At 30.1% G+C, this 57,671-nt stretch carries 52 protein-coding genes (1 of these 52 running past the window's edge); 42 read left to right on the forward strand and 10 right to left on the reverse strand.

Annotated features, from left to right (window positions below):
- The first annotated feature begins 355 nt into the window (after window positions 1–355).
- The 33 genes from I6E17_RS07175 (at window position 356) to rpsI (ending at window position 32,355) form a co-directional block, all read left to right on the forward strand.
- Window positions 356–577 (forward strand): hypothetical protein, encoded by a 222-nt coding sequence (locus I6E17_RS07175; RefSeq protein WP_235236417.1) that lies wholly within the window; start codon window positions 356–358, stop codon window positions 575–577.
- Complete coding sequence (locus tag I6E17_RS10010; RefSeq protein ID WP_235236465.1) at window positions 556–1,221, forward strand: DMT family transporter; 666 nt, start codon at window positions 556–558, stop codon at window positions 1,219–1,221. The genes I6E17_RS07175 and I6E17_RS10010 overlap by 22 nt, the downstream gene beginning before the upstream one ends.
- A 160-nt stretch (window positions 1,222–1,381) precedes the next feature.
- Window positions 1,382–1,933, forward strand: a complete 552-nt coding sequence (gene gmhB, locus I6E17_RS07185; RefSeq protein WP_235236420.1) for a D-glycero-beta-D-manno-heptose 1,7-bisphosphate 7-phosphatase — start codon at window positions 1,382–1,384, stop codon at window positions 1,931–1,933.
- An 86-nt stretch (window positions 1,934–2,019) separates the two neighbouring features.
- Complete coding sequence (locus I6E17_RS07190) at window positions 2,020–3,300, forward strand: UDP-N-acetylmuramoyl-tripeptide--D-alanyl-D-alanine ligase (protein ID WP_235236421.1); 1,281 nt, start codon at window positions 2,020–2,022, stop codon at window positions 3,298–3,300.
- A gap of 11 nt (window positions 3,301–3,311) precedes the next feature.
- Window positions 3,312–4,400: a phospho-N-acetylmuramoyl-pentapeptide-transferase gene (gene mraY, locus I6E17_RS07195; protein WP_235236423.1), complete on the forward strand. Its 1,089-nt coding sequence runs from the start codon at window positions 3,312–3,314 to the stop codon at window positions 4,398–4,400.
- A 72-nt stretch (window positions 4,401–4,472) separates the two neighbouring features.
- Complete coding sequence (gene murD, locus I6E17_RS07200; RefSeq protein ID WP_235236425.1) at window positions 4,473–5,795, forward strand: UDP-N-acetylmuramoyl-L-alanine--D-glutamate ligase; 1,323 nt, start codon at window positions 4,473–4,475, stop codon at window positions 5,793–5,795.
- Window positions 5,792–6,859, forward strand: coding sequence for an undecaprenyldiphospho-muramoylpentapeptide beta-N-acetylglucosaminyltransferase (gene murG / locus I6E17_RS07205; protein ID WP_176828686.1), 1,068 nt, complete (start codon window positions 5,792–5,794; stop codon window positions 6,857–6,859). Before murD ends, murG begins: the two co-directional genes overlap by 4 nt.
- A 3-nt stretch (window positions 6,860–6,862) precedes the next feature.
- On the forward strand, window positions 6,863–8,215 hold the full coding sequence (murC, locus tag I6E17_RS07210) for a UDP-N-acetylmuramate--L-alanine ligase (RefSeq protein WP_235236427.1): 1,353 nt from the start codon (window positions 6,863–6,865) through the stop codon (window positions 8,213–8,215).
- On the forward strand, window positions 8,215–9,054 hold the full coding sequence (murB, locus tag I6E17_RS07215; RefSeq protein WP_176828684.1) for a UDP-N-acetylmuramate dehydrogenase: 840 nt from the start codon (window positions 8,215–8,217) through the stop codon (window positions 9,052–9,054). The genes murC and murB overlap by 1 nt, the downstream gene beginning before the upstream one ends.
- A gap of 42 nt (window positions 9,055–9,096) precedes the next feature.
- On the forward strand, window positions 9,097–9,966 hold the full coding sequence (locus tag I6E17_RS07220; RefSeq protein WP_176828683.1) for a D-alanine--D-alanine ligase: 870 nt from the start codon (window positions 9,097–9,099) through the stop codon (window positions 9,964–9,966).
- Window positions 9,967–9,995: 29 nt separating this feature from the next.
- Window positions 9,996–10,691, forward strand: coding sequence for a cell division protein FtsQ/DivIB (locus tag I6E17_RS07225; RefSeq protein WP_235236429.1), 696 nt, complete (start codon window positions 9,996–9,998; stop codon window positions 10,689–10,691).
- The gene (ftsA, locus tag I6E17_RS07230) at window positions 10,681–11,955 is read left to right on the forward strand and encodes a cell division protein FtsA (RefSeq protein WP_176828681.1); all 1,275 of its coding nucleotides are present in this window, start codon (window positions 10,681–10,683) and stop codon (window positions 11,953–11,955) included. The genes I6E17_RS07225 and ftsA overlap by 11 nt, the downstream gene beginning before the upstream one ends.
- Before the next feature lie 20 nt (window positions 11,956–11,975).
- Window positions 11,976–13,046: a cell division protein FtsZ gene (gene ftsZ, locus I6E17_RS07235; RefSeq protein WP_176828680.1), complete on the forward strand. Its 1,071-nt coding sequence runs from the start codon at window positions 11,976–11,978 to the stop codon at window positions 13,044–13,046.
- Between the two features lie 111 nt (window positions 13,047–13,157).
- The gene (rpsF, locus tag I6E17_RS07240; protein ID WP_176828679.1) at window positions 13,158–13,442 is read left to right on the forward strand and encodes a 30S ribosomal protein S6; all 285 of its coding nucleotides are present in this window, start codon (window positions 13,158–13,160) and stop codon (window positions 13,440–13,442) included.
- 57 nt (window positions 13,443–13,499) lie between these two features.
- Complete coding sequence (rpsR, locus tag I6E17_RS07245; RefSeq protein ID WP_176828678.1) at window positions 13,500–13,718, forward strand: 30S ribosomal protein S18; 219 nt, start codon at window positions 13,500–13,502, stop codon at window positions 13,716–13,718.
- A 124-nt stretch (window positions 13,719–13,842) separates the two neighbouring features.
- Window positions 13,843–15,057, forward strand: a complete 1,215-nt coding sequence (locus I6E17_RS07250; RefSeq protein WP_176828677.1) for a M20 family metallo-hydrolase — start codon at window positions 13,843–13,845, stop codon at window positions 15,055–15,057.
- A gap of 14 nt (window positions 15,058–15,071) precedes the next feature.
- Window positions 15,072–16,049 carry a P1 family peptidase gene (locus I6E17_RS07255; RefSeq protein ID WP_235236431.1) on the forward strand — a complete coding sequence of 326 codons (978 nt, stop codon included), beginning with the start codon at window positions 15,072–15,074 and terminating at the stop codon, window positions 16,047–16,049.
- 184 nt (window positions 16,050–16,233) lie between these two features.
- A complete protein-coding gene (gene plsX / locus I6E17_RS07260; RefSeq protein ID WP_176828675.1) occupies window positions 16,234–17,244 on the forward strand; it encodes a phosphate acyltransferase PlsX in 1,011 nt (336 codons plus the stop codon).
- Window positions 17,238–18,227, forward strand: a complete 990-nt coding sequence (locus tag I6E17_RS07265; protein WP_328225845.1) for a beta-ketoacyl-ACP synthase III — start codon at window positions 17,238–17,240, stop codon at window positions 18,225–18,227. The genes plsX and I6E17_RS07265 overlap by 7 nt, the downstream gene beginning before the upstream one ends.
- A gap of 127 nt (window positions 18,228–18,354) precedes the next feature.
- Entirely contained in the window at window positions 18,355–19,266 is a 912-nt protein-coding gene (fabD, locus tag I6E17_RS07270) for an ACP S-malonyltransferase (RefSeq protein ID WP_176828674.1), read from the forward strand.
- A 140-nt stretch (window positions 19,267–19,406) separates the two neighbouring features.
- The gene (locus I6E17_RS07275; protein ID WP_176828673.1) at window positions 19,407–19,631 is read left to right on the forward strand and encodes an acyl carrier protein; all 225 of its coding nucleotides are present in this window, start codon (window positions 19,407–19,409) and stop codon (window positions 19,629–19,631) included.
- A gap of 93 nt (window positions 19,632–19,724) precedes the next feature.
- Window positions 19,725–20,954, forward strand: a complete 1,230-nt coding sequence (fabF, locus tag I6E17_RS07280; RefSeq protein WP_176828672.1) for a beta-ketoacyl-ACP synthase II — start codon at window positions 19,725–19,727, stop codon at window positions 20,952–20,954.
- Window positions 20,955–20,967: 13 nt separating this feature from the next.
- Window positions 20,968–21,663 (forward strand): ribonuclease III, encoded by a 696-nt coding sequence (rnc, locus tag I6E17_RS07285; protein ID WP_419180981.1) that lies wholly within the window; start codon window positions 20,968–20,970, stop codon window positions 21,661–21,663.
- Window positions 21,663–22,700 carry an elongator complex protein 3 gene (locus tag I6E17_RS07290; RefSeq protein ID WP_235236433.1) on the forward strand — a complete coding sequence of 346 codons (1,038 nt, stop codon included), beginning with the start codon at window positions 21,663–21,665 and terminating at the stop codon, window positions 22,698–22,700. The genes rnc and I6E17_RS07290 overlap by 1 nt, the downstream gene beginning before the upstream one ends.
- Window positions 22,697–24,163, forward strand: coding sequence for an Rne/Rng family ribonuclease (locus I6E17_RS07295; RefSeq protein WP_176828670.1), 1,467 nt, complete (start codon window positions 22,697–22,699; stop codon window positions 24,161–24,163). Before I6E17_RS07290 ends, I6E17_RS07295 begins: the two co-directional genes overlap by 4 nt.
- Window positions 24,164–24,173: 10 nt before the next feature.
- Complete coding sequence (coaD, locus tag I6E17_RS07300; RefSeq protein ID WP_176828669.1) at window positions 24,174–24,668, forward strand: pantetheine-phosphate adenylyltransferase; 495 nt, start codon at window positions 24,174–24,176, stop codon at window positions 24,666–24,668.
- Window positions 24,669–24,689: 21 nt separating this feature from the next.
- A complete protein-coding gene (radA, locus tag I6E17_RS07305; protein WP_176828668.1) occupies window positions 24,690–26,072 on the forward strand; it encodes a DNA repair protein RadA in 1,383 nt (460 codons plus the stop codon).
- Window positions 26,073–26,075: 3 nt separating this feature from the next.
- Complete coding sequence (gene disA / locus I6E17_RS07310) at window positions 26,076–27,128, forward strand: DNA integrity scanning diadenylate cyclase DisA (RefSeq protein WP_176828667.1); 1,053 nt, start codon at window positions 26,076–26,078, stop codon at window positions 27,126–27,128.
- A 162-nt stretch (window positions 27,129–27,290) separates the two neighbouring features.
- Window positions 27,291–30,080, forward strand: a complete 2,790-nt coding sequence (locus I6E17_RS07315; RefSeq protein ID WP_235236436.1) for a heavy metal translocating P-type ATPase — start codon at window positions 27,291–27,293, stop codon at window positions 30,078–30,080.
- Between the two features lie 25 nt (window positions 30,081–30,105).
- Entirely contained in the window at window positions 30,106–30,432 is a 327-nt protein-coding gene (locus I6E17_RS07320; protein WP_176828665.1) for a metal-sensitive transcriptional regulator, read from the forward strand.
- Between the two features lie 113 nt (window positions 30,433–30,545).
- On the forward strand, window positions 30,546–31,346 hold the full coding sequence (locus I6E17_RS07325; RefSeq protein ID WP_176828664.1) for a hypothetical protein: 801 nt from the start codon (window positions 30,546–30,548) through the stop codon (window positions 31,344–31,346).
- Window positions 31,347–31,508: 162 nt separating this feature from the next.
- On the forward strand, window positions 31,509–31,943 hold the full coding sequence (gene rplM, locus I6E17_RS07330; protein ID WP_235236437.1) for a 50S ribosomal protein L13: 435 nt from the start codon (window positions 31,509–31,511) through the stop codon (window positions 31,941–31,943).
- Between the two features lie 22 nt (window positions 31,944–31,965).
- Window positions 31,966–32,355 carry a 30S ribosomal protein S9 gene (gene rpsI, locus I6E17_RS07335; protein WP_268825971.1) on the forward strand — a complete coding sequence of 130 codons (390 nt, stop codon included), beginning with the start codon at window positions 31,966–31,968 and terminating at the stop codon, window positions 32,353–32,355.
- Between the two features lie 415 nt (window positions 32,356–32,770).
- On the opposite strand, the gene I6E17_RS07340 is transcribed toward rpsI, so the two are convergent.
- Genes I6E17_RS07340 through I6E17_RS07350 form a run of 3 tightly spaced genes read right to left on the reverse strand, consistent with a single transcriptional unit; the run spans window position 32,771 to window position 36,168 of the window.
- Window positions 32,771–33,967, reverse strand: coding sequence for a trans-sulfuration enzyme family protein (locus I6E17_RS07340; protein ID WP_235236438.1), 1,197 nt, complete (start codon window positions 33,965–33,967; stop codon window positions 32,771–32,773).
- A gap of 42 nt (window positions 33,968–34,009) precedes the next feature.
- Entirely contained in the window at window positions 34,010–35,185 is a 1,176-nt protein-coding gene (locus tag I6E17_RS07345) for a DUF819 domain-containing protein (RefSeq protein ID WP_235236439.1), read from the reverse strand.
- Window positions 35,186–35,208: 23 nt separating this feature from the next.
- On the reverse strand, window positions 35,209–36,168 hold the full coding sequence (locus tag I6E17_RS07350; RefSeq protein WP_235236440.1) for a M14 family metallopeptidase: 960 nt from the start codon (window positions 36,166–36,168) through the stop codon (window positions 35,209–35,211).
- Between the two features lie 309 nt (window positions 36,169–36,477).
- On the opposite strand from I6E17_RS07350, the gene I6E17_RS07355 reads away from it, so the two are divergent.
- The 4 genes from I6E17_RS07355 (at window position 36,478) to I6E17_RS07370 (ending at window position 40,637) form a co-directional block, all read left to right on the forward strand.
- Window positions 36,478–37,668, forward strand: coding sequence for an aminotransferase class I/II-fold pyridoxal phosphate-dependent enzyme (locus tag I6E17_RS07355; protein WP_235236441.1), 1,191 nt, complete (start codon window positions 36,478–36,480; stop codon window positions 37,666–37,668).
- Between the two features lie 77 nt (window positions 37,669–37,745).
- Complete coding sequence (locus tag I6E17_RS07360; RefSeq protein WP_235236442.1) at window positions 37,746–38,408, forward strand: B3/4 domain-containing protein; 663 nt, start codon at window positions 37,746–37,748, stop codon at window positions 38,406–38,408.
- A 16-nt stretch (window positions 38,409–38,424) separates the two neighbouring features.
- Entirely contained in the window at window positions 38,425–39,309 is an 885-nt protein-coding gene (locus tag I6E17_RS07365; RefSeq protein WP_235236444.1) for a DMT family transporter, read from the forward strand.
- Between the two features lie 20 nt (window positions 39,310–39,329).
- Window positions 39,330–40,637 (forward strand): MATE family efflux transporter, encoded by a 1,308-nt coding sequence (locus I6E17_RS07370; protein WP_235236446.1) that lies wholly within the window; start codon window positions 39,330–39,332, stop codon window positions 40,635–40,637.
- Window positions 40,638–40,703: 66 nt separating this feature from the next.
- Here the strand turns inward: I6E17_RS07370 and I6E17_RS07375 are convergent, their stop codons facing one another.
- A complete protein-coding gene (locus tag I6E17_RS07375) occupies window positions 40,704–41,510 on the reverse strand; it encodes a MerR family transcriptional regulator (protein ID WP_235236448.1) in 807 nt (268 codons plus the stop codon).
- A gap of 337 nt (window positions 41,511–41,847) precedes the next feature.
- Between I6E17_RS07375 and I6E17_RS07380 the strand changes: the two genes are divergently transcribed.
- From I6E17_RS07380 to I6E17_RS07395, 4 genes are all read left to right on the forward strand, one after another.
- The gene (locus tag I6E17_RS07380) at window positions 41,848–43,188 is read left to right on the forward strand and encodes an MATE family efflux transporter (RefSeq protein ID WP_235236449.1); all 1,341 of its coding nucleotides are present in this window, start codon (window positions 41,848–41,850) and stop codon (window positions 43,186–43,188) included.
- A 110-nt stretch (window positions 43,189–43,298) separates the two neighbouring features.
- A complete protein-coding gene (locus tag I6E17_RS07385) occupies window positions 43,299–44,618 on the forward strand; it encodes a hemolysin family protein (RefSeq protein ID WP_176828649.1) in 1,320 nt (439 codons plus the stop codon).
- Between the two features lie 297 nt (window positions 44,619–44,915).
- Window positions 44,916–47,747: a DEAD/DEAH box helicase gene (locus I6E17_RS07390; RefSeq protein WP_235236450.1), complete on the forward strand. Its 2,832-nt coding sequence runs from the start codon at window positions 44,916–44,918 to the stop codon at window positions 47,745–47,747.
- 243 nt (window positions 47,748–47,990) lie between these two features.
- Complete coding sequence (locus I6E17_RS07395; RefSeq protein WP_176828647.1) at window positions 47,991–49,322, forward strand: butyryl-CoA:acetate CoA-transferase; 1,332 nt, start codon at window positions 47,991–47,993, stop codon at window positions 49,320–49,322.
- A 44-nt stretch (window positions 49,323–49,366) separates the two neighbouring features.
- On the opposite strand, the gene I6E17_RS07400 is transcribed toward I6E17_RS07395, so the two are convergent.
- The 6 genes from I6E17_RS07400 to I6E17_RS07425 form a co-directional block, all read right to left on the reverse strand.
- Window positions 49,367–50,839: a TrkH family potassium uptake protein gene (locus I6E17_RS07400; RefSeq protein ID WP_235236451.1), complete on the reverse strand. Its 1,473-nt coding sequence runs from the start codon at window positions 50,837–50,839 to the stop codon at window positions 49,367–49,369.
- 2 nt (window positions 50,840–50,841) lie between these two features.
- Window positions 50,842–52,224: a Trk system potassium transporter TrkA gene (gene trkA, locus I6E17_RS07405; protein ID WP_235236452.1), complete on the reverse strand. Its 1,383-nt coding sequence runs from the start codon at window positions 52,222–52,224 to the stop codon at window positions 50,842–50,844.
- A 74-nt stretch (window positions 52,225–52,298) separates the two neighbouring features.
- Entirely contained in the window at window positions 52,299–53,174 is an 876-nt protein-coding gene (locus tag I6E17_RS07410) for an ATP-binding protein (protein ID WP_235236453.1), read from the reverse strand.
- Window positions 53,175–53,177: 3 nt separating this feature from the next.
- On the reverse strand, window positions 53,178–53,972 hold the full coding sequence (locus I6E17_RS07415) for a hypothetical protein (protein WP_235236454.1): 795 nt from the start codon (window positions 53,970–53,972) through the stop codon (window positions 53,178–53,180).
- Between the two features lie 21 nt (window positions 53,973–53,993).
- Window positions 53,994–54,452, reverse strand: a complete 459-nt coding sequence (locus tag I6E17_RS07420; protein ID WP_176828642.1) for a helix-turn-helix domain-containing protein — start codon at window positions 54,450–54,452, stop codon at window positions 53,994–53,996.
- The gene (locus I6E17_RS07425; protein WP_235236456.1) at window positions 54,442–54,891 is read right to left on the reverse strand and encodes a hypothetical protein; all 450 of its coding nucleotides are present in this window, start codon (window positions 54,889–54,891) and stop codon (window positions 54,442–54,444) included. Before I6E17_RS07425 ends, I6E17_RS07420 begins: the two co-directional genes overlap by 11 nt.
- 580 nt (window positions 54,892–55,471) lie before the next feature.
- On the opposite strand from I6E17_RS07425, the gene I6E17_RS07430 reads away from it, so the two are divergent.
- Window positions 55,472–57,671, forward strand: partial view of an autotransporter domain-containing protein gene (locus I6E17_RS07430; protein ID WP_235236458.1) — the 5' portion only. Its footprint extends 767 nt past the window's final position; the window shows 2,200 of its 2,967 coding nt (coding positions 1–2,200); it begins with the start codon at window positions 55,472–55,474; the stop codon falls past the right edge of the window.

Here is a 57,671-nt window from a genome sequence, read left to right on the forward strand (position 1 = left end):
AACCTAGAAGTTAAGCCTGTAAACGCTGAAAGTACTTAGGGGGCAGCCCTTTGGGAGGATAGGAACTTGCCAATCTTTTTTATTTTTTGGATTAAGAGACTGTTGTATTTTCTAAATCTTAAAATTTTATTTTTATAAATAAGAAAAAAATAAATTTATACTATTTTTTAAAGAAAATAGATAATTAAGAATTTCAAATAAAGAATGAGAGTTAAGAGCTGTTTTATAGAGCTCTTTTTTTATTGTCTCAATGTAGCATAAATATAATAAAAAAACATTTGACACAAATACTAATTTAGGTTATATTCCATATTAATAATATTTTAAAATTTTAATAAAAGGGGAGGGGTAAGTCATGTTTAAAAGTAAATTGATGCTTTTAACTGCTGTATTAATTTTTGGGACACTGGCAGTCTTTGTAAGAAATATAAATCTTACTTCTAAAGAAATTGCTCTTTTGAGAGGAATTATAGGAAGTTTGTTTTTGATAATTGTAATGTTGTTTTCAAAAGAAAAAATATCTTTTTCAGCAATAAAAAAAATAAGTTTCTTCTTATTGCCTCAGGGCTTGGAATAGGAGTAAACTGGATATTTCTTTTTGAAGCTTATAAATATACAACAGTTTCTATTGCTACATTAAGTTATTATTGTGCCCCTATATTTGTTACTGTAATGGCACCAATAGTTTTAAAAGAGAAGATATCATTAGTAAAATTTTTATGTGTATGTACTGCAATGCTAGGTATGTTATGTATTGTCGGAACTAATAAAGGAACATCAGGAGAGGGATATAATCATCTTTTAGGTATAGCTTATGGACTGAGTGCTGCAGTATTTTATGCAAGTGTAATCCTTATGAATAAATTTATTAAGGGGCTTAAAGGGGTTGAAACAACAGTGACGCAGCTTATTCTTGCTTCTCTTCTTCTTTTTCCTTATGTGATGATAACTTCTGGATTTGATTTTTCAAATATGACAAAAACATCATGGATATATATGATATTTTTAGGAGTATTTAATACAGGGTTTGCATATGCTTTATATTTTACAGCAATAAAAAAGTTAAATGCACAGACTATAGCAGTTTTAAGTTACATAGATCCAATTACTGCAGTGATTATTTCAGCAGTATTTTTCGGAGAGAAAATGACAATGTTCCAAATTATAGGTGGAATTCTTATTTTAGTATCAACTTTTATAAGTGAAAATATTAAAAAATAGTTATATAAATTTTATGAAAAAAGAGATGTTATAAATAACTTTATGCCATCTCTTTTTTATTGCAAAAAATTTTAAAATAAAGATTAAAATAAAAGAAATAAATCTGTGATTGTGGTAAAATATAATAGTCTGAAAATTTTTAAAAGAGGGAGAAATTTTTATGAAAAACAAGGCAATTTTTTTAGACAGAGATGGAACTATAAATATAGATAAACATTATATGTATAAAATAGAAGATTTTGAATTTGTTGAAGGAGCAGAAAAAGGTCTGAAAATGTTCTATGATATGGGATATAAGCTTATAGTTGTAACAAATCAAGGCGGAATTGGAAGAGGATACTATACAGAAGAAGACTTAGAAAAATTAAATAACTATATGGAAAAAAGACTTCTTGAATCAGGAGTTAAAATTGAAAAATGTTACTTCTGCCCTCATCATGCAGAACATGGAATAGGAAAATATAAAAAAGACTGCAGCTGTAGAAAACCAAAGCCTGGAATGCTTATTGAAGGGATAAAGGAATTTGATATTGATCCAGAGAAATCTTATATGATAGGAGATAAAATGTCAGATGCAGAGGCTGGAATAAATGCAGGTGTAAAACCTATTATAGTAAAAACAGGAAAAGAGATTACAGAAGAAATAGAAAAAAGTGGTATTGAAATATATTCTTCTATTTATGAATTTGCATTAAGCCTACAAAAAAAATAACAAAATTAATCAGAAAAAATGACAGAAACAGTTGTAGTAAAAATTTTTAAATGATAAAATAAAAGATATGCAAAAAGGAAATAAAAATGAATAAATTGACTGAAATTATTACAAAAGTGTTATCATTAAAAGATAAAAATATAAATATATCAGGCGTAAAAATGGACAGCAGAAAAATAGAAAAAGGTGATGTATTTTTTGCATTGAATAATGGAAAAAATTATATTGCTGATGTTTTAGAAAAGGGAGCTTCTCTTGTTGTCTGTGATGATAAAAAATGGGAAAATAATGAAAAAGTTGCTGTTGTTGAAGATACTCTTTCAGCTATGCAGAAGATAGCTAATGAATATAGAAAATCACTTTCTGTAAAAATAATAGGAATAGTTGGAAGCAATGGGAAAACAACAACAAAAGATATAGTATATTCTATTTTATCTTCAAAATATAAGTGCAGAAAAACAGAGGGAAATTATAATAATCATATAGGTGTTCCTTATACAATTCTTCAGCTTAAAGAAGATGACGAATTTTCTGTTGTTGAAATGGGTATGAGCAGCCGTGGTGAAATTAAAGCACTTTGTGATATAGCTCTTCCTGATTATGGAGTGATTACAAATATAGGGGATTCTCATTTGGAATTTCTTTTAAATAGAGAAAATGTTTTTATTGAAAAAAGTGAAATAAAAAATTATGTTTCAAGTGAAAATTTAATTCTTTTCGGAGATGATTATTATCTTAAAAATCTTGAAGGAATAAAAACAGGGTTCGGAGATAGCAATGAATACATTATAAAAGACTATGAAGAAAAAGAAAATGGTGTAAACTTCAAAATAGACGGAGAAGAATATTTCTTTGGAATGAATGGTAAACATAACTGTATAAATGCTGCAATGGGAGTTACAGTAGGAAAAAGAATAGGACTTTCTGCTGAAGAGATTAGAAAAGGACTGAAAGACTGTTCAGTGACTCCTATGAGATTTCAGAAAATTGAAAAAAATGGAATTAAATATATAAATGATTCTTATAATGCAAGTCCTATATCAATGAAATATTCTTTAGAAACTTTAAACAACGCCTATAGAGGAATTTCAAAAATAGCTGTTCTTGCAGATATGGGAGAACTTGGAAAAGATGAACTTAAATATCATGAAGAAGTTTTAAAATATGCTCTTTCTCTTGATATTGAAAAAATTATTATTCTTGGAGAAATTATGAAAGAAGCTGCAAAATCTCTTGAGAATAAAGAAAAATTAATTATTGCAGAAACAAAAGAAGAAATAAAAAATATTATCAGAAAAGATTTTGCAGATAGAGTTATACTTCTTAAAGGCTCAAACTTCAATCATCTTTGGGAGATAATGGAATAGGAGAAAGAGAAATGTTATACATGCTTGGGCTGTATTATAAACAGCTGGAATTTTTAAAATCTATATATTTTAGAACATTTATAGGATTTACTTTATCTTTTTTAGTGGTTTTAATAATAGGACAGCCTTTTATTAAATTTTTAAAAAAGAAAAAGTTTGGTGAAGAAATAAGAGAAGATGGGCCAGCATCTCACTATAGTAAAAAAGGAACTCCTACAATGGGGGGAGTACTTATGCTTTTTGGTTCTCTTCTAACAATTCTTGTAGCAGGAAATCTTTATAATAAATTTACAATACTTCTTATAATAACGACTTTGTGTTTCAGTGCAATCGGTTTTGTAGATGATTATAAAAAATTTACAGTCAATAAAAACGGGCTGTCTGGAAAGAAAAAACTTTTCGGTCAGAGTCTTATTTCTATAATTGTATGGGTTTTTATTAAGGAATTTGGTCTTACAGGGTCAAAGGCTGTAGATTTTTCTCTTTCTAATCCGATAGTTCCGAACTCGTTCTTTTATATAGGAAGTTTTTTTATGCTTCTTTTTATTATGCTTGTAGTAAATGGAACTTCTAATGCAGTAAATATAACAGATGGTCTTGATGGCCTTGCAATAATGCCTGTAATAATAAGTTGTTCTATTTTAGGGACAATAGCTTATTTCAGTGGGCATATAGAGCTTAGCACTCACCTTCATCTGTTTTCTATTCCAGGATCAGGAGAGATAGCAGTATTTCTTTCAACTGTGATAGGAGCAGGACTTGCATTTTTATGGTATAACTGTTATCCTGCACAGATATTTATGGGAGACACAGGTTCTCTTGCTCTGGGAGGAGTTATAGGAGTTATTTCAATTCTTCTGAAACAGGAACTTCTTCTTCCAATAATAGGAGGAGTATTTGTAGGAGAAGCTGTTTCAGTTATTCTTCAGGTTGGATCATATAAATTGAGAAAAAAGAGAATATTTAGAATGGCACCTATTCATCATCATTTTGAACTTATGGGTGTTCCTGAAAATAAGGTAACCATGAGATTTTGGATTGTAGCTCTTCTTTTTGGAATAGCTGCACTTGGAATGATAAGATTAAGAGGAATTATGTAAGAGGCTGACTGTGAAAACAGTTATCCTCTTTTAGTTGTTCATAGAGAAACATTTTTGGAGGCAGAATTTAAGATGAAAGTTGGAATGGTCTTTGGAGACGGAGTCAGTGGAAAAGGGGCAAAAGAGGTCCTAAAAAAAATGAAATATGAGATAATAATGGTAGATGATAAGACGGGAATGTCTTCAGATTCAGCAGAAGAACTTTTGGATAAGACAAATGTTTTTATAAAAAGTCCTGGAATACCTTACACACATCTTGTAAATAAAGCATTTGAAATGAATGTAGAAGTTATTGATGAAATAGAACTAGCCTACAGATATATGAAAAGTTCAGGAATAAAAACAAAGATAGTTGCAGTTACAGGAAGTAATGGTAAGACAACAGTGACAAGCAAAATAACAGAGCTTCTTCAAAGAGCAGGATTTAAATGTGAACATGCAGGAAACATAGGAAATTCTTTTGGAGAGCTTATATGCAGCAGAAATGATTTAGATTATATTGTACTTGAATTAAGTTCGTATCAGCTTGAAAATTTAAAAACATTTAAAGCTGATATAGCTATGGTGATAAATCTTTCTCCAGATCATTTAAGCAGATATAAATCAAAAGAAGAATATTTTGATGCAAAATTCAATATAGGAAAAAATCAGACAGAGGAAGATATTTTTATTTATAACTTAAATGATAAAGATTCTCTGAAAAGATTAAGCAGAATAACAGGAAATAAACAAGGGGTTACTGTAAATACAGGAAAAGAAAAAGCTGTTTGTTTCACTGATGGAGAAAGTGTTATATATAAAGGAGAAAAAGTCCTTAATGTGAAAGAGCTTTCTTTAAAAGGAAAACATAATCTTGAAAATGTTTTATTTATTGTTGCAGCAGCAGAAAATATTGGAATAGATAAAGAGATTGTAAAAGAGTTTTTATATACAACAAAACCTCTTGAACATAGAATGGAAAGATTCTATAAGTGGAAAAATGTTCTTTTTGTAAATGACTCAAAAGGAACAAATATAGATTCTACATGCTTTGCAATAGATGCTTATAAGGGAGCTGTGCTTATATGTGGAGGAAAAGAAAAAGGTCTTCCATTAGATGAGCTTGTAGAAAAAATAAGAGAGAACATTGAAGAAGTTTATCTTATAGGAGAAATGACAGAAAGATTTAAAGAAGCCCTTTTACTTGGAGGATATCCTAACAGAAGAATTTATGCTGCTGGAGATATGAAAAATGCAGTTAAAATGTTAAGAGAAAAACTTTCAGGAGATGAAGAAAAAACTATTCTTCTTTCTCCGTCAACTTCAAGTTTTGACCAGTTTCCTAATTTTGAAACAAGAGGAAAAGTTTTTAAAGAACTTGTAAAAGAGTATTTTGAAGAGGGAGAAGAACTGTGAAAAAAGTTATTATAACAACAGGAGGAACAGGAGGACATATATATCCTGCTCTCTCTGTAGCAAAAGGATTAATAAAAAGAGATGTTGATGTTTTATTTGTAGGAAGCGACAGCAGAATGGAAAAGGACATGGTTCCTAAAGAAAATATAAGATTTGCAGGTCTTGAAATATATCCTATAAAATCATTTAAAACATTTTTCAAACTGATTTCAGCTGTAATAAAATCAGTAAAAATAATAAGAGAAGAAAAACCAGATGTTGTAATAGGTTTTGGAAATTATATTTCACTTCCTATGATAACAGCAGCTTTTCTTACAAGAACAAGTTTTTATCTTCAGGAACAGAATGCTAATCTTGGAATGACAAATAAAGTTTATTATAAATTTGCCAAAAAAACATTTTTAGCTTTTGAAAAAACTTATGATGATATACCTATGAAATATCAGCATAAGTTTAAAGTGACAGGAAACCCTTTAAGAGAAGAAATTTATAGCATTGACAGCAAAGAGGAAAGAGAAAGTCTTAAAGCTGAAGAGGGAGAAAAAATTCTTCTTATAACAGGGGGAAGTCTTGGAGCAAAAAGTATTAATGATGCTGTGTTAGATGAATGGGAAAAATTAAAAGAGGAAAAAAATATAAGAATATACTGGGCAACAGGAAAAACACATTACGATAAAATATTTGATAGAATAGAAAAAAGAAATATGAAAGATATTATAAAGCCTTATTTTGATAATCTTATAAATATAATGGCAGCAGCAGATCTTGTAATATGCAGAGCAGGAGCTCTTACTATATCAGAACTTATTGAACTTAAAAAACCGTCAGTTCTTATTCCTTATAATTCAGTAAAAGTTGGACAGTATGAAAATGCTGTGATTTTAGAAGAGAGAGAGGGAGCTCTTGTTTTTAATAACAATGAGGCTGATGAGGCTGTAAAAACAGCTATTGATTTGATACAAGATGATGAACAGCTTCAAAAGATGAAGCTGAGAATAAAGGCATTGAGAAATATGAATGCCACAGAAAATTTAATTAACAGTTTGGATATTTGGAGGAATTAATTAATGGAAAATGTGTTTTTTGTGGGAATAAACGGGATTGGAATGAGTGGTCTTGCTAAAATAATGAGAGAACTTAATTATAATGTTGCAGGATCAGATCCAAGCAGCAGCTATCTTACTGAAGAAATGAGAAAACAAGGAATAAAAATTTATTCTGAACATAAAAAAGAAAATATTGAAAATATGGATACTCTTATTGTTTCTACAGCAATAAGCAGAGAAAATCCAGAATATAAGAGAGCATTGGAAGAAGGAATACCTGTTCTTAAAAGAGGACAGCTTTTAGCAGAGCTTTTAAATCAGAAAACAGGTGTTGCAGTTGCAGGAACTCATGGAAAAACTACTACAAGTTCTATGCTTGCAACAATTCTTTTAGAAAAGGATCCTACAGTTGTTGTAGGAGGAATAGTTGATGCAATAAAATCAAATGCAAGATATGGAGCAGGAGAATATTTTGTTGCAGAAGCAGATGAAAGTGACAACTCTTTTCTTTATATGAGACCAAAATATTCAGTGATAACAAATATAGAGGCAGATCATCTTGAAAAGCATGGATCTTTAGAAAACATAAAAAAATCATTTAATATTTTTATGCAGCAGACAGAAAAAGAAATCATAGTATGTCTTGATAATAAAAATGTTCAAGACTTAATAGGATATAAAGACAATGTCATAACTTATAGCCTTGAAGATAAAAGTGCAGATATATATGCAGAGGGAATAAAAATTTCTGAAGGAAAAACATTATATGATGTTTATATAAAAGGTGAATATACAGGGGAATTTTCACTTTCTATTCCAGGAAAACATAATATTTATAACTCTCTTCCAGTTATATATCTTGCAAAAGAATTTGGGCTTGATATGAATGAAGTTAAAAAGAAAATAAATGAATTCAAGGGAGCAAAAAGAAGATATGATGTTCTTTATGATGATGGGAATATAAAAGTAATAGATGACTATGCACATCACCCAACAGAAATAGAAGCTACTCTTCAAGGAGCAAGAAGTATAGAGGATAAACATATAACTGTTATATTCCAGCCTCATAGATACAGCAGAGTGAAATTTCTTCTTGAAGAATTTGCAGGAACATTTAAAAATGCAGATGAACTTATTCTTATGCCTGTTTACAGTGCAGGGGAAAAAGATGAATTTGGAGTTTCTCTTGAAGATCTTTTAAATAAAATAGGTCATAAAAACAGCAGAATTATAAAAGATAAAAATGAACTTGAAGAAGAACTTTCTAAAAGAAATGAAAGTCATGTTTATCTTTTTATGGGAGCAGGAAGCATTTCATCTTTTGCTCATGAGTTTGCAGAAAAACTAGAAAAACAGAAGAAGGGAATCAATTAATGAGAATATTAGAAAATTATAATATGAAAAAACATTCTAATATGAAAATAGGCGGAGATGCCAGAAAATTCATAGAAATAGAAAATAAAGAGGAGCTTCCTGAGTTATTAAAAGAGCTTAAAAGCTATTTTATAATAGGAAATGGAACTAACACTCTTTTAAATGATAAATATCTTGATACAACATTTATATCTTTAAAAAAACTTAATAAAATTACAGATAAGGGAGAAGGAAGAATAAATGTTGAAGCAGGTCTTGATTTTGGAAAACTTATAAAATATATGGGAGAAAATAATCTTTCAGGACTTGAAGAACTTGCAGGAATACCAGGAACTGTAGGAGGACTTGTTTTTATGAACGGGGGAGCTTACGGAAAAGAGATATTTGACTGCATAGAATCTGTTGAAATTTTAGATGAGGAAAAAAATATAAAAGTGATTCCAAAGGAAAATCTAAAAATTGATTATAGAAAAACAGAGATAAAAGAAAATCACTGGATAATTATAAGTGCAAACTTTAAATTTGAAAATGGTTATAAAAAAGATTTAGTAAAAGAGATACAAACAAAAAGAGAAAATAATCAGCCTCTTGAAATGCCTAATCTTGGAAGTACATTTAAAAATCCTAAAGGATATTTTGCTGCAAGACTTATAATAGAAGCTGGGGCACAGGGATTAAAAATCGGAGGGGCTCAGATGTCAATGAAACATCCAAATTTCATAGTTAATGATGGAACAGCTACTTTTGATGATGTAATAAATCTTATAGCAGAAGTTAAAAAAATGGTAAAAGAAAAATCAGGTATAGAACTAGAAAGAGAAATTATAATTTTAAGATAATCTATTTTTGTACATAAACAGAGAAAAGGGAGTGTAAATTTTATGAAAATAGCAGTTTTTATGGGAGGAATTTCTTCTGAAAAAGAAGTATCTTTAAGAACAGGGACAGCAATACTTAACAGCCTTTTAAAACAAGGATATGATGCTTATGGTATAGTGCTTGATAAAAATAATCTGCTTTCAGCATTTACAGATAATGAATATGACTTAGCATATCTTGCTCTTCATGGAGAATATGGGGAAGATGGAAGAATACAAGGACTTCTTGATATACTTGGAAAAAAATATACAGGATGTGGAATGATTTCAAGTGCTGTATCTATGGATAAAGATCTTACTAAAAAAATAGCTCAGGCTGTAGGTGTGAGAACAGCAAAATCTTATACAAGAGAAGATGTGGAAAATATAACAGAATATCCAGTTGTTGTTAAGCCTTCAACAGAGGGTTCAACAGTAGGTTTATATATTTGTCATAATTTAGAAGAACTTAAAGATGCAATAGAAAAATCAGGAGACAAAGATCTTGTTATAGAAGAATTTATAAAAGGAGAAGAACTTACTGTAGGTGTAGTAGAAGGAGAAGCTTTGGGCGTACTTAAGATAACTCCTAAGATAGGGTTATATGATTATAAATCAAAATATACAGCAGGAATGACAGAATATGAATATCCTGCAAAAATAAGTGAAAAAGCCTACCAAGAAGCCATGGAATATGCTACAATAATTCATAATAGCTTAAAAATGAAGGGAATTTCAAGAAGCGATTTTATATTAAAAGATGAGAAACTATATTTTCTTGAAGTAAATAGCTGTCCTGGAATGACTGAAACAAGTCTTGTTCCAAAACTTGCAACTTTAAAAGGATATACTTTTGATGATCTTACAAGAAAAATTGTTGAAAAATTCAGATAAATAATGGATAATTAAAGAGACAGGTGATTTTGTTGAAATTAATCTTTAGAATAGCTTTAATAACTCTTCTTACTTTGGGAGTAATTAAGACAGATAGGTTTTTTCTGACAAAACCTGTGTTTAAAATAGAAGATGTAAGAATAGAGGGAGCTTCTGAAAAACTTGAAAAAAGTTTTGCTCCTTTAAAAGAACAGCTTATTGGAAAAAATATAAATGACATAAATCTTGAAGAAATAAAAAAAAGAGTCCTTGAAGATGTAAGAGTCAAAAATGGAAAAGTTAAAAGAGAGGCTCTTAATAAAATATTGATAACAATAGAAGAAAGAGAGCCAGAATATTACCTTCAGTATAAAAAAAATATTTATATTTTAGATAAAGAGGGAAAAATTTATGGATATTTAAATGATTTAAAAACAAAAGATTTTCCTTTTATAGTAGCAAAGACAGAAGAAGAGATAGAAATTCTTCTTGGAGTGCTTGATAAGGGAGAAGCAACAGACTTTAAGGATATAATATCACAGATATACATAAAAGACAGCAGCAGTATAAATATAGTTCTTTCAGACGGAGCTGTGATAAAGACAGATAAAGAAGTGACAAAAGAAAAATATGACATTGGAAGTTATCTTTTCTTTGATTTATCAAGCAGAAAAAAAATAGACTATATTGATCTTCGTTATGAAGATTATATAGTAAAATATGTGGAGGATAAAAATGGAAGATAGTATTATAAAATTTATCCTGGATGTAGGAAATTCAAAAATTAAAATGCTTGCAGGAGAGCTCAGCAATTATGGAGAAAAACTAAGAGTATTGAAATATATTGAAGTTCCTAGCAGAGGAATCAGAAAAAATGTGATAGAAAACCAGATTTATCTGAGCGAAAGTATAGCTGATGCTGTAAAAGAAATGGAAGCAGCAACAGGACTTGAGGTTAAAAAAGTAATCTTAGGTATAGGTGGAACAAATATCTATTCAAGAACCAAAAATATAAAACTGACTTTTGATGAAGAAAAGGTTATAACTAATGACCATATTACAGAACTTTTTCTTACAGCAGAAAAAGAACTTAAACAAAAAGCAGAACAAGTTCTTGAAAGTGAAATGTATAATATAAGAGTAAATAACTCTGGTATTGTAAAAAATCCTGTAGGACTTACAGGAAGAGAACTTCAGGCAGATGTTCATCTTATTTTTGTAAATGAAAATGAAGTTGAAGAACTTACAGAAGCAGTAAACAGAGCAAAACTTGAAGTTGACAGCATAGTTTTAAATCCATATGCTTCAGCAAAAGCAACACTTATGGAAGAAGATAAAACAATGGGAGTTGCTCTTATTGATATAGGAGAGGGAACAACTGACATTATTATCTATAAAAATAATAAACTTATCTATGCAAAATCACTTCCTCTTGGAGGAATGCATTATGTAAGTGATTTGGAATATATATTCAGTATTCCTAAATCAGAAGCTCAGGAAATAATAAGACAGATAAGCGAATCAAAAGATAAAAAAGAATTTAATTTCCCAGTGAGTGGAAATAAATATATTTCTATAGGAAATGTAAGAAAAGTTATAGATGCAAGAACAGGAGATCTTGTTACATTTATAAAAAAAGCAATAGAAGAATCTGGATTTACTGGATATCTTGGAAAGGGAATATACCTTACAGGAGGAGCTACAAAACTGGACGAAATATTTGAAGGTGTAAAGAGCAATCTAGGTTATTCTGTAAAGAGAGTTCTTCCAGTACAGCTTGCAGGTCTTGAAGATGTAAGACCAGAGATGTCTGCAGCAGTAGGAATTCTTTTAGAGGTAATGGAGAAGGAATATAATAACCTTGAAAAAGAAAGAAAGAAAAAAGAAGAACAGGAAAATCTTCTAAAAACAAGTATGAAATTAAACGATGACAAAACTGAAGAAAAACAACCAAAAGTAAAAAAAGAGAGATTTAAATCTGTAAAAGAATGGCTTTCAAATTTTATATAATTCTGGGGAGGTAAAACAATATGGAGAACAATATCGTAAAAATAAAAGTTCTTGGTGCTGGTGGTGCTGGTGGAAATGCAATCAACGACATGATTTCAGCAGGAGTGTCTGGAGTTGAATTTATAGCAGCCAATACAGATGCACAAGATTTAGGAAAATCTCTTGCTGATGTAAGAATTCAGCTTGGAGAAAAACTTACAAGAGGACTTGGAGCAGGAGCAAATCCTGAAATAGGAAAACAATCAGCAGAAGAAGATTTAGAAAAATTAAAACAGCTTCTGGAAGATACAGATATGCTTTTCATAACAGCCGGAATGGGTGGAGGAACAGGAACTGGTTCATCTCCTGTAATAGCTAAAATAGCAAAAGAATTAGGAGTTCTTACAGTAGGTATAGTAACAAAACCGTTTGGATTTGAAGGCGGAAAAAGAAGAGCAAATGCAGAAAAGGGAATAGAGGAATTAAAAGAGTTTGTAGACTCTCTTGTTGTAATTCCAAATGATAAATTGTTTGAACTTCCAGATAAAACAATAACACTTCAAAATGCTTTTAAAGAAGCAAATAATATTTTAAAAATAGGTATTAAAGGTGTTGCTGATCTTATGATTGGAAATGGACTTATAAACCTTGACTTTGCTGATATAAAGACAACTATGCAAAATTCTGGAATAGCTGTTCTTGGATTTGGTGAAGGAGAAGGAGAAAACAGAGCTATAAAAGCAACTGAAAAAGCTTTAATGTCTCCATTACTTGAAAAATCAATTTCAGGAGCAAGTAAAATTCTTCTTAACATAGCAGGATCATCAGACCTTACTCTTATGGAAGCACAATCTATAGCAAATATTGTTAAAGATGCAGCTGGTAAAAGTGCAGATGATGTAATGTTTGGAGTAAATTTAAATGAAGATTTAAAAGATGGAATTCAAGTTACAATTATAGCTAATAACTTTGTTGATGCTGTTGAAAAAAATGAGCCTTTCATAAATGTAGCTATAAATAAAACAGAAGAACAAAAAGAGGAAACTAAAGCAGCTGAAGAAGAAAAAAGAATAGAGCTTGATCTTCCACCTTGGATAAGAAGCAGCAAATAAAATTTTATAAAATAGTTGAAAATAAAAGGATATTATGATATAATAATTCTTGCCCTGCTCAAGAACAGTAAGTTTTTTGGGCTAAAACCATAGGGAGGAGGTAAAAAACGAATGACTAAATACGAAATTATGTACATCATCAACCCAACAATATTAGAAGAGGGAAGAGATGCAGTTATCGCTAAAGTTGATGCTATATTAACAGAAGCTGGAGCTACTCTTACTAAAACTGAAAAATGGGGAGAAAGAAAGTTAGCTTATCCTATTGACAAAAAGAAAACAGGATTTTATGTACTAACTACTTTAGAAATGGACGGTACAAGATTAGTAGAAGTAGAAAGAAAACTTAACATAACTGAAGAAGTTATGAGATATATCATCGTAAAACAAGACTAATTTCTATTAAATTAATCAAAGTATCAAAAGTTTATTTCAAATAAGGAGGTATTTAAAATGGCTGAATTCAGAAGAAGAAGAGCAAAATTAAGAGTTAAAGCTTCAGAAATTGATTATAAAAACGTAGACCTTTTAAAAAGATTTGTTTCTGATAAAGGAAGAATCAATCCTTCTAGAGTAACTGGTGCTAACGCTAAGTTACAAAGAAAAATAGCTAAAGCTATTAAAAGAGCTAGAAACATCGCTTTAATTCCTTACACAAGAACAGAAAAATAATTTCACATAAAAAAGAGATGAATTTCATCTCTTTTTTTGTTTTTTGGAAATAAATGATATAATGCCTTTATAGAAATAAAATTTTATTTATGTAAATATGAGAGAGGAATGGAAAAAATAAAAGATGGAATTATATAAAGATTTAGAGACAGTAACAAAATGGTTTAAGGCTCTTGAACCAATAGGTACAGATAAGAAAGGAGGAGTCACAAGACTTGGGTATTCAAAAACAGAAGATGTCATGCACGGGGCTATAAGAAATATTGCAAGAAATCTTGGACTAAAATCTTCAGGTGATGAAGTTGGAAATACTTATATTCATGAAAAAAATTATGACAAATATTATGTAATAGGTTCTCATCTTGACTCTGTTATAAACGGAGGAAGATATGACGGTGTAGCAGGGATACTTTCAGGTCTTTTAGTGTTAAAGTGGATAAAAGAAGAAGGGCTTAATATTCCTGTGAAAGTAGCAGCCTTTAGATGTGAGGAATCAAGTGCTTTTGGAATAGCAACAGTGGGAAGTTCTCTTATCACTCATACTCTTGATGTTGATATAATGAAGCAGGTAAAAAATCAGGAGGGAAACTCTCTTTATGAAACTTTAAAATCAAAAGGATATAATCCTCATTGTAAAAAAATAGAGGGAGTTTTGGGATATTTTGAACTTCATATAGAACAAGGAAGAGTTCTTGAAGTTTCAAATAAAAAAATAGGAATAGTAAATGCAATAGCAGCTGCAACAAGATATTGGCTTTTTATTGAAGGAAGACAGGATCACTCTGGTGCAACTCCTATGGGAATAAGAAAAGATGCTTTGTGTGCAGCAGCAGAAATAGTTACTGAGCTTGAAAAATATGCAGATGAAGAGGCAGCAAACAGTACAGTTGGGACAATAGGATATATTGCAAATTCTCCTAATGCTTTCAATGTAATTCCTGGGAATGTAAAAATGGGAATAGATATAAGGGGAATTGATAAAAAAAGTATTAATAAAGTTGACGATGAGATTGTAGAATTTATAAAAAAGGTTTGTGAAAAAAGAGGATTAAAATATAAACTAGTACCAATTTCAAAGGCTAAACCTGTAAAATTAGATGAAGAGTTAAAATTAAATCTTGCAAAGACAGCAGAAGAACTAAAGGAAGAATATATGATAATGAACAGTGGTGCAGGACACGATGCAATGAAATTTGCAGAGATAACTCCTACAGGAATGGTATTTATTCCATGCAGAGATGGGGTAAGCCATAATAAAGATGAGGATATTAATTTTGAAGATGTGGTAAGAGGAAGTAAAATTATATTTGAGCAATTAAAAAAACTTGCATTACAATAAAAAAGGGGGGATTTATGGACGGGCTTTTAAAAGAAATAAAAATATCTGAAATTGAAAATGTAAAAATAGGACATGCTGAAAACTTTGAAAGTGGTACAGGGTGTACAGTGATTATTTGTGAAAAAGGAGCTCCAGCTGGTGTTGATGTAAGAGGGGGAGGACCTGCTTCAAGAGAAACAGAACTTTTAAATCCTGTTGCAGATTGTAAAGGAATTCATGCTCTTCTTTTAAGTGGAGGAAGTGCATATGGTCTTGATGGGGCTGGAGGAGTAATGAAATATCTTGAAGAAAAAGAAATAGGATTTCCAGTGGGAAAAACAGTTGTTCCTCTTGTGTGTGCTTCATGCCTTTTTGATTTAAATGTGGGAGATTATAAAGTAAGACCTGATGCAGAGATGGCTTACAGAGCCTGTGAAGATGCAGAAAATTTAAGAGATGATTCAGGATGTATAGGAGCAGGTACTGGAGCAACAGTAGGAAAGTTTTTAGGGCCAGAACATACTATGAAGTCAGGGCTTGGATGTTATGCAGTGCAGATAGGAGAACTGAAAGTAGGTGCAGTTGTTGCAGTTAATGCTCTTGGAGATATTTTTGATGAAAAAACTGGTAAAAAACTTGCAGGAATTTTAAATGAAGATAAAACAGGATTCGGAGATACAGAAACAGAATTTTATAAAGTATATAGCAGAATGAAAAATCTTTTTACAGGAAATACAACAATAGGAGCTATAATTACAAATGGAAAATTTGATAAAGTACAGATGAAAAAGATAGCAGCTATGGCACAGAATGGTTATGCAAGAACTATTCGTCCAGTCCATACTACAGCTGATGGTGACAGTATATATGGACTTTCTTCAGGAGATGTAGAAGCAGATTTAAATGTTACTGGAACACTTGCTTCTCTTGTAATGGCTCGTGCTGTAAATAAAGCAATTTTATCTGCCCAATCAATGTATGGTTATCTTTCTGCAAAAGATGTTCAGAAATAATATTATTTTAAATAAAGATACAAAGCGGGAAAATTTTACTCCCGCTTTTTATAATTGCACTTATATGATAGAATAGAGAAAAGAGAATATAAAAAACTTTACTTTTTTAATAGAAAATCTGTATATTAAATGCGGATTGTGGTATAATTAAAAAAAATTTGTCTGACAGAATTAGGAGCGTAGAATGAGAATAGTTGTTGATGGTATGGGGGGAGACAGAGGAACTGCTGAAGTTTTAAAAGGAGTGAGACTAGCTCTTCTTGAAATGCCTGAAATAGAAATTACTGTTGTTGGTAAAGAAGAAATTATAAAAAAAGAACTTTCAAAACATAAATATGATGAAAACCGTCTTACAGTTGTAAATGCTGATGAGGTTATAGAAATGACAGATGAACCTATGCAGGCTGTAAGAAAGAAAAAAAATTCATCAATGAATGTTGCTCTTGAACTGGTTAAGAATGGAGAAGGAGATGCTTTTGTATCAGCAGGAAACACAGGAGCACTTATATCTGCAAGCCAGCTTAAATTAAGAAGAATAAAAGGAGTGCTTAGACCTGCAATAGCAACAGTTTTTCCGGCAAAGGGGAAAAATATTGTTCTTATGGATGTTGGAGCCAATGCAGATACAAAGCCAGAGTTTATAAATCAGTTTGCTGTAATAGGATGCAAATTTGCAGAAGAAATTCTTCACAGAAAAAATCCTACAGCTGCACTTCTTAATATAGGAAGTGAAGAGGGAAAAGGAAATGAGCTTACAAGAGAAGCTTACAATCTTATGAAGAATAATAAAAATATAAATTTTGCAGGAAATATTGAAAGCAGAGATATGATGTCAGGAAAAGTAGATGTTGTTGTTACAGATGGATTTACAGGAAATATGGTTCTTAAAACAAGTGAAGGTATTGCAAAGTATATTTTTGAATGTCTGAAAGAGGAAATAAAAGATAGTTTTCTTGCAAAGATAGGTGTATTTTTTATGATGCCTGTCTTAAAAAAATTAAAGAAAAGACTGGATTCATCAGAGTATGGAGGAGCATTGTTTTTAGGACTTAATGGAATATCAATAAAGGCTCATGGAAACTCAGATGCAAATGGAATAAAAAATGCAATAAGAGTGGCAAAAGAATTTGCAGAAAATAAATTTGTGGAAAAATTAAAAGATATGATAGGTTCACAGGAGGAAGAAGAGTGTTAAAAAGTGTTGGAATAGTTGGATTAGGTATTTATGCACCTGAAAAGGTAATGACTAATGCTGACTGGGAAAAATTAGTAGATACATCAGATGAATGGATAAGAACAAGAACAGGAATACAAGAAAGAAGATATGTAACAGAAGGACAAGGAACATCAGACCTTGCTACAGAAGCAGCAAAAAAAGCTCTTGAAGATGCAGGAATGGTTCCTGAAGATGTGGAATTTATAATTCTTGCAACATGTACTCCTGATTACAGAGCACAAAATGCTTCATCTCTTGTTCAGGCAAAATTAGGAGCAAAAAATGCAGCTGCTTTTGATTTAAGTGCAGCATGCAGTGGGTTTATATATGCTCTTTCTATAGGAAAATCAATGATACAGTCAGGAATGTATAAAAATATTCTTGTAATAGCAGCAGAGTCTGTATCAAAACTTTTAAATATGAAGGATAGAAATACAGCTATTCTATTTGGAGACGGAGCAGCTGCAGCAGTTTTAAAAGAAGTTGAAGATGGATATGGAATTATCTCATCTTTCTTAGGAACAGAAGGAGTACTTGATGAAACTCTTAGAATAAACTATGGAGGAACTCTTCATCCAGTTACTCACGAAGCTATAGATAACGGAGACATATATTTAAAAATGAATGGTCAGGAAGTATTTAAATTTGCAGTAAAAGCACTTCCAAAATCAACAAAAGAAGCTCTTGCAACAGGAAATATAAATGTTGAAGATTTAGACATGGTAATTCCTCATCAGGCAAATATGAGAATAATAGAAGCAGCAGCAAAAAGACTTAAACTGCCAATGGATAAATTTTATGTAAATCTTCAGAAATATGGAAACACTTCAGCAGCTTCAGTAGGACTTGCACTTGGAGAGGCAGTACAGGAAGGAAAAATTAAAAAAGGAGATTTATTGGCACTTACAGGATTTGGAGCAGGACTTACTTATGGATCTGTTGTAATAAAATGGGCTAAATAAATTAACCTTAGTTAATTATAACTTAAAAGATTAATTGACACAGAAAATAATGTTATGATAAAATTACATATGTAATGATAAAATTACATATGTAATGATAAAATTACATTTATTTTTAGGAGGAAGTATGGGCAAAACAGCTTTCGTTTTTCCAGGACAAGGGGCACAGTTCGTTGGAATGGGAAAAGATATTTACGAAAATAATGAAATAGCAAAGCAAGAATTTGACAAAATATTTTCAAGTCTTTCTTTTGACCTAAAAACAGCTATGTTTGAAGGACCTGAAGAAACACTTAAAAAGACAAAATATACTCAGCCAGCTATTGTGGCAATGAGTCTTGTGCTTGAAAAACTTGTAAGAGAAAAAGGAATAAAACCTGATTTTGTTGCAGGGCACTCTGTAGGAGAATATGCAGCATTTGGTTCAGGAGAATTTCTTACTCTTTCTGATGCAGTAAAACTTACTGCATTCAGAGGGGAAACAATGAATGAAATAGCAGAATCTGTAAATGGAGGAATGGCTGCTATAATAGGAATGGAATCTTCAAAGATAGAAGAAGTTTTAAAAACTGTTGAAGGAGTTGTTGAAGCGGTAAACTTTAACGAACCTAAGCAAACAGTTATAGCAGGACAGAAAGATGCTATAGAAAGAGCATGTGTAGCTTTAAAAGAAGCAGGAGCAAAAAGAGCTCTTCCTCTTGCAGTATCAGGACCTTTCCATTCATCACTTATGAAGCCTGCAGGAGAAAAACTTAAATCAGAAGCAGAAAAATATGACTTCAAAGAAGGTACAGCAAAGCTTATAGCTAACACAACTGCAGAAATCATTTCAACACCAGCTGAAATAAAAGCAGAAATTTATGCTCAAAGTTTCGGACCTGTAAAATGGGTTGATACAGTAAATAAATTAAAAGAAAATGGTGTTGATACAATATATGAAATAGGGCCTGGAAAAGTTTTAGCTGGTCTTATTAAAAAGATTGATAAAGAATTAACTGTTATAAATGTAAATTCTTTAGATGATATTGAAAAATTATAAAATAAGCAGAAAAAGGGACTTTTTGACAGAAATGTCCTAATATGAAAATTTTATTTTGATAAAAAGTTGAAAACTATAAACAAATTTGATAATATTATAGTGAAAATAAAAATTTATTTAAAGAAATTGAGGAGGAAAAGATGTTAGATAAAATTAAAGAAATAGTAGTAGAACAATTAGGAGTAGATGCAGATCAAGTAACTCCAGATGCAAACTTCGTAGATGATTTAGGAGCAGATTCATTAGATACAGTTGAATTAATCATGGCGTTTGAAGAAGAATTTGATATAGAAATTCCTGATACAGATGCAGAAAAAATCAAAACTGTACAAGATGTAATGGACTACATAGAAGAAAACAAGTAGTAATGAACAGTAAAGGGGATACAGAAATGGTCCCCTTTAATTTTTATAAGCAGAAATATTTTACATAAAAATTTCAACTAGAGAGGTGATAACATGAGAAGAGTTGTTGTAACAGGACTTGGTCTTATAACAGCTTTAGGAACAGGAATAGAAAAATCTTGGGCTGGAATCATAAGTGGAAAAACTGGAGTTAAAACAATAGAAGCTTTTGATACAGAAGATACTCCTGTAAAAGTTGCAGGGGAAGTAAGAGATTTTGAACCTGAAGCATTTGGAATAGAGAAAAAAGAGATTAAAAAACTTGCAAGAAATACTCAGTTTGCAATAGGAGCAGCTAAAATGGCTCTTAGTGATTCTGGGCTTGTAATAGATGAAAATAATGCTGAAAGAGTGGGAGTAATAGTTTCTTCTGGTATAGGAGGAATGGAAATATTTGAAGCACAACATGAAGTTCTTTTAAATAAAGGACCTAAAAGAGTATCTCCTTTCACAATTCCAGGAATGATAGCTAATATGGCATCAGGAAATGTAGGAATATATCTAGGAGCAAAAGGGCCTAATAAATCAATAGTAACAGCATGTGCAGCAGGAACTCACTCAATAGGAGATGCTTTTGAAACAATAAAACTTGGAAAAGCAGATGTAATGCTTGCAGGAGGAACTGAAGCATGCATAACAAAATTTGCTGTAAACAGTTTCGCTAACATGAAAGCTCTTTCAACAAATCCAGATCCTAATACAGCATCAAGACCATTTACAATAGACAGAGATGGATTTGTAATGGGAGAAGGAGCAGGAGTTCTTGTTCTTGAAGAACTTGAACATGCACTTGCAAGAAATGCAAAAATATATGCAGAAGTTACAGGTTACGGAGAAACTTGTGACGCTCACCATATTACAGCACCAGCAGTTGACGGAGCTGTAAGAGCATTTAAAATGGCTCTTAAAGAATCAGGAGCAGATGTTTCAGAAGTTGACTATATAAATGCTCATGGAACTTCAACAGGTCTTAATGATAAAAATGAAACTGCAGCAATAAAAGAAGTATTTGGAGAAGATGCAAGAAGACTTAATATTTCTTCAACAAAAGGAGCAACAGGACATGTTCTTGGAGGAGCAGGGGGAATAGAAGGAGTTATTCTTGCAAAGAGTATTTCTGAAGGAATTATACCTCCTACAGCAAACTATGAAAATCCAGATCCAGAATGTGATTTAAACTATACACCAAATAAAGCTGTTGAGAAAGAAATCAGAGTAGGAATGTCAAGTTCTCTTGGATTTGGTGGACACAATGCAGTAATTGTGATGAAAAAATACAAATAAAAGGGGAAAAACAGTGGAAGTGAAATTAGAGTCTTTAGAAAAAGAAATAGGTTATTTTTTTAAGAATATAGATTTATTAAAAACTTCACTTGTCCATAGATCTTTTGGTAATGAAAACAAAAAATACAAAAAAATAAATAATGAGAGACTAGAACTGCTAGGAGATGCAGTTCTAGATCTTATTGTTGCAGAATATTTATATAAACATTTTCAAAATTATTCAGAAGGCGATTTAGCAAAAATAAAATCTATGGCAGTAAGTGAACCAGTTTTGGCTAAAGTGGCAAAGAAATTAGGAATGGGAAAATATCTTATGCTTAGTAAAGGGGAAGAACTAACAGGAGGACGCGAAAGAAGCTCTATACTTTGTGATGTTTTTGAAGCTGTTCTAGGGGCAATATACCTTGATTCTGACTTTGACACAGCCAGAAAAATAGTATTAAACCATCTTGAAAACTATATAAATCATATAGAAGAAGATGAAGATATTCTTGATTTTAAAACAATTTTACAAGAATACAGCCAAAAAGAGTATAAGACAGTACCTGTTTACGAAGTAATAGGAGAAAAAGGGCCTGATCATAAGAAAACCTTTGAAATTTTAGTTAAAATTGGAGACAATGCTGAAGCAGTGGGGACAGGGAAAAGTAAAAAAACAGCAGAACAAGGGGCAGCAAAAGCTCTTTGTAAAAAATTAGGTGTAAACTGATGGAAAAGAAGCATTATAACATACCTGTTTTTATAAGTCATTTTGGGTGTCCTAATGCCTGTGTATTCTGTAATCAAAAAAAGATTAACGGAAGAGAGACAGATGTTACTTTAGAAGATCTTGAAAAAATCATAGAAGAATATCTTGAAATTCTTCCAAAAGATTCATATAAAGAAGTGGCTTTTTTTGGAGGAACATTTACAGGTATATCTATGGAAAAGCAAAAAGAATATTTAGAGGGAGTAAAAAAATATCTGGACAGAGGGCTTGTTCAGGGGATAAGACTTTCAACAAGACCTGACTATATAAACCATGAAGTTATGGAACAGCTTAAAAAATATAATGTGACAACTATAGAGCTGGGAGTTCAGTCTTTTAATGAGGAAGTACTGAAAAAAAGTGCCAGATATTATCCAGTGGAAACAGTGTATAAAGCCTGTGAAATGATAAAATCTTATGGAATAGATTTAGGAATTCAGCTTATGCCTGGACTTCCTGGATCTACATTTGAAACAGACATTGAAAGTGCTAAAAAAACTGTTGAGATAGGACCTCAGAATGCAAGAGTTTATCCTACGCTTATAATAAAAGATACAGAGATGGAGAGAATGTATCAGCGTGGAGAATACGAAGTTTTTTCTCTGGAAGAGGCAATTAAAAGATGCAGAAAAATATGTGCTCTTCTTGAGATAAATGGAATAAATATAATAAGAGTGGGACTTCAGCCTTCAGATGATTTAAGAAATGGCGGAGTTGCAGTTGAAGGAGCTTTTCATCCAGCTTTTAGAGAGCTAGTTGATGGAGAGATTTATTTTGATTTTTTGAAAAAAATAAAAGACAGAGATGGATTTCTTAATATAAAAGCCTGCGAAAAAAATATATCTAAAATAGTGGGCATAAAAAAGAAAAACAGTATCAGACTGGAAAAATTTCAGCTTGATATAGATAACAGCTTAGATACATCTGAAATAGAGGTAAATGGTAATAAATATATCAGAAAAGATATTTTAAAAGAAGAATTGAGTGGTTGCAGATGAATAGAATAATTATCAGTGTGAACAGCTTTCAGAAAAAGGCCGCTATAATTGAAGATGGAAGAGTTGTAGAGGTTCTTACAGAAAGAGAAGATGAATCAAATATAATAAAAAATATTTATAAAGGTCGTGTAGCTAATGTTCTTCCAGGAATGGAATCTGCATTTGTAGATATTGGACTTGAGAAGAACAGCTTTCTTTTTGTAGATGATTTAAGAGAGTTTGAAGAAAAATATTTAAATGGAATAGTAAATAGTGGAAAACCTATAGAAGATCTTCTTACAGTAGGGGATAAAGTTGTGGTTCAGGTTCTTAATGTTCCAAGAGGAACAAAAGGAGCAAGGGTTACAACAAATTTTACAATTCCAGGAAAATATGTGGTTCTTATGCCTAACAGCGATCATATAGCAATTTCTAAAAAAATAAAAGATGAAGATGAAAGAGCAAGACTTCAGGAAATCTTTGAAGAAATAAAGCCAGCTAAAATGGGAGTTATAATAAGAACTGCTGCTCAGGGAAAATCTGTTTACCATTTTGAAAGAGAAATAAGTTATCTTGTAAAAAAATGGGAGGATATAGAGAAGAGAATCTCAAAGGCAGCTATAGGTGAAGTCCTTTATAATGATAACAGTATAGTAACAACTGTTTTAAGAGATATACTTTCAAATGATATAGATGAACTTGTAGTTGACAATGAAGAAGTTTACTGGGAGATTATAGACTATATAAATGCTTTCAGTGAAAATAATTTTAAAACAAAAGTAAAACTCTTTGATGATAACAGAGATATTTTTGATGAATATAATGTAAACAAAGAGATAGAAAAGGCTCTTGATAAAAATGTATGGCTTGACTGTGGAGGATATCTTGTAATAGAAAAGACAGAGGCTCTTGTAAGTATAGATGTAAATACAGGAAAAAATACAGGAAGCTTTAATCTTGAAAAAACAGTTCTTAATACAAATCTTGATGCAGCAAGAGAGATTCCTAAACAGCTTAGGCTAAGAAATTTAAGTGGAATAATAATAATAGACTTTATTGATATGAAGCTGCAGGAAGATAAAGATTTAGTTCTTCAGCAGCTTGATGCAGAACTTAAAAAAGACAGAACAAAGAATAATATAGTTCATTTTACTGATTTAGGTCTTGTAGAAATGACAAGAAAAAGAGTGGGAAGAAATTTAAGTTATTTTTATGAAGAAGAATGTCCTACATGTCATGGAAAAGGAAAAGTAAAATCAGTTGATTCTATTATTGAAGATATAATAAAAGATTTTAAAAAGGCAGCAGAAGAAAAAGATATTCGTCATATAAGCATAGCTTCTTCAAAAAGAGTAATAACTAAATTAAAAGAAGTTTATTATGACATTATGAGTGAGTATCTTAAAAGCAGAGGAAAAGAGCTTTCTCTTTCTTCAGAAGAAATTAATAATATTACAGGATATGATATATTCCTGAAAAAATAGGAGGCTTTCAGTGAGAGTTGGAGTTTATGCAGGAAGTTTTGATCCAATAACAAAAGGACATCAGGATATAATAGACAGAGCCAGCAGACTTTTTGACAAGCTTGTAATACTGGTATCAAATAACAGTGAGAAAAAATACTGGTTTACACTTAAAGAAAGAGAAGAAATGGTTGGAAAAGTACTAGAAAAATATGATAATATAGTTATAGAAACATATTCAGGACTTGTGGTGAACTATTGCGAAGAAAATAATATAAATACAATCGTAAGAGGAATAAGAACTGTTGATGACTGTGGACTTGAACTTTATTTTGCAAGTGGAAACATGGATATATCAGAAGGAAAGGTAGACAGTATTTTTCTTCCTGCACTTAAAGAATATATTTATGTAAGCTCTACTGCTGCAAGAGAAATAGCAAGATATGGTGGAAAAGTGACAGCTTATGTAGATGAAAGAATAGCTGACATGGTAACAGAAAGAGGAAAAAAATACAGACCTGAATAAATCTGAAAAAAAGGTGATACAGTGGCTAAAGGTAAATCAGTATATGTATGCAGTGAATGTGGATATAAAACATCTAAATGGATGGGAAAATGTATGAACTGTGGTTCTTGGGGAACTGTGGAGGAACAGGAAGAAGTATCTTCATTTGCAGGAACATCTTCTAAAGTTTCTAAAAACTCTTTATCTTTAGTTGATACTGAAAAAAAAGTATCTTCATTTTCAAATATTAAAATAGAAGAAAATTTTAGATTTAAAACTAAGCAAAGTGAATTTGACAGACTTCTTGGAGGAGGACTTGTTCAGGGAGAAGTGGTTCTTCTTACAGGAAATCCAGGAATAGGAAAGTCTACACTTCTTCTGCAGATGGCAAAAGAGTACAGTGACTATGGAGATGTACTTTATGTATCTGGGGAAGAATCTCCTGCTCAAATAAAAAGCAGAGGAGAAAGATTGGGAATAAAGAGCAGAACTCTTTATCTTATGTCTGAAACAGATATAGATAAAATTTCAGAATATATTTCAATAAAAAAACCTAAGGTTGTAATTATAGATTCTATTCAGACTCTTTACAGTGAAAACAGTGATTCAATAGCAGGAACACCTACTCAGATAAGAGAGGCAACTTTAAAAATAGTTGAACTTGCAAAAAGACTAGGGATATCTTTCTTTATAGTTGGGCATATAACAAAAGATGGAAAGGTTGCAGGGCCTAAACTTTTAGAACATATGGTTGATGCTGTATTTAGTTTTGAAGGAGAAGAAGGTCTTTTTTATAGAATTTTAAGAAGTACAAAAAATAGATTTGGTTCTACTAATGAACTTGCAGTGTACAGTATGGAAGAAGAGGGAATGAGAGAAGTTCAAAATTCTTCTGAATTTTTCCTCAGTGAAAGAGAGGAAAAAAATATAGGAAGTATGATAGTCCCAGTTCTTGAAGGGACAAAAGTATTCCTTCTTGAGATACAGAGCCTTCTTACTGAAAGTGGTGGAATAGGAATTCCTAAAAGAATTGTACAGGGATTTGACAGAAACAGAATTCAGATTCTTATGGCAATAGGAGAAAAAAGAATGGGAATGAATCTGGGAATGAAAGATGTATTTATAAATATTCCTGGAGGAATAGCAATAAAAGATCCTTCAGCAGATTTAGGAGCCCTTATATCCTTACTTTCTGTATATAAGAATGTGGCAATCAGTCAGAAGATAGCAGCAATAGGTGAACTTGGATTAAGAGGAGAAATAAGAAAAGTATTTTTTATAGATAAAAGACTGAGAGAGTTGGAAAAATTAGGCTTTAAAGGGGTGTATGTACCTGAAGCAAACAGAAAAGAGATAGAAAAAAAAGATTATAACTTAAAGCTTATTTATTTGAAAAATTTAGAAGAATTTTTAGAAAGGATGTAGAATATGGAAAGAACAGAGTGGGAAAGAATATTGTCTCTTGTAGCACCAGGTTCAAAGCTGCGTGAAGGTCTTGATAATATTCTTGACGGGCAGAAGGGTGCTCTTATAGTAGTTGGAAAAGATGAAGAAGTAGAAAAAGTTCTTGACGGCGGTTTTGCTCTTGACTGTGAATACACTCCAGAAAGACTGTTTGAACTTTCTAAAATGGACGGAGCTATAATCTTAGATGATAATATAGAACATATACTTTATGCTAATGTTCATCTTCAGCCTGATAAAAGATATGTGACAGATGAAAGTGGAACAAGACACAGAACAGCTCAGCGTATAGCAAAACAACTGGACAGAGTAGTAATAGCTATTTCTGAAAGAAAAAGAGTTCAGACTCTTTATAAGGGAGAAGTAAGATATAAATTAAGATCTGTTGAAGATTTAATGAGTGAAGCATCACAGGGAATAAATACTCTTGAAAGATACAGATATGTTCTTGATAAGGCCCTTATAAATCTTACCCTTTTAGAACTTGATGGAATAGCAACAGTTGAAGAAGTATGTATAGTTCTTCAGAAATTTGAAATGTTTAAGAGAATAAAAATAGATGTTGTAGAATGTCTTTTTGAACTTGGAAGCGAAGGAAAACTTTTAAGACTTCAGATGGAAGACTTAATTTTCGGTTTAAGAGATGAAAAACTAGAATTTTTAAAAGACTATTATCTGGAGGGAGATGAAAAGGAAGAAGAACTTTCTCAAGAAATGGCTGCTCTTGATGATAGTGAACTTTTAGATCTTGCTAAACTTTCAGCAGTTCTTGGATATGGTAAAACTTCTAAATCTTTAGATAATCCTGTTATAACAAAAGGATATCGTCTTTTAAGCAAATTTGGAAAACTTACTAAAAAAGATGTAGACTGTCTTGTGGAAAAATTCGGTCAGCTTAGCAAAATACAAGAAGCGTCAATTGAAGAGCTTTCAGAAGTTTTAAGCAAATTTAAAGCAAATGCTGTTAAACGGGGATTTGAAAGAGTAAAATTCATGACAGAACTTGGAAAAAAATAAAAAATAAAAAAGCAGAAAATAGAGTTTTTATAAATTTTATTTTCTGTTTTTATTTTTTCAAACAATATGTAAATCAAATAAAATTTGACACAAAGTTCAATGAATGATAATATAAATATAGGGGGGTACCCTATATTCAAAAAAAGAAAGAAGGCATAGAATATGGATAAAAAATATAAATTAACAGGTGTCGGTTGCATGAAATGTGTTGCAAAAATAGAAAAAAATATTTCAGAATTAAAAGGCACAGAAAAGGTAAAAGTTGATGTAAATACAAAGATAATGGATATTTCTTTTGATGAAGAAAAAATAAGTTTTGACGAGATTAAAGATAAGCTGGAAGAACTTGGATATGGTGTTGAAAGAGAAGTTTCAGCTAGTGAAGAAATTTCTTGTGAAACTAATATGGAAGAAAATAAATGCAGTGTAAAAGAGGAACAAAAAGATATTTCAGAAGAAAAAACAGATATAGAAAATATTGAGAAAAAGCAATTTAAACTTTCAGGTGTTACATGTCAGGCTTGTGTAAGAAGGATAGAAACAAAAGTAGGAAAAATGAAAGGTGTGAAATCAGCTGTAGTAAATCTTGCTACAGAAGAACTTACAGTTTTGTATGACTATGAACAGCTGAATAAAAATGATATAGAAAATGAAGTAAAATCAATTGGATATGGGATTGATGAAAAAATAGAAGCTTCAGAACTTTTAGTAAATATAGAAGGAATAAGCTGTCAGGCTTGTGTTGCAAATATAGAAAGAAAGGTAAAAAAGCTTGATGGAATTATAAGTGCAGAAGTAAATCTTGCTACAAACAGAGGAAGATTTCTTTATGACAGTAAAAGAATAAAGGGTTCAGAGATAATAGGAGTAATAAATGGAATCGGAGGGTATAAAGCTGTAAGAAATGAAGAGGCAAAACCTGAAGATGAAATGAAAAAAGAAGAAGAGGCAAAAAAGGAACTGAGAGAATTTAAAACGGCAATAATTCTTGCAGCGATTGTATTTTATATAACAATGGGGCATATGATAGGCTTTCCTCTTCCAAGTATAATTTCTCCAGATGTAAATCCAATAAATTATGCTTTGATTCAGCTAGTGCTTACAATACCTGTAACAATTATAGGAAGAAGATTTTATACAGTGGGAATAAGAGCACTTGTAAAAAGAGCTCCCAATATGGATTCTTTAATAGCAACAGGAACAGGGGCAGCACTTATTTACAGCATCTATGGAACATATGAAATTATAAAAGGAAATAATGCTTATGTTCATGCTCTTTATTATGAATCTGCAGTTGTTATTATTGCCCTTATAATGTTTGGAAAACTTCTTGAAAAGAGAAGTAAGGGAAAAACTTCAGATGCTATTAAAAAACTTATGGGGCTTCAGTCTAAAAAAGCTTCTCTTGTAAAAAATAATGAAATTGTTCTTGTAGATATAGAAGAAGTGGAAGAAGGAGATATTGTTCTTGTAAAACCTGGAGAAAGTATTCCAGTTGACGGAAAAGTTGTAGAAGGAAATACTAATGTTGATGAGTCAATGCTTACAGGAGAAAGTATTCCTGTAAGAAAAAAAGCAGGGGACAATGTTTTTGGAGCTACAATAAATAAAAATGGAAGTATAAAAATAAAAGCTACGGCAATAGGAAAAGATACAGTTCTTGCTAAAATTATAAAACTTGTGGAAGATGCTCAAGGTTCAAAAGCTCCTATTGCAAGAATGGCAGATATAATTTCAGGATACTTTGTTCCTGTGGTAATATTTATTGCAGCAGTATCAAGTATAGTATGGTATGCAGTTGGAAAAACTGGAATAGCAACTCTTCCTATGGCACCTAGTATTTTTGCCCTTACTATATTTATTTCAGTCTTAGTTATAGCTTGTCCATGCTCTTTAGGGCTTGCAACTCCTACAGCAATAATGGTTGGAACAGGAAGGGGAGCTGAACTTGGAATTTTAATAAAATCAGGTGAGGCTCTGGAAAAAGCACATAAACTTAATATGATTGTTTTTGATAAAACAGGAACAATTACAGAAGGAAAACCTGTAATAACAGATATTGTAATAGGAGATGAAAGCATTTCAGAAGAGGAATTTTTAAGTATTACAGCCTCACTTGAGCAACATTCAGAACATCCTTTAGGAGAAGCTGTAGTTGAAGAAGTTAAGAAAAGAGGAATAGCTACAAGAAATGTAAAAGATTTCATAAGTATTTCAGGTGAAGGAATAATAGGAGAAGTTGACGGAAAAAAAGTTATTGCAGGAAACTACAAACTATTTGATAATAATGGTATAATAATTCCTGAAAATAACGAAAGTGAAAGAATGGCAAAAGAAGGAAAGACTCCAATATTTGTTGGAATAGATGGAAAATATTCAGGACTTATAGCTGTTGCAGATGTTGTTAAAGAAAATTCAAAAGAAAGTGTAGAACTTTTAAAATCTATGGGACTTAAAGTTGCTATGATAACAGGAGACAACAGAAAAACAGCTGAAGTTATAGCAGAACAAGTGGGAATAGATATTGTCCTTGCAGAAGTAAGCCCTGAGGATAAATACTTAGAGGTAAAAAGACTTCAGAATGATGGTATGAAAGTAGGAATGGTAGGAGACGGAATAAATGACTCACCTGCTCTTTCTCAGGCTGATGTAGGTATAGCAGTTGGAGGGGGAACAGATATTGCAATGGAAAGTGCTGATATAATTCTTATGAAAAAAGATTTAAGAGATGTGGCTGTTGCAATGAAATTAAGTCATGCAGTAATAAAAAATATAAAAGAGAATCTTTTCTGGGCATTTCTATACAACAGCCTTGGAATACCTGTGGCAGCAGGTGCTCTTTACTTAATAACAGGACATCTTTTAAATCCTATGATAGCTGGAGGAGCTATGGCAATGAGTTCTGTGTCTGTTGTAACAAATGCTTTAAGACTTAGAAATTTTGGAAAATAATTATTGTTTTCAATATGGAGGGAAAATGGCTGAAAAAAAAGAAAAATTCAGACTGGAAGCAGAAGAATGTACAGGAAGATATTGTACTTCTGCTGAGACAAAACAGAAACTGAGAGCAAGACTTAACAGAATAGAAGGACAAGTAAGAGGGATAGGAAATATGATAGAAAAAGATGCTTACTGTGATGATATTCTTAATCAGATAGCATCAGTGAGAGCTGCCCTTGCAGGTGTTTCAAAGCAAGTTCTTGAAGGACATTTAAAACACTGTGTTGTTGATGGAATAAAAGAGGGAAGAGAGGAACAAATAATAGAAGAACTTATCGCTACTTTAAATAAAATGATGAAATAAGAAATATATTAAGATAAGAAATTGAGAAATAAAATTCTCGGTATTAAAAATATCTGATATTTTTTCTTAGAGAATTTTATTTCTAATTTTAAAACTAAATGATGGAGTAAAATATGAACTATTTTTTATTTTTAAATCACCCAAAAGGTGAAGAAGTATATAAAGTAAACGAAGAAAATGAAAGAGCAGCAAGAAAATATTTTAAAACTATTCCTGTTATTGAAACAGAGGCAGAGATACAAGGAAAAAAATATAAGGCTGTAATTGATTACGAAATGTTTGCTAAACCTTCAAATTTTGATTGCTTTAACTGCAATATAAACTGTTGCGCAGACAGTCCTTCAAAGCTTTCAAAAGAAAGCAGAAAATTTCTTTTTGACAATATGGAAGAATTTGAAAGACTTACTTCAAATACAGAAATTGCAGAAGATATGGGATATGAAGCTTCAGATCTTATGGAAAATTTAGAAAATGAAGATGGAGAAAGAGATATAATTCCAGAGATAGAAGATGAAACAGAGATGTGTTTTTATGCATATAAAAAAGATAATAAAACTACATTATGTAGTCTTCATTCTATCTGTCTTGAAAAAGGGATGACAGGAAAAGAAATATGTGACACAAAACCTCTTGTATGTTCTCTTTGGCCTATTGAAATTTTATCTGAAGAGGATAACTCAGTTCTTTATATAACTCTTCCAGATGATTTTACTAATAGCTTTACAATAGAAGACTATTATACAATCCCTTGTATAAATGAAGATTTTGTTTCTTCAGCTCTTTTCAGAAGAAAAAACCCCAAAGGTTTTGAAGGAGAATATAAACCTGTTATTGAAACTTACAAAGATACAATAATAAACTGTCTGGGAGAAAATGTCTATAAAAAAATAAAAGAAAAATTAGATGAAGAATAGGCAGATAAAAAATATAAAATTATTTAAAAAAGTCTTTTAAAATAAATTAAAGATGTTGACATTATTAAGGAAATCGGATATAATATTACGGTAAATTAACCTTTCCCACAAAGGACCGTTGCGTTATATTATGAAAATATAACTTATTTTAGGAGGAAAAAAGTGAATAAATACACTGTAATGCAAAGAAAAGAAGATGTAGTTAGAGATTGGTACCACTACGACGCTGAAGGAGTTGTTTTAGGAAGATTAGCAGTAGAAGTTACTAAAAAATTAATGGGAAAAGAAAAAGTTTCTTTCACTCCACATATTGACGGAGGAGACTATGTTATCGTAACAAACATTGAAAAATTAGTAGTTACTGGAAACAAAATGAAAGACAAACTTTACTATAGACATTCTGGATTCCCTGGAGGAATTAAGAAAAGAACTTTAGAAGAAGTTTTAAATGTTAAACCAGAAGATGCTTTAATGCTAGCTGTAAAAAGAATGCTTCCAAAAAACAGATTAGGAAGACAGCAATTAACAAGATTAAGATTATTTGTTGGTGCTGAACACGATCACGCAGCACAAAAACCAGTAAAGGCTGAAATTTAAGGGGGTATTAACAGTGGCAGATATGAATCAATGTAGAGGAACTGGAAGAAGAAAAACTTCTGTAGCAAGAGTAAGATTAATTCCTGGAGAAAAAGGAATTGTAATAAACGGTAAAGAAATGGCTCAATACTTTGGAGGAAGAGAAATCCTTTCTAAAATAGTTGAACAGCCTTTAGTTTTAACTGAAACTTTAGATAAATACCAAGTAATCGTAAATGTTTACGGTGGAGGAAATGCTGGACAAGCTGGAGCAATCAGACACGGAATTTCTAGAGCATTACTTGAAGCTGATGAAACATTAAGAGGAGCTTTAAAAGAAGCTGGATTCTTAACAAGAGATTCAAGAATGGTTGAAAGAAAGAAATACGGAAAGAAAAAAGCAAGAAGATCACCTCAATTCTCAAAAAGATAATTGTTGGAAGATTACAGACCTCACAAACCTTGTGTTTGTGGGGTTTTTTGTTTATATGGATATTGAAAAAATAATAAAATATTACTCTTGTTATGTAGAAAATAGGTAACAAAAAATATTTATGCTGGCTTATATTAAAATAAAATTCTTTTTATTTTAATAATAATGTTAGTTAGAAATGAGAAATAAAATTTTTGAAAAATATGAATATAGAATTAAAAGATATTCTGATATCTGAATATAAAAGTAACTTCACTAATATTTATAAATGTAAGAAAGATTAGGTATTTATTAGTTTTGATTTTTATTTATACAAAATTTTTTATATACCTCAATTTTAATGAAAAAACTGTACCCTCACTTATTATTTTAAGATTTTGGGTACAGTATAAATTTAATTTATAATATTTTAATTTTACTTATAAGCAGCTTCAAGAGCTTGAGTAAAGTCATTTATTAAATCTTGAGTATTTTCTATTCCTACTGATATTCTTAAAAGACCATCACTTATTCCAATAGCGAGTCTTTCTTCTCTTGTCATGTCACTATGAGAACTCATAACAGGATAAGCTATAGAAGTTCTATACCCTCCAAGAGTCATTGCATAATGAGCAAGTTTTAAGTTTCTCATAAATTTATTCATTTTTTCTAAGTCTTCAGGAAGTTCAATACTCATCATACCACCATAATAATCTCCAAATTGTTCATGTGCTAATGTGTGTTGAGGATTACTTTTAAGACTTGGATGATTTACTTTAAGGACATAAGGTGATTTTTCAAGTGCAGCAGCAAGAGCTGAAGCATTTTCACATTGCTTTTTAATTCTAAGTTCTAGAGTTCTCATTCCTCTCATTGTAAGCCAGCTTGTAAAAGGATCAGATTGAGTTCCAAGAAGAACTTGAAGATTATATATTTTTTTTATAAGTTCAGCTTTACCTGTAACAGCACCACATACAGCATCACTATGTCCATTTGCAAATTTTGTAAGAGAATTTACAACAAGGTCAGCTCCAAGTTTTAAAGGCTTTACTAAAGCTCCTGTCATAAATGTATTGTCAACTATTAAAAGAGCATTATTTTTATGAGCAATTTCAGCTACAGCTTTTAAATTTGGTACTCCTATTAATGGATTTGAAACAGTTTCAGTGTATAACATAACTGTATTTGGTCTTATATTAGATTTTACTTCTTCTAAATCAGTAAAATCAACAAATGTAGTTTCAACGCCATATTTTCCAAGAATATTTGTAAATATTTCAATAGTTTCTCCATAAAGAGTTTTATCAGAAAGAATATGGTCTCCAGCTTTAGTGTGAGCTATAACAGCAGATGAAATTGCAGCCATACCAGAAGAACATCCAATAGAATCTTCTCCTCCTTCCACATAATTCATTAATTCTATAAGAGCAGTTCTATTTGGGTTTCTATTTCTATTATAGCAAAATCCTTTTTCATCATATCTTTTTTGAAGATCTGCAAGATCTTCAACATTATGTGCTGTTGACATATGTATTGGAAGAGCTTCTGGATTAGATGCAGATAATCTAAAATATGCACCAGCTTCAAGAATATTTGTTTCAAATGATAAAGTTTCATCAAAATCTTTAAACATATAAATACCTCCATATTTTAAAATATATTTATTTGACTATATTTATAATACACGCAGAATTTGTGCTAAAATTAAAACAACATATGTTCCAACAATATTACCTATGAATCCCATTAAAACTCCGAAAGAAATATAATTAGGATTATGTTGGGCTGCTATAATAGGAGCAGAAGATACTCCACCAATATTAGCCATAGAAGCTACATGAGCTGTGAATAAATCAAATTTAAATATTTTACTAGCTAAAAGCATTCCAATAAGGTGTACAAACAAGAAAATGAAACAGAAAATAATAAATACAGGAGCACCAGTACATTCTTTTAAATTAGACCATGAAGCAGTATTAGCAAGACTTAAATATAAAAATACATTTGCAACTGTTGCAGCTGATTTTAAATGATGAAATCTAGTCATTCCTAATGAAATTCCTATAAGAGAAGAAATTAAAACTCTCCATGTTGAAATGCTCATAAAAGAATTTGTTGGCATTTTGCTAGAAATAAAATGTGTTATCCATGCTCCAGCAAAAGCGACAGCAGCTAGTGTTAATAATTCTGTAAAATTTGGTGCAGTATTATCTTTTTTTTCTTGTTCTTTTCCTATTCTTGCAGCTATTTCTTCCAAAACGGATGTATCTGCTTTCATTTTTTTATTAAACCAAGTAGTCATAGCATGACTACATGTAGAAAGTAAGAATGCAAACCAAATAGTATACCCAAAAGTATCCATTAAAACACAATATGCAAAATCACTACCAGTTACTCCTAAAGCAGCAGCAGCGGCATTCATATTTAATGTATCTCCTATAAATGTTCCAGCTCCAGCACCACATATAGCCCAAGCAAAATCAGGAAGCCATTTTTTTAAAACAATAAAAGCTACAATGAATCCAATACAAATAGAAATAGTTCCACAGAAAAATGCTAATATCATGCGAGGTCCTAATTTTAATACTTGTCTTACATCACAAGTCAATAAAAACATACAAAGCATTAAAGGTAAAAAATCTTTACTAATCATAGATCTTGCGCCATTTAGGCTATCAGAATTTCCATCAAAAAGTCCAAATGTAGCAAATAGAGACATTCCAACAAATATCCATAAAATTGCAGGGAATACTTGAAATAATTTTAAATGTCCATATTTATCAGTTATTATAAAAACTATTGCCATGAAAATAAGTAAAAAAGATATATAACCAAAGCCAGTTGTTATCATATTATCCCTCCTAATGTTTAAAATTAAATACCATATGTAATAATAGGATCATCTTTATTTATTGCTAGTGATGTTGTCATGAAAAGAATAATACTATCAAAATCAGAATAATATTCTGCTAAAGTTTTACCAAAAACATCTTTAATTTCTCCTATTTTTTGTCCTTTTTTTACTCTTTCTTCAAGCTTTACACAAGGATACCAGCAACCAGAAGTAGTCGCATCAAGATAAACAGCTTTTGTAATTAAGGTAGGTTTTTCTAAAATTGATATAGGAGTCTCTGGTAAAATTTGAAGGAAACGCATAATATTTTTAATATCATTTTTATAATTTTCAACTTCTTCTTTAGACCATAATCCTCTTCCGCCTCTTTCAATTAATAAAGATGGAATGCCTCTAATAGCAGCAGAATTATAAGCACCAGTAGTAGCACTTGATTTTACTTTATATTTAGCATTAAGAAAATTTGTAGCAAGCTCTGCATAGGCTAAAGCATCTTTATTTTCCCCTATACCTGGATAATATACATATGGAGGAAGATATTCATGAATATCTCCACCATGAATATCTAAATAGAAGTCTGCTTTATCTTGATATTCTGTGGTCAAAACATATGCAATTTTATCACCTAATGTTCCCTCTGGATTTCCAGGGAAAAGTCTATTTATATTTTTTCCATCTTCGGGAAGAATATAAGAAATTCTTGCATAGTAAGCTGAAATATTAACAGGATGTATTATTATTATTTGTCCTGAAATTTTTTGAGGATCAATTTCTTGAGCTAACTCTATAGCAGCTTCAATACAAGGATATTCTCCACCATGTATTCCACTTGTTATTAGTAAAGTCTTTCCTTCTTTACTACCATTAATAACAGTTAACGGAAAATTATAGTCTGTGTCTAAAACTTTAGCAAATCCTGTTTTTTTCTCTCCAGCAGAAACAATCAATCCTCCATAATTTATAGTTTCTTTTATATTCATAAAGCTCCCTCCAATCAGCAATTTTTAATATAACATAAAGTGTAACTATATGGCCAAAATAGTTTTCATGTTTTGTATAATAGAATTTTATTTTCTATAGTAACTATAGAGTCAAGAGTAAAAATAAAAAAAGTTCAAATTAAAAATAAATTGATTTATTTTTAGTCTAAAAAGCACAAAAGTAAACGAATAAATAATTTTAAAAAAGCTAAAAAAATATTTGACTCTATTGCTACTATATAGAATAAACTTACAATATAAAAGAAAAACAATTAAATTTCAATTAATTTTTTTAAGGAGGATTATAACATGGAAAGAAAATGTTCTGAAGCAACAGAATTACTTTACAGAGGAAGAAAAGTTAAAGGAATGGACTTTAATAAACCAGAAGCATTCCCATTATTTACAACAACAGCATTTACAATGAACAGCTTAACAGAAGTTAAAGAAGCATATGCAAAAAAATATACATATATAAGAACATGTAACCCTAACAGAGATGCTCTTGCAGATATGGTAACATTCCTTGAAGCTGGAGAAAAATCATTAATATTCTCATCAGGAATGGGAGCAATTACTACTACATTAATGACAATTTTAAAACCTGGTGATCATGTAATTTGCAACAGAAATATATATGGTGAAACATTTGATGTATTTACAAAATTAATGCCTAAATTTGGAATTAAAGCAGATCTTGTAGATTTTGATGATGTTGAAAACTGTAGAAAAGCTGTAAAACCTGAAACTAAATTAATTTATTCAGAAGTTTTTGCTAATCCTACATTAAATATAGCAGACATTCCAACTCTTGCAGAAATAGCTCATAAAAATGGTGCATTATTAATGATAGATAATACATTCTCTTCACCAATTGCTATTAAACCAATAAAATTTGGTGCAGATATAGTTATCAACAGTATGACTAAATTTATGAATGGTCACAGTGATGCAATCGCAGGTTCAATTACTTCAACAGCAGAAATAATAGATGCAATTCACCCTGTAAGAATGCTTTGTGGAACTCCTGGTGATCCACATGCAGCTCATGCAATGATGAAAAGTTTTGCAACAATGGATCTTCGTATAAAAAAACAAATGGCAAGTGCAGCTAAATTAGCTAAAGCATTAGAAGAAAACAAATATATATCTAAAGTAAACCACCCAAGTCTTGAAAGTTTTAAACACCATGATTTAGCTCTAAAACTATTTGGTTCAAATGAAACAATGAGTGGAATGATGAGTTTTATAGTTCCAGAAGATTCTGAAAAAATAGATAAATTTTTATTAAGATTAAACTTCGCTCACTATGCAATGACATTAGGAGGAGTTCGTACAACTCTTGTTCACCCAGTAACAAGTTCTCATAGCCATATGCCAGATGAAGCAAGAAGAGCAATGGGAATCACTCCAGGATTATTTAGACTTTCAGTTGGAATTGAAGATGTTGATGATTTAATTGCAGATTTTACTCAAGCTCTTGAAGTGTTTGGAGAATAATCTGATATAATTTATCAAACTGTTAAAGGGTGTCAAAAAAGACACCCTTTTATTATAAATATCAAAAAGGAGAGAATATGAGAATAGCGATAGATAACAGTGTAAAAGAAAAAGTTGAGAGTGTAAGGCTTGGATGTTTGATTTATGATACAGAGGTTAAAGAAAAGAATGAAGAGTTGTGGAGAAAGTTTGAGGATGAAATTTTTCCACAGCTTATCTCTGCAATAGAAGAAAAAGGAATCAGTGGAATTGAAAATGTTTCTTCATCTAAAAAAGCATATAAATATTTAGGAAAAGATCCAAATCGTTATAGAGTTTCTTCAGAAGCTCTTTATAGGAGAATAAAGCAAAGAAAGGGACTATATCAAATAAACACAGTAGTTGATGTAAATAATTTAATATCTTTAGAAACAGGTTTTTCAGTAGGTTCTTATGATTTAAAGAATGTAAAAGGGGATATTATTTTAAGAAAAGGAAAAGAAGGAGAAACTTATAAAGGAATAGGAAAAGATGATATAAATATAGAAAATCTTCCAATACTTACTGATAGTGAGGGAGCTTTTGGAAGCCCAACAAGTGATAGCACAAGAGTTATGGTTACATTAGATTCTAAAAAAATACTTACACTTATTTATTGTTTTTCAAAAAATGAAAATTTAAATATAACTTTAGAGAGTTCAAAAGTGTATTTAGAGGAATATGCTGGAGCAAAAAATATAGAATTATTTATAATAGAATAAAGATATGGTGGTGAAAATGAAAAAAATATCATATTTATTAGTTATAACAGCAGCTGTTCTTTGGGGAGCAATAGGTTTTTTTTCAAAGACAGCAGGAGGAATAGGATTTACTCCCATTGATATGTGTTTTATTCGTTCTGTTTTTTCAGTAATTATTTTGGGAGTTTTCTTTTTTATAAAGGATAGAAGTATTTTTAAATTAGAGAGTATAAAAGATTTAAAATATTTTGTAGGGACAGGAATAATAAGTTTTTCTCTATATAACTGGAGTTATATAGCTGCAATTAAAGAAACTTCAATGGGAGTTGCAGCAATACTTTTATATACTGCTCCATCAATAATAATGGTACTTTCAGCAATACTTTTTAATGAAAAAATAACAAAAGTAAAATTAGTGGCATTAATTATAACTTTTATAGGTTGTATGTTAGTTACAGGAATTTTTGAAGGTGGAAATATAATATCTTTAAAAGGATTTATATATGGAATTCTTTCGGGAATAGGTTATGGGCTTTATAGTATTTTTGGGAAATATGCTCTTAGAAAATACTCTTCAGTTACAGTAGTGTTTTATACTTTTTTAATGTCAGGAATTTTATTTAGTATATTAGGAAATCCTATTAATATAATTTCAAAAATAGGTGCAACAAATTCTTGGCTTTTCATAATTGCTTTTGCAGCTTTTTCAGCAGCTATTCCTTACATATTATATACTAAAGGTCTTTCAGGTATAGAAGCAAGTAAAGCATCAATTCTTGCTAATATGGAACCAGTAGTAGCATCAATTATAGGTATTGTCGTATTTTCAGAAGAAGCAGGATTTTTAAAGCTTTTTGGAATATTTATGGTAATAGGTGCTGTATGTATGATAAATTTAAGTGAAAGTTTTGAAAAAAAATAAAAGCAATTTGGAAGTGGCTTATGGAAAATAAAAATATAATAACACAAAAAGAATTTTTATATTTAATGATTCCATTTATCTTTTCAGCAGTGACACAACCTCTTCTTGGAGCTGTAGATGTTGCTGTTGTAGGAAGGCTTAATAATGCCAATTATATTTCAGGAGTTTCAATAGGAGCACTTATTTTTAATACAATATATTGGGTTTTTGGATTTTTAAGGGTTAGTACAACTGCTTTTAGTGCTCAAAGTATAGAATGGGAAAGTAAAGAAAAAGTTAGTGATGCTTTTTTTAGACCTTTATTTACAGCTTGTATAATAAGTTTTTTAATTATTATATTTCAAAATATAATTTTTAAAGGATCAATGAAATTTATAAATCCTGAAATAGAAATACAAAAAATAGTAAGTATTTATTTTAAAATATTAGTATGGGGAGCACCTTTAGTGCTTTGTAATTATGTTATTCTTGGTTGGCTTATGGGACAGGGGAATATAAAAGGTTCTGTAATGATGCAAATGAGTAGTAATATTTTAAATATAATTTTAGATATATTTTTTGTTACAGTTATGGATTTAAAAGTGGAAGGAGTAGCAATAGCTACTTTTATATCTCAAGGAATTTCAACTTGTCTAGGAATATATTTTATTCTTCCCTATAAGTATGAAAAATCTTTTAATATGAGAAGTATTTTAGATAGAAAAGAACTTAGAAAAGTTTTAAGTGGAAATAAGGATCTTATGATAAGAACAGTTTGTCTACTTATGCATGATAACATGATTATGGCAGCAAGTGCATCTTTAGGTGGTTGGATATTAAGTACAAATGCAGTTTTGCTTCACATACTTGAAATGATTTCTTACAGTTTTGAAGGTTTAGCTAATGCTTCAAGTGTATTTTCAGGCAGAGCTGTAGGTGGAAAAAATAAAGAATTAATGAAAGCAGCGTGGAAGAAAACAATTCAGTGGGGAATAGTTTTTGCAGTATTTACTTCAGGAATTTTTACTATATTTAATGATAATATAGTAAAAATGTTTACAGATATTCCTGAAATTATTTCTTTATCAGAAAAATATGGATTTTGGATTATAATTTTTCCTTTTATAAGTGTTTTAGGACTTATATTTTATGGTGTATTTACAGGAGCAGGATCAACATTTCCTGTTATGATTTCAACTGTAGGAGCATTTATAGTTTTTTTCTTTTCTTGGAAATTTACAATACCACTATATAAAAATAATGGTATTTGGTTTTCATTAATGACTTTTTATTTTTTTAGGGGGATATTTTTAGTTCCAAATTTAAAAAAACTTTTAAAAAAAATATAATCTTAAAAAAGGTTACTGCATTGTGTGTATACTGCAATAACCTTTTTTATTATTTAAAAGTAAAATTTATTCTTGAGGAATTAAAATTTGTACTTCATAGACAGCTCTTGAATATTCATGCAAGCTATTTTCATATTCATTTGCAAGGACAATAGCTGGTTTCTTTTTTCCTTGAAAGAAAAGTTTTGTTAAATAAGGATTCCATCCTTCGCTTAAAATTCTTGCTTTAAAACATAAGTAATCTCCAGCAGGAATTTCAAGAATATTTTTTGAATGTTCTTCAGGTGCATCTTTTATAAACATTCCTAAATAAAGTGGTTTTAATTCACCATTCATTAAAGCATCGTAATCCAGAATATATGAAAATTGTCTCATATATTTAAGGTGTTTACATTCGTTACTGTTTCTAATTTCATTGAGTCTTATATGAAAATCTTCTTTTGGTTCATTTTCTATAATTTTTGTTGCTACTATATGTCTTTCTTCAAGATGAAGAATATAGGAGTGATCATCTATACTTCCTTCTCCTACATAAGTGAAATAATCTTTATACCATTTAATACTATCGATAGTATCCTTTAATTTACTTATTTCTTCTTCTAAAGAATTTTTACATTTGTCTAGGTATTTTACAAGAATATCTATATTATCTTCAGCCAAAATTTCTTTTATTTCTTCAAGAGATAGACCGAATTTTTGAAGATATTTTATTCTATCAATAAAGTGAAATTGATTGACAGAATAATAACGATATCCTGTAGAAGGATTTATATATTTTGGAGCAAGTAAATTAATATTATCATAATGTCTTAATGTTTGTACGGAAACTCCCATTATTTCAGCAACTTCACCAATTGAGTATAAATCTTTCATTTTTTCTCCTTTCTTTGAAAAAATAATGTCTTGATGATAAATAAATTATATCATTTTTACTTATAGACATACAAATATAGAATAAGATTATTTTTTATATTTAAAATAAAAAACTTAGATATAGAAATTAAGATATTTTTATTTTATTATACTTAGTTATGAATAAATATATAAATATAAATAAAATATAATATATTTTTATCTAATATATATATTCTAGATTTTACAAGGATATTTTTATAGAATGTATATTTTTTTAAGATTTAAATTGAAATTTTCCTAAAATTATGTATAATAATATGGCAATATATAAAATGACAAATTAAGGGGAAACATAATGAGAAAAAAATTAGATTTAGAAAAAGGAAATCTTTCAGAACTTTTCATAAGTTTTGCTATGCCAGCTACCATAAGTTTGATTATGACATTTTTGTATTCAGTAGCTGATGGTATTTTTATCACAAGAGGAGTAGGAAGCAATGGGATTGCTGCTGTAAATATAGGATATCCAATTATTAATTTTACAGTTGCTTTAAGTCTTATGTTTGGAATAGGGGGAGCAACTCTTATAACTTTTAAAAAAGGGAATATCAGACTTCAGAACAGATATTTTACACATATAATTTTTCTGAATGTAGTTGTTTATATTATAGTGGCAGCAATAATATTTTTATTTACCAATCCAGTGATGATGGCACTTGGAGCAAGTGAAGAACTTCTTCCTATGATTAAAGGATATATGTATCCATGTACTGTATCAACTTCTTTTTTAATGATAGCCACATCTTTAAATGCTGTAGTAAGAAGTGACAATGCACCAAAAAGAGCAATGCAGTCAACTCTTATTGGAGCTGGAATGAATATAGTTTTGGACTATCTTTTTATTTTTAAATTTCATTTAGGAATAGAGGGGGGAGCTTATGCTACTGCCATAAGTCAGATAGCTGCAGCAATATATCTTTGCAGACATTTTGTTGGTTCAACTTTTAAATTGGATTTATCTTGGAGAAAATTAAATTTTAAAATAATGAGGAGAATAATAAATATAGGTTTTCCTTCATTTATATTAGAATTTGCTGTAGCTGTTATCACTGTTTTATTAAACATAGCTTTTATGAAAGAAGCAGGGGTTTTTGCAGCATCAGCTTATGGAATTATTTCATATAGTTTTATGCTTTTCAGAATGTTGTTTACAGGTCTTTCTCAAGGGATACAACCTATTGTAAGTTATAATTATGGAAAAAGAAATTATGAAAGGACAAAGGAAATTCTTGCTTATACTCATAAAGTAACTTTTGTAATTTCATTGATATCATTAGTTTTAATTATATTCTTTGGTAAATACATGGTAAATATTTTTACTTCAGACAAAGAACTGCTTAAAGAGTCAGTAAAAGGATTTATACTTTATTCAGCTGCTCTTTCATTTTTAGGATTTAACTTTGTAAATATAGCTTATCTTCAAGCTATTGATAAACCAAGAATATCAAATGTAATCTGTATGTCAAGAAGTTTTGTTTTTGTATTTATTGGGCTTTTAATTCTTCCAAAATTTTGGGGGATAAATGGAATTTGGCTTTCACTTCCTTTTGCAGATTTTGTAACAGCAATATTAACATTGCCATTTTATAAGAAGATAACAAATAGTTATAATGAAGCTTTAAAAAACAAAGCTTAAAAACTAAAAATTATTAATGTAAAGATAATGTAAAAAAATTTGAAAACATGGAAAATAAAATATATAATGAATTTTAATTATAAGTTAAATATAAATTCAGGAGGTTTTTTATGGACGAATCGGACACGGCAAATATTTTTTCTCAGTTATTATTGCTTATTTTTTTAACATTGGTAAATGCTTTTTTTGCCAGTGCAGAAATGGCAGCAGTTTCAGTTAATAAGAATAAGATTAAAATTCTTGCAGAAAATGAGGATAACAAGAAAGCAAAATTAATTTTAGAACTTTTAGAAGAGCCTACAAAATTTTTATCAACAATTCAGGTAGCAATAACATTATCAGGATTTTTAGCAAGTGCTTCAGCAGCTACAAGTTTTTCTAAACCTTTAGGTAAACTTCTGACACAATGTGGAATATCATATCCTTATAATGAAAATATATCTCTTATTTTTGTAACAATTATTTTATCTTATTTTACACTTGTTTTTGGAGAGTTAGTTCCTAAAAGAATAGCTTTACAGAAAGCTGAATTTATAAGTTTATTTTCAGTAAAAATGATACTTACTATTTCTAAAATAACTTCTCCGTTTATAAAGCTATTATCCCTTTCAACTAATTTTGTTCTTCATATATTGGGAATGAAAGATGAAAAATTAGAGGAAAAAATCTCAAAGGAAGAGATTAAATCTATGATAGAAGCTGGACAGGCTAATGGTGTTTTTAATGAAACTGAAAAAGAGATGATAAATTCAATTTTTGAATTTGATGATATCACAGTGGGAGAAATAATGACAGCGAGAACAGATGTTTTTATGGTAAATATAGATGTTCCTGTGTCTGAGTACATTGATAATCTTCTTTCTAAAAAGTATGCAAGAGTTCCTGTTTATCAAAATACATCTGATAACATTATAGGGACTTTACATCTGAAAGATTTAATAATAGAAGCAAGAAAAAATGGATTTGAAAATATAGATGTAAAATCAATTATCCGTAAACCTTACCTTATTCCAGAAAGTAAGAAAATAGATGAACTTTTTAAGGAAATGCAGAAGAGTAAAAAATCCATGGCAATTATCATAGATGAATATGGTGGATTTGCTGGAATAGTTACAATGGAAGATTTAGTGGAGGAAGTTATGGGAGAAATAGAAGATGAACATGATATAAGTTCTCCTCAGATAACTAGAATTGATAAATTTACATATATAGTAAATGGGCTTATTTCTTTAGATGAGTTAAATGAAAAATTTGGAACAGATATTGAAAATCATGGGTATAATACATTGTCTGGATATATAACTTCAATTATTGGAGTAGTTCCTAATAAAACTTATGAAGGAAAAGAACTTGAAATAGATAAATTAAGATTAAAAATAGAAGAAACAAAAGAAAATAGAATTGAAAAAGTAAAAGTAATATTAAAATAATTATAGAAAGAGCTGTTACATTTTCTAATTTATAAAAATAAAGTTTTAGAGTATTGAAAATATTTTTGTAATTTATGCAGTGAGTTGAACGCTGAAAAATGACACTGTTTGAACGAAGTGAGTTTGTCATTTTTAGTGAAACGAACAATATAAATAAAAAATATTTTCACAAGATAAAACTTTATTTTTATAGATTTGTAATAGCTTTTTTTATTTATAAAGAATTATATAAAAAGCTGTTTTGATTTTATGTTTCAAATGGTAAAATATTCTTGAAAAATATCAAGGAGGAAAAATTTGGAAAATATTTTACTTGAAAGTTTAAAGACAAGTCTTTTAGATACCAATATAGAATCAAGCCAAAATTACCAGCATAGGCTTTTATGTAATAAAGATGAAAAAATAATAATAGATTTAAGGAAAGAACTGGAAAACTGTGATGAATTTATAATCTCTGTAGCTTTTATAACTGAAGGAGGGCTTTCTCTTATTCTTGAACAGTTAAAAATTCTTGAAGAAAAGGGGATACAGGGAAAAATTCTTACAGGAGATTATCTTACCTTCACAGAACCTAAAGCTCTTAAAAGAATTTTAAAGTATAAAAATATTGAGCTTAAAATTCTTTCAGGAGAAAAATTTCATGCAAAGGGATATTTTTTTAAGAGAGGTAATCTGTGGACAATGGTAGTTGGCAGCAGTAACCTTACACAGCAGGCTCTTACAGTAAATTTTGAATGGAATCTTAAAATAAATTCATTGGAAACAGGAAAGACTGCCTGTGATATTATAGGGAAGTTTAATAAAATCTTTAATAATCTTCCAAAAACAGATGAAAAAATCATTGAAGATTATGAAATAGCATATAAAAAGGCAAAAGAATATGAAAGGGAGAGAAAGAAGACAAGAGAGAGGGAAAAAGAAAGAAATATAACTCCTAACATAATGCAGGAAAGAGCACTTGAAAGCCTTAAAGATTTAAGAAAAAAAGAAAATAGAGGTCTTCTTATAAGTGCAACAGGAACAGGAAAAACATATCTTTCAGCCTTTGATGTAAAAAATGCAAATCCTAAAAAAATTCTTTTTACTGCTCATAGAAAAACAATTCTTCAGAAAGCAAGAAAGACTTTTGAAAGTATAATGGGAAATTTAAAAACAGCAATATATGGAGAAGAGGATATATCAGGGGCAGACTGTATTTTTGCAATGATACAGACACTTAGCAGAGAGAATCACTTAAAAAAATTTTTACCAGAAGAATTTGATTATATAATAGTTGATGAAGTACATCACAGTGGTGCAAAAAGTTATCAGAAAGTTATAAATTATTTTAAGCCTGAATTTATGCTTGGAATGACAGCAACTCCAGAAAGAACAGATGATTTTGATATATATGGACTTTTTAATCATAATATAGCTTATGAAATAAGACTTTATGATGCTTTGGAAGAAAATCTTCTTTGTCCTTTTCATTATTTTGGTATATCAGATATTATTATAGATGGAGAAAGTATAGATGAAAAAACTGCTGTTAAAAAACTTGTGATGGAGGAAAGAGTAAATCATATAATAGAAAAAAGCAGATATTATGGTTATAGTGGAGATAAACTTCATGGGCTTATTTTTGTTTCAAGAAAAGAGGAAGCTGAAATTCTATGTGAAAAGTTTAATGAAAAAGGTGTAAAAACAGCTTTTCTTATAGGGGACGACAGTGATGAAAAAAGAGAAAAAACAATAGAACAGCTTGAAAAAGGAGAGATAGAATATATAATCACAGTGGATATTTTTAATGAAGGGGTAGACATTCCATGTGTAAATCAAGTTATTCTTTTAAGACCTACAGAATCTTCTATTGTATATATACAACAGCTTGGAAGAGGGCTTAGAAAAGATCCTGATAAAGAATTTGTTGTTGTTCTTGACTTTATAGGAAACTATGAGAAAAACTTTTTAATTCCAACTGCAATTTCTCAAAATAACAGCTTTGATAAGGATTTTATGAAAAGATTTCTTATGAATGGAACAAATATGATTCCTGGAGAAAGCTCTGTTATCTTTGAAGAGGTTGTAAAAGAAAGAATTTTTGAAAATATAGGTAAAACAAATTTTTCTACTAAAAAGAATATTGAGCATGACTTTAAACTCCTAGAAAAACAACTTGGAAGAATTCCTATGCTATATGATTTTTTTGAAAGAAATATGATAGAACCTTCTGTTATTTTAAAGTATAAGAAAAATTATGATGAGGTTTTAAGAATTTTAAAGCCAAGAGAAGAATTCCCATACCTTTCAGATGAAGAAAAAAATTATCTTACATTTCTATCTTCATTTTTCACACCAGCTAAGAGAGTGCATGAGATGGTATTTTTAAATGAATGCTTAAGAAGTGGAAGGATAACATCTGCTTTTGGAGAAGAGATTCTTTTTGAAAAATATGGGCTTAAAAATCAGAAAGAAGCAGTTTTAAATGCACTTAAGCATTTAGCAAAGGAGATTTTTAAAAGCTTATCAACTGCCAAAGAATTTAATCCTATATTTATAAATAAAAATGGAGTGTATGAATTATCTTGTGGCTTTAAAGAGTGCTATGATAAAAATAGTTATTTTAAATCCCTTATAGATGATTTAATAAAATATAATTTGGCTTACACTGAAAAAAATTATAAGCAGAATGAAGAAGAAACGATTTTAAAGTATAAGGAATATACAAAACAAGAAGCTTTCTGGAATCTTAACCTTGATTTTAATAATGGATATCAGGTAAGTGGATACACAGTTTTTGAAGAGGAAAAAAAGGTAATGCTTTTTATAACTCTTGAGGATACAAATCCTCTTTCAAACTATCAAAATAATTTTATAGATTCTCAAAGATTTCCATGGTTTTCAAAAAGCAACAGATGTCTTTCAAGAAATGGTATTTTAACAGCAGAAGGAAAAATTGCTGAAAACATTTATACAATGTATGCTTTTGCAAAGAAAAAGTCAGGAGAGAAATTTTATTATTTAGGAGAAGTGGAAAAGGTTTTAAATGCACAGGAGATAGAGGGAAAAAGAGGAGAGCCACTTGTAAAATATGAGCTTAAGCTTAAATATGAGGTTAAGAAAGAACTTTTTGATTATTTACATGGATAAAAAAATTATAAAATAAAATTTTATATTATGAAAATTATTTTCTATTTTATAAAATTTTATTTCATAAATTTATAAAAGGTGCAGTAACTTAAAATCTGTTATAGTACAACGAAAATAAATCTTGTATGTGTCTTAAAAAATATGATAAAATAATTGTGTATATCTTGAATGTAAAGAAATAATACTTTTGCAGTAATATTGAGACAAAAAATATTAATAACTTATAAGGAAGTGATGTATAAAATGACAACTTTTGAAAAAGAGTATCAAAGCAAATTAGTTTCGGCTGACGAGGCAGCTGCAGTAATAAAATCAGGAGATTTTGTTGACTATGGTTGGTGTGCTGCTACAACTGATGCAGTAGATGCTGCTCTTGCAAAAAGAATGCCTGAACTTAAAGATATAAAATTAAGAGGAGGAATTCTTTTAAAAGAGCCTGCAGTATTTAAAATTGATAAACCAGAAGAACACTTTACATGGAACTCTTGGCATATGACAGGAATTGAAAGAAAAGCAGCTGCTAAAGGTTTCGCTTTTTATGGACCTATCAGATATTCTGAGCTTCCAAGATATTACAGAGACGGAGGAGCAAAAGTTGATGTTGCTGTAATGCAAGTTGCTCCAATGGACGAAAAAGGATTCTTTAACTTTGGTGTAAGCCCTTCTCATATGATGGCTGTATGTGAAATGGCAAAAACTGTAATAGTTGAAGTTAATGAAAAAATGCCAGTATGTTTAGGTGGAATGGAAAACTGCATCCACATTTCTAAAGTAGATATGATAGTTGAAGGAAATAACCCTGATATAGCTGTTCTTCCAGGACCTACTCCATCAGAAGTAGATATGAAAGTTGCAGAACTAATCGTTGAAGAATTATCAGATGGTTGCTGTGTTCAACTTGGAATAGGAGCAATGCCTACAGCTGTTGGATCTCTTATTGCAAAATCAAACTTAAAAGACCTAAGTGTTCACTCTGAAATGTATGTTGACGCTTTCGTTGAAATGGCTAAAGCTGGAAAAGTTACTGGAGCTAAAAAGAATATAGACAGATTCAGACAAACATTTACATTCGCTGCTGGTGGAAAAGAAATGTATGACTACTTAAATAACAACCCTGAAATCATGGCAGCACCAGTTGATTATGTAAACGATGTAAGAGTAGTTTCTTCTCTTGACAAATTCGTTTCTATAAACAATGCAGTTGATATTGACTTATATGGACAAGTTAATGCTGAAAGTGCTGGAATAAAACCTATAAGTGGAGCAGGAGGACAACTTGACTTCGTTCTTGGAGCTTACTTATCTAAAGGTGGAAAAACATTTATCTGCTTATCTTCAACATATAAAACAAAAGACGGTCAATTAAAATCAAGAATCAGACCTACTCTTGAAAATGGATCTATCGTAACAGACACAAGATCAAATGTTCAATATGTTGTTACTGAATATGGAAAAGTAAACTTAAAAGGTAAAGTAGGTTGGGAAAGAGCAGAAGCTTTAATAAGCATAGCTCACCCAGACTTCAGAGAAGAATTAACAGAAGCTGCTAAAAAAATGGGACTTTGGAGAAAATAATAAAATAAAAATAAAGGGGCTGCAATAAAGCAGTCCCTATTTTTTTATTTCTTTAAAGGATTTCTTTTATGCCATTTCTTATAAAGTTCAGGAGAGAACAGAATAAGAACTGGGAATATTTCAAGTCTTCCAAGAAGCATACTGAAAGAAAGAATAATTTTATTTATATCAGTAAGAGTTGAGTAATTTTGTGTAGGCCCTACAACTTCAAATCCTGGACCTATATTATTAAATGTTGCTGCAACAGCACTGAAGGCTGAAGCAAGATCAGGAATACTTACAGATATACCAAGAAGAATAATTACAAACACACCTATATAAACTATAAGATAACTTGAAATTCCTTCCATTAAATCTTTTGTTACAGGTTTTTCCTCCATTTTAAGACTTACAATTCTATTTATATTTCCAAGTTTTTTAAATTCTCTTATTGCACTTTTCATAAGAATAACAACTCTTGAAACTTTAAGTCCTCCTGCTGTTGAACCTGCACATCCTCCCATAAACATAAGGAAAAGAAGAATAACTTTTGAGAAAAGAGGCCATTTGTCAAAGTCTGCAGTAGAATATCCTGTTGTTGAAACAATAGATGCAACAGTGAAGAAAACATCTCTTACAAGACGGAAAACACTGTCGTACATTGAATGAATATTTATACATATAAATAAAACAGAACAGAAAACTATTGAGAAAAACCATTTCATCTCTTCACTTTTAAAAAATTGTTTTATATTTCCCAGAAGAAGAATGTAATAAAGGTTAAAGTTAAGACTGAATAAAAGCATTCCTATTCCAATAGTATAATCTATTACAGAGCTGTTATAATAAGCAATACTTGTATTTTTTATTCCAAATCCTCCAGTTCCTGCTGTTCCAAAAGCATGAAGAACAGAATCAAATACAGGCATTCCTTCAAGAGCAAGAACCACAGTAAGAAGAACTGTCATTAAAATATAGATAATATATAAAATTCTTGAGTTATAACTCATTTTTGCAACAAACTTACCAAATGTAGGGCCGGGAACTTCAGCTTTCATAAGATGAAGTGATTGATTATTACTTTTTGGAATAATAGCCAGAGCCAAAACCAGAACTCCCATACCTCCCACAAGATGTGTGAAACTTCTCCAGAAAAGAAGTGATCTTGGAAGAGCCTCAACATTTGTAAGAATACTTGCCCCTGTTGTTGTAAATCCACTTACTGTTTCAAAATAAGCATCTATAAAAGATGGAATAAACCCTGAAAATACAAAGGGCATAGCTCCAAAGAAAGAAAGAAATATCCATGAAAGAGAAACACTTACAAGCCCCTCTTTTGCAAACATTTTCTGACTTTTTGGAAGTTTTCTTGAAAGAGCAAATCCTGCAGTAAGCAGAAGTATTATTGTGTAAAAATAAGCTTTGTGCATAGACATATCTTCTTTAAAATAAAAGCTTACAAAAAGAGGAAGACAGATAAATCCAGCTTCAAGCTTTAAGATATATCCAATGATATACTTTATCATCTGAGTATTCATATTTATATCTCCTTATTGAAGAAATCAAAATTTATAATCTGGTCAATATCGTCAAGATACTGCTGAGTAGTTATAATAATAACAGTGTCATAAGGTTTTATTACATCAAGCCCTCCAGGCATAATAAGTTTTCCTTCTCTTATTATATAAGGAATAAGAACATTTTCTTTTATATGAAGGTCTTTTAAAGGAATACCTGCAACACGGCTGTATTCTCCCACAGAAAATTCTATAGCTTCAACCCTGTTGTCAGCAAGTCTGTAAAGGTTCTGAATATTGTTTTCTCCTTGAGCACCAGCAAAAGATCTTACAATTTTTACAATATAGTCTGCAATGATTTTTTTAGGTGTAAGTATAGATTGAAGCCCTACAAAATCAAGAACATTTAAAAGAGAAGTACTGTTGATTTTTGTTATAGTTTTTTTGATTCCTATTTTGTCAGCAAACATTGAAATAATAATATTTTCTTCATCAATTCCTGTAAGAGATACACAGGCATCATAGCTGCTGAAGTTTTCCTCTTCAAGAAGATCTAAATCAATTCCATTTCCATTTATAATTTCTGCATTTTCAAAAGTTTCACTCAGTTCTTTTGCTCTTTCCTCTTTAAGTTCAACTATTTTAAGTTTCATTTTTTTCTTAAGAAGAATGTCAGCAAGATAGTGGGTAATACGCCCTCCTCCAACTATAAATACAGATTTTATTCTTTCTCCTGAGTGTCCAAGAGATTTATAAAATTCTCCTAAGTCAGCATGAGCCCCTGTTACATATATTCTGTCATCAGCTTTTAAAACAAAGTTTCCTGTTGGAACATAAACTTCAGGCCCTCTCTGAACTATACATACAAGAAGGTTTCTAAAATGATTTCTTTTAAAATCAACAAGCTTAAGTCCGTCAAGATAAGAATTTTCCTCTACAAGAATTTCCACAAGATTTACTTTATTTTTAGCAAAAGAATCTACATTTAAGGCATTAGGATATTCAAGATTTTTACGGATAAAATCTGCAGCCTCTGCCTCAGGATTAAGCATAATATCAATACCAAGAGATTCCTTCATAAACTGCATCTGTTCAGAATATTCAGGATTTCTTACTCTGGCAATAGTATATTTTGCTCCCATTTTTTTAGCCATTACAGATGAAATAAGGTTTATTTCGTCGTTGGTAGTTACAGCAATAAAGATATCAGCACTATGAACACCTGCATCAGCAAGAACTTCACGGTTTGCTCCATTTCCTACAATCCCCATAATATCAGATACAGAAAGAACTCTGTCAAGAATTTTTGCTTCTTGCTCTATAAGGGTTATATCATTTCCTTCAGTGGAAAGATCTCTGCAAAGAATTTCTCCAATCTTTCCTGCTCCTACAATTACAATTTTCATAAATATACTCCCGTGTTAAAATGATTAAAATTATTATATCAAAAATAACAGTTCTTCTCAAATAAGAAATTAAATTACTTCCTATTTATTAATGAAGAAGAGAGGAAATCCATGAATTTTTCAGTACCTGATTTTCTTCTGCTTTCTCCAGTGCAGCAAATGGGAAAACACATTTCAGAAATTCTGTCTTTTATTCTTGTGCCAAAGGTTTTTACAATGGCACATTTTAAATTGTCTCTGCTGTACTCAAGATTTGTTGTGATTATAAGAGGTTTTTCAGCCCTGTATCTTGTGTCAATTAAAAGAAATATCTTTTCAAGACTCCACTCTGATATTTTTTCACAACCTAAGTCATCAATAATAAGAAGGTCACAGAGAGATATTTTTTCAAGAATTTCATTTTCAGCCTTTCCCCATTCAACCTTAAGCTTTCCAAGATAAAGCCCAAGATTTATAGCAATAACTGTTTTTCTCCTTTCAGTGAGATAATTTCCTATACAGGCAGCAGCAAAAGTTTTTCCAGTTCCAGAGTTTCCATAAAATAAAATTCCTGCATCTCCTTTGGACTTCATAAAGCTTTCAGCATATTTAAGAGATATTTCCATATGCCTTCCTGTTAAATCTGCTTTTTCAAAGGTTGAATTTAAAAACCTTGAATCAATAATAGAAAAATTTTTGTATTTATTCACCTTGTTTTTTATTCTTTCCTCCCTTGCCTTTCTGTCAAATTCAGCAAGATCCCTTTCATAGAGAGTTTCATGGCAGGTACAGCTTGGAATATATCTTATCTTGTCCCCTAAAATATTAATCATCTCTTCAGGAAGAGTGTGATTTTTTATATATGGCTTTCCACAGATACTGCATTTTTTAAAACTGTGATATTCAGGTTCTTTTGCTTTTAAATCTTTATTTTCAAAATCTAAAATATTATTTCTAGTTATTATTTTCATAATTTAAAACCCCATTTTCTTAAGTGCTTCAAGGGCTTCTTCATCTTCCTGATAGAGAGGCTCTTCTGTAATTTTGTTTTTTACAGGATTTCTTTCTGAATAAGTTCCATTAAGGGCTTTTTTTAGATTTTTTATATTAAATATCATGTTAATGCTGAAGGTCTTTGCATATTCATTCTGACTCATAATCTCCATAGCCTTAAAGAGCCGTGAAGCTCCAAGAGCCTGAATACAATTTACAAAAACACTGTTTTCAGGAAGAAATTCATAACTAGGAAGTCCAAGTTCAGCATATTTTTTCATAATGTCCTGAATAAAAGGGGGACAATTTTCAGGCATTATATATTTATTTATGATTTTATTAGTATGATTATTATTAGTATGATCTTTGGTATGAAAATTTTTCATAGGGGGGCATGAAATTTTTTCATCGCCCCCTTGAAGATTTTTCATGGGAGGGGGTGAAAGTTTTTCATATGCTTTCCCAAGAGAAAAATATAAATATGTTCCTGATTTATTATTTTTTTCATTTTTTACTGTTTTTCTTAAAAATCCTTTTTCACAAAGCTTTGAAATTCTGTTTATAAGAGTTCTTTCAGTTCCAATAATTGGGATTTCATTTAAAATATATTTATAAGTGAGCCATATATATTTTATGCTGTTTTCACAGATAACTTCAAATTTATCAGATGTGCTGAAAAACATATCTGCAATAACCCTTAAAATAAGGGCATCTTCTGAATTTAAACCATATTCCATAAGGATATCCTGAGGATAGCCATATATATTAAATTTCATTTTCTCCCTCCTGATTTAATTTTAGTCTCTTAAAAATGGAAGAATACCTTCAGTTACAATAAATTTTCTTTTTCCTCTTTTAAAAGAAAGTATCTCTCCATTGTCTATAGCTTTATAAATGCTGTTTTGATTCATTTTTAAAAATCTTGAAAGCTCTTTCACTGAAGTGACAGTCCCTAGCTCTTTTTTCATTTTATCAAGGAGCATTTTTTCAAATTCACTTCTTGGTTTAGAAGCTTTTATAAGGTATTCATTAATTTCATCTTCTATATTTTCAGCCATTTTCCATATTCTCCTTTGTTTATTTTCCCTTCTTATTTCTTTTTTTATGATTTTAATTTTTTCATCAAGTTCTTGTTTTTCTCTTTGGGCACAGACGAGCCTGAACTCGTCTATGTCAAGATTATCAAAGAGAAATCTAAATCTTTCCCTTACACACTGAGAACTGTTTATACTTAAATCTTTCTTTTCAGTGTTCATGTTTTATCCTTTGATGAGGTTTTATTATGCTTAAGAAAGGAAAAATTTCTTTTGTTTTAATTGAGTATAAGCTGTTGCATGAAATACATGGAATAATTCCAGTTTCAACAGCATCTAAGACTATATCTACATCAATATCAAGGAAATCAGCAAGAAGGTGAGGTTTTGTAAGAGCCCCAAGTATTTTTATAGCTTTTTCCATATAGTTGTATTCAAAGGGATCTTTTGTTGTCTTGGGGATATAAGATAAGGGATCAGTTAAAAAGGTTGAACATTTACGGTAATAGCAGAATATTTGTTTTTGAAGCTTTTCAAGAGGTTCATCACTTTGAAAAAAGTTGATATACTCTTGTTCTTTAATATAATTTCTTCTTCTTAGCAGCTCTTTGGCTGTTAGTTTTTTACTTTTTGCATTTTTTCTTCTGGGTTTTTTAATCATTTTAGTTTTTCTCCTTTTCTTTAAAAAATTTAAGCAGAGAAATTTCTCTAAAACAAACCACATGTGTGACAGAATTATATAAAAAAGTTTCAAAAATGTCAAAAATAAAAACGGTCAAAAGTTACACAAAGTGGCTTATAATGCACAAGAAGTCACCAATTTCCAAAAGTGAACACTTTTAAAATGAGAAAAAATTTGAAATAAAAAAAATTTATAAAAAAACTTTAAGAATTTAAAAAAACTTAAATTTGAAAAAAAGTGCTTGACATTTAAAAAGTGCAGTACTATACTTAAATTGAATATATTTGAAAAATATAGAGTGAATTTTACAAAAAATAGTATAAATAATTTTAACTAATTAAACAGTTTGATTTCCCCTTAAGTCAGACTGTTTTTTTATTACTCTTATATATAAAAGTAATAGAAAAAAAGCCAGATTACCATATTTCTAGGTTGTAGAAAAATTTAAAAGTAATTATACAATTTTAAGGGGGATAAAATATTATAATTGCTTTTGATAGGTTAAAAAAAAGAGGTCAAAAAGGAAAGAATTTACAGGTTTTACAGGAGGGATTTTGGTATGGGAAAAAATTATGTAGAAAATTCACTTAAAAGATTTCTTAAAAGAAAAGTGAAAATTACAATGGGGGTTGTGGTTTCATTTTTAATTACAGGAGCAGTGGCTTTTGGAGCTGAAAACTATGAAGATATAACAGTAGAAAAAGGACCAGTTTTAAAAATAGAAAATAATGATGTTTTCATGAATTATGGGGATTTAGAAACAAAAGATTCTACTGCTGGAATTATAGGTTTAGAAGTAAATGGAAATGGGATATTATATAACTATGGAAATATAACTACACAAAAAGGTAGAGCAATACAGACCTCAAATAAAGAAGTGCATAACTATGGAACTTTAAAAGGTTCATTTAATGTGTTAACAACTACTAATAAAGGGAATGTAAAAATATATAATCATGAAAGTGGAAAAATTATAGGTAAACAAGGTGTTATTTCATCATTTTTTGGAAGTGAAAAATTATCAATATATAATGATGGATATATAGAAAGTATAAATTCCATTGCAGTTAATGGTAGTGGTGATTTGGAAATATATAATTCTGGAACTATAAAAACATTAACAAATACAAGTTATGTTTTAGGTAATGGAGTAAAAGAAAATAAAGTATATTTAGAAAATCATGGGAAAGTTTTAGGAGGTCAATTACCTCTTTTAGAGTTTGCCTCTACAAAAAACTTTTTTGAATTAGACAACTACGGATTTGTTAGTCCTAAAAGTGGAATAACATTGAGACTTAATGGAGTTCAAGAAGATTTAAAAGAAAATATAAAAAATTATGGAACAATTCAATCAGGAATAACTGTAACTGGTAAACAAACTAAAACATCTTTATTGAATTTAGGTTTAATAAAAGGAAATGTTCCAACAAACTCTGGTGCTACAGGTGGTGTTAATAATAAAGGTGTTATTATTGCTACAAATAAAGATATAAATACTTTTAACTGGGCAGTCTTTGATAATAATCAAGGTGCAGTATTACAAAAACAAGATGATGGAACATATAAATTATTAAATACTGATACTTTAGAAAATAATAAACAAAATGAAACAATAATAGTTCATGGCGTTGTTAAAGATATGTCTGATAAAACAGAAATAAATTCTAATAATACAGCAGACAATATGTTTATAAATAATAAATCTTTAACTCTTAATCTTGGAGATAAAGTAACAGGAAAAACAATAACTGCTGTATCTCAAGCAAAAGAAAATGTAGTTTTAGATAATGATACTGACGGAGATAAAGTATCAGGAAAAAATAATTTAACTCTAGATAATACATCTATTGTTGGATATTTTGAAAAAGATGGAACTCTTTTAAAAGTTGATGGAGATTTAACTTTAACAGGAAATTCTATAATAAATGCAGTAGCTGCAAGAGATGAAAATGGAGATATTTTAAAAGATGCTCAAAATGTTGTGGCTGTTGATGTCTTTGGAAAATTAACTTATACAGAGGGAGAAAGCCATATTTTTGGAACAATTAAAGGTGGAGAAGGTTCTAAAATTGTAGTAAATGGAACAGAAACAACAAATCCAAATGAACTTACTGAAACTTTATCAAGTTCAGGAAATATATATCTTAATGGACAAAAATGGACAAAGGGAGAAACAGGAAGTATTGAGTTAACAGGAGGAACTGTTCATATTGATAATGGAAATGGAACTCTTGTAGGATATCTTTTTGGAGATAATCAAGATGGAAAAACAACTCTTGATGGAATGATTACAGGAAAAGGAACTTTAAATGTAAATGAAATAAGATTTGATTTAGGAAATTTAGAAATAAATAATATGGAAGATACATATAAAGTTAATGGTAATAAAGATATTGCAGTTCAAGATGCTCTTAATAAAATTAATGTATCAGGAATATTTAACAAAAAAACAGATGGAAATGGAAATTTAATTCTTTCTCTTAAATCAGCAGAAGAAATGGGAATTCATGATCCTTCAAAACAAAAAGAATACGAAGAACTTATTAAAAACTTTAAAGATTCAGAAGAATTTTATAACTTAGTAAATACAGGAAATGCTGAAGCTATAAGAAAATATCTTGGTATTCTTGATAAAGTTATGGAACTTCTTGGAACAGCAGGAGTAAAAATTACAAGAGATATAACAGGAGCATTTACAGATGCAGTTGTTGAATTTGATAAAAAAGCAAATAAAGGTGAATGGTTAACTAATGCAAAAT

Source organism: Fusobacterium perfoetens, assembly GCF_021531595.1.
Taxonomy (GTDB): domain Bacteria; phylum Fusobacteriota; class Fusobacteriia; order Fusobacteriales; family Fusobacteriaceae; genus Fusobacterium_B.

Coding starts and splice junctions, on each gene's coding strand:
- I6E17_RS07415 (WP_235236454.1), bottom strand. CDS start 53,972: ATGAAATTTAATATATATGGCTATCCTCAGGATATCCTTATGGAATAT.
- I6E17_RS07385 (WP_176828649.1), top strand. CDS start 43,299: ATGGACGAATCGGACACGGCAAATATTTTTTCTCAGTTATTATTGCTT.
- rpsI (WP_268825971.1), top strand. CDS start 31,966: ATGAATCAATGTAGAGGAACTGGAAGAAGAAAAACTTCTGTAGCAAGA.
- I6E17_RS07375 (WP_235236448.1), bottom strand. CDS start 41,510: ATGAAAGATTTATACTCAATTGGTGAAGTTGCTGAAATAATGGGAGTT.
- rpsR (WP_176828678.1), top strand. CDS start 13,500: ATGGCTGAATTCAGAAGAAGAAGAGCAAAATTAAGAGTTAAAGCTTCA.
- I6E17_RS07365 (WP_235236444.1), top strand. CDS start 38,425: ATGAAAAAAATATCATATTTATTAGTTATAACAGCAGCTGTTCTTTGG.
- murB (WP_176828684.1), top strand. CDS start 8,215: ATGAGAATATTAGAAAATTATAATATGAAAAAACATTCTAATATGAAA.
- I6E17_RS07275 (WP_176828673.1), top strand. CDS start 19,407: ATGTTAGATAAAATTAAAGAAATAGTAGTAGAACAATTAGGAGTAGAT.
- ftsA (WP_176828681.1), top strand. CDS start 10,681: ATGGAAGATAGTATTATAAAATTTATCCTGGATGTAGGAAATTCAAAA.
- I6E17_RS07370 (WP_235236446.1), top strand. CDS start 39,330: ATGGAAAATAAAAATATAATAACACAAAAAGAATTTTTATATTTAATG.
- gmhB (WP_235236420.1), top strand. CDS start 1,382: ATGAAAAACAAGGCAATTTTTTTAGACAGAGATGGAACTATAAATATA.
- I6E17_RS07360 (WP_235236442.1), top strand. CDS start 37,746: ATGAGAATAGCGATAGATAACAGTGTAAAAGAAAAAGTTGAGAGTGTA.
- I6E17_RS07350 (WP_235236440.1), bottom strand. CDS start 36,168: ATGAATATAAAAGAAACTATAAATTATGGAGGATTGATTGTTTCTGCT.
- murC (WP_235236427.1), top strand. CDS start 6,863: ATGGAAAATGTGTTTTTTGTGGGAATAAACGGGATTGGAATGAGTGGT.
- I6E17_RS07250 (WP_176828677.1), top strand. CDS start 13,843: ATGGAATTATATAAAGATTTAGAGACAGTAACAAAATGGTTTAAGGCT.
- murD (WP_235236425.1), top strand. CDS start 4,473: ATGAAAGTTGGAATGGTCTTTGGAGACGGAGTCAGTGGAAAAGGGGCA.
- I6E17_RS07190 (WP_235236421.1), top strand. CDS start 2,020: ATGAATAAATTGACTGAAATTATTACAAAAGTGTTATCATTAAAAGAT.
- I6E17_RS07220 (WP_176828683.1), top strand. CDS start 9,097: ATGAAAATAGCAGTTTTTATGGGAGGAATTTCTTCTGAAAAAGAAGTA.
- I6E17_RS07355 (WP_235236441.1), top strand. CDS start 36,478: ATGGAAAGAAAATGTTCTGAAGCAACAGAATTACTTTACAGAGGAAGA.
- I6E17_RS07340 (WP_235236438.1), bottom strand. CDS start 33,967: ATGTTTAAAGATTTTGATGAAACTTTATCATTTGAAACAAATATTCTT.
- fabD (WP_176828674.1), top strand. CDS start 18,355: ATGGGCAAAACAGCTTTCGTTTTTCCAGGACAAGGGGCACAGTTCGTT.
- I6E17_RS07425 (WP_235236456.1), bottom strand. CDS start 54,891: ATGATTAAAAAACCCAGAAGAAAAAATGCAAAAAGTAAAAAACTAACA.
- I6E17_RS07400 (WP_235236451.1), bottom strand. CDS start 50,839: ATGAATACTCAGATGATAAAGTATATCATTGGATATATCTTAAAGCTT.
- trkA (WP_235236452.1), bottom strand. CDS start 52,224: ATGAAAATTGTAATTGTAGGAGCAGGAAAGATTGGAGAAATTCTTTGC.
- I6E17_RS07395 (WP_176828647.1), top strand. CDS start 47,991: ATGACAACTTTTGAAAAAGAGTATCAAAGCAAATTAGTTTCGGCTGAC.
- I6E17_RS07380 (WP_235236449.1), top strand. CDS start 41,848: ATGAGAAAAAAATTAGATTTAGAAAAAGGAAATCTTTCAGAACTTTTC.
- I6E17_RS07410 (WP_235236453.1), bottom strand. CDS start 53,174: ATGAAAATAATAACTAGAAATAATATTTTAGATTTTGAAAATAAAGAT.
- I6E17_RS07345 (WP_235236439.1), bottom strand. CDS start 35,185: ATGATAACAACTGGCTTTGGTTATATATCTTTTTTACTTATTTTCATG.
- mraY (WP_235236423.1), top strand. CDS start 3,312: ATGTTATACATGCTTGGGCTGTATTATAAACAGCTGGAATTTTTAAAA.
- I6E17_RS07325 (WP_176828664.1), top strand. CDS start 30,546: ATGAACTATTTTTTATTTTTAAATCACCCAAAAGGTGAAGAAGTATAT.
- I6E17_RS07290 (WP_235236433.1), top strand. CDS start 21,663: ATGGAAAAGAAGCATTATAACATACCTGTTTTTATAAGTCATTTTGGG.
- I6E17_RS07315 (WP_235236436.1), top strand. CDS start 27,291: ATGGATAAAAAATATAAATTAACAGGTGTCGGTTGCATGAAATGTGTT.
- ftsZ (WP_176828680.1), top strand. CDS start 11,976: ATGGAGAACAATATCGTAAAAATAAAAGTTCTTGGTGCTGGTGGTGCT.
- I6E17_RS07320 (WP_176828665.1), top strand. CDS start 30,106: ATGGCTGAAAAAAAAGAAAAATTCAGACTGGAAGCAGAAGAATGTACA.
- fabF (WP_176828672.1), top strand. CDS start 19,725: ATGAGAAGAGTTGTTGTAACAGGACTTGGTCTTATAACAGCTTTAGGA.
- rpsF (WP_176828679.1), top strand. CDS start 13,158: ATGACTAAATACGAAATTATGTACATCATCAACCCAACAATATTAGAA.
- plsX (WP_176828675.1), top strand. CDS start 16,234: ATGAGAATAGTTGTTGATGGTATGGGGGGAGACAGAGGAACTGCTGAA.
- I6E17_RS07255 (WP_235236431.1), top strand. CDS start 15,072: ATGGACGGGCTTTTAAAAGAAATAAAAATATCTGAAATTGAAAATGTA.
- disA (WP_176828667.1), top strand. CDS start 26,076: ATGGAAAGAACAGAGTGGGAAAGAATATTGTCTCTTGTAGCACCAGGT.
- I6E17_RS07175 (WP_235236417.1), top strand. CDS start 356: ATGTTTAAAAGTAAATTGATGCTTTTAACTGCTGTATTAATTTTTGGG.
- I6E17_RS07420 (WP_176828642.1), bottom strand. CDS start 54,452: ATGAACACTGAAAAGAAAGATTTAAGTATAAACAGTTCTCAGTGTGTA.
- I6E17_RS07295 (WP_176828670.1), top strand. CDS start 22,697: ATGAATAGAATAATTATCAGTGTGAACAGCTTTCAGAAAAAGGCCGCT.